The 56,029-nt window shown below is 70.2% G+C and carries 58 protein-coding genes (1 of these 58 cut by a window edge); 31 read left to right on the top strand and 27 right to left on the bottom strand.

All coding sequences use genetic code 11. The features are described 5' to 3' along the window. The 10 genes from aroC to AC4H2S_RS20365 all read left to right on the top strand — a co-directional run. A protein-coding gene (aroC, locus tag AC4H2S_RS20410; RefSeq protein ID WP_491498820.1) for a chorismate synthase crosses the window boundary here: on the top strand, positions 1–53 show its end. It extends 1,126 nt beyond the left edge of the window; 53 of the gene's 1,179 nt are visible here — the last part of the coding sequence; the start codon falls outside the window, past its left edge; the stop codon is at positions 51–53. Continuing rightward, the gene (locus AC4H2S_RS20405) at positions 53–553 is read left to right on the top strand and encodes a shikimate kinase (RefSeq protein ID WP_491498819.1); all 501 of its coding nucleotides are present in this window, start codon (positions 53–55) and stop codon (positions 551–553) included. Before aroC ends, AC4H2S_RS20405 begins: the two co-directional genes overlap by 1 nt. Next, complete coding sequence (gene aroB, locus AC4H2S_RS20400; protein ID WP_491498818.1) at positions 550–1,719, top strand: 3-dehydroquinate synthase; 1,170 nt, start codon at positions 550–552, stop codon at positions 1,717–1,719. Before AC4H2S_RS20405 ends, aroB begins: the two co-directional genes overlap by 4 nt. Continuing rightward, on the top strand, positions 1,716–2,153 hold the full coding sequence (locus AC4H2S_RS20395) for a type II 3-dehydroquinate dehydratase (protein ID WP_491498817.1): 438 nt from the start codon (positions 1,716–1,718) through the stop codon (positions 2,151–2,153). The genes aroB and AC4H2S_RS20395 overlap by 4 nt, the downstream gene beginning before the upstream one ends. Next, complete coding sequence (locus AC4H2S_RS20390; protein ID WP_491498816.1) at positions 2,150–2,602, top strand: DUF3995 domain-containing protein; 453 nt, start codon at positions 2,150–2,152, stop codon at positions 2,600–2,602. Before AC4H2S_RS20395 ends, AC4H2S_RS20390 begins: the two co-directional genes overlap by 4 nt. Before the next feature lie 35 nt (positions 2,603–2,637). Continuing rightward, a complete protein-coding gene (locus AC4H2S_RS20385; protein WP_491498815.1) occupies positions 2,638–3,576 on the top strand; it encodes a PhzF family phenazine biosynthesis protein in 939 nt (312 codons plus the stop codon). Continuing rightward, positions 3,573–4,334, top strand: a complete 762-nt coding sequence (locus AC4H2S_RS20380; protein ID WP_491498814.1) for a histidine phosphatase family protein — start codon at positions 3,573–3,575, stop codon at positions 4,332–4,334. The genes AC4H2S_RS20385 and AC4H2S_RS20380 overlap by 4 nt, the downstream gene beginning before the upstream one ends. Further along, the gene (locus tag AC4H2S_RS20375) at positions 4,327–5,217 is read left to right on the top strand and encodes an NAD(P)H-hydrate dehydratase (protein WP_491498813.1); all 891 of its coding nucleotides are present in this window, start codon (positions 4,327–4,329) and stop codon (positions 5,215–5,217) included. The genes AC4H2S_RS20380 and AC4H2S_RS20375 overlap by 8 nt, the downstream gene beginning before the upstream one ends. Positions 5,218–5,325: 108 nt before the next feature. Further along, the gene (locus tag AC4H2S_RS20370) at positions 5,326–5,505 is read left to right on the top strand and encodes a hypothetical protein (protein WP_491498812.1); all 180 of its coding nucleotides are present in this window, start codon (positions 5,326–5,328) and stop codon (positions 5,503–5,505) included. After that, positions 5,502–5,837: a hypothetical protein gene (locus AC4H2S_RS20365; protein WP_491498811.1), complete on the top strand. Its 336-nt coding sequence runs from the start codon at positions 5,502–5,504 to the stop codon at positions 5,835–5,837. The genes AC4H2S_RS20370 and AC4H2S_RS20365 overlap by 4 nt, the downstream gene beginning before the upstream one ends. Positions 5,838–5,853: 16 nt before the next feature. On the opposite strand, the gene AC4H2S_RS20360 is transcribed toward AC4H2S_RS20365, so the two are convergent. Further along, the gene (locus tag AC4H2S_RS20360) at positions 5,854–6,504 is read right to left on the bottom strand and encodes an SDR family oxidoreductase (protein WP_491498810.1); all 651 of its coding nucleotides are present in this window, start codon (positions 6,502–6,504) and stop codon (positions 5,854–5,856) included. Positions 6,505–6,652: 148 nt separating this feature from the next. On the opposite strand from AC4H2S_RS20360, the gene efp reads away from it, so the two are divergent. The 3 genes from efp to AC4H2S_RS20345 all read left to right on the top strand — a co-directional run bounded on the left by efp (position 6,653) and on the right by AC4H2S_RS20345 (position 8,534). Next, entirely contained in the window at positions 6,653–7,216 is a 564-nt protein-coding gene (efp, locus tag AC4H2S_RS20355; RefSeq protein ID WP_172259690.1) for an elongation factor P, read from the top strand. A gap of 6 nt (positions 7,217–7,222) precedes the next feature. Further along, the gene (gene nusB / locus AC4H2S_RS20350) at positions 7,223–7,633 is read left to right on the top strand and encodes a transcription antitermination factor NusB (protein WP_491498809.1); all 411 of its coding nucleotides are present in this window, start codon (positions 7,223–7,225) and stop codon (positions 7,631–7,633) included. 88 nt (positions 7,634–7,721) lie between these two features. Beyond that, positions 7,722–8,534: a DUF1206 domain-containing protein gene (locus AC4H2S_RS20345; RefSeq protein WP_491498808.1), complete on the top strand. Its 813-nt coding sequence runs from the start codon at positions 7,722–7,724 to the stop codon at positions 8,532–8,534. Here the strand turns inward: AC4H2S_RS20345 and AC4H2S_RS20340 are convergent. After that, positions 8,531–9,247: a TetR/AcrR family transcriptional regulator gene (locus AC4H2S_RS20340; RefSeq protein ID WP_491498807.1), complete on the bottom strand. Its 717-nt coding sequence runs from the start codon at positions 9,245–9,247 to the stop codon at positions 8,531–8,533. The two genes, AC4H2S_RS20345 and AC4H2S_RS20340, sit on opposite strands and share 4 nt — an antisense overlap. Before the next feature lie 53 nt (positions 9,248–9,300). Here AC4H2S_RS20340 and AC4H2S_RS20335 point away from each other — a divergent pair, with 53 nt between their 5' ends. The 3 genes from AC4H2S_RS20335 to AC4H2S_RS20325 all read left to right on the top strand — a co-directional run bounded on the left by AC4H2S_RS20335 (position 9,301) and on the right by AC4H2S_RS20325 (position 14,900). Beyond that, complete coding sequence (locus AC4H2S_RS20335) at positions 9,301–10,170, top strand: S1 family peptidase (RefSeq protein WP_491498806.1); 870 nt, start codon at positions 9,301–9,303, stop codon at positions 10,168–10,170. Between the two features lie 154 nt (positions 10,171–10,324). Beyond that, the gene (locus AC4H2S_RS20330) at positions 10,325–14,242 is read left to right on the top strand and encodes an Ig-like domain-containing protein (RefSeq protein ID WP_491498805.1); all 3,918 of its coding nucleotides are present in this window, start codon (positions 10,325–10,327) and stop codon (positions 14,240–14,242) included. 4 nt (positions 14,243–14,246) lie between these two features. Beyond that, the gene (locus tag AC4H2S_RS20325) at positions 14,247–14,900 is read left to right on the top strand and encodes a class F sortase (RefSeq protein ID WP_491498804.1); all 654 of its coding nucleotides are present in this window, start codon (positions 14,247–14,249) and stop codon (positions 14,898–14,900) included. Here AC4H2S_RS20325 and AC4H2S_RS20320 read toward each other — a convergent pair. From AC4H2S_RS20320 to AC4H2S_RS20300, 5 genes are all read right to left on the bottom strand, one after another. Continuing rightward, on the bottom strand, positions 14,890–15,186 hold the full coding sequence (locus AC4H2S_RS20320) for an ATP dependent DNA ligase (protein WP_491498803.1): 297 nt from the start codon (positions 15,184–15,186) through the stop codon (positions 14,890–14,892). The two genes, AC4H2S_RS20325 and AC4H2S_RS20320, sit on opposite strands and share 11 nt — an antisense overlap. Before the next feature lie 75 nt (positions 15,187–15,261). Beyond that, positions 15,262–15,627 (bottom strand): histone-like nucleoid-structuring protein Lsr2, encoded by a 366-nt coding sequence (locus tag AC4H2S_RS20315; protein WP_491498802.1) that lies wholly within the window; start codon positions 15,625–15,627, stop codon positions 15,262–15,264. 42 nt (positions 15,628–15,669) lie between these two features. Further along, a complete protein-coding gene (locus AC4H2S_RS20310) occupies positions 15,670–16,575 on the bottom strand; it encodes a hypothetical protein (RefSeq protein ID WP_491498801.1) in 906 nt (301 codons plus the stop codon). 579 nt (positions 16,576–17,154) lie between these two features. Beyond that, positions 17,155–17,307, bottom strand: a complete 153-nt coding sequence (locus AC4H2S_RS20305) for an Lsr2 dimerization domain-containing protein (protein WP_491498800.1) — start codon at positions 17,305–17,307, stop codon at positions 17,155–17,157. Positions 17,308–17,367: 60 nt separating this feature from the next. Further along, on the bottom strand, positions 17,368–18,222 hold the full coding sequence (locus AC4H2S_RS20300) for a hypothetical protein (RefSeq protein WP_491498835.1): 855 nt from the start codon (positions 18,220–18,222) through the stop codon (positions 17,368–17,370). 1,237 nt (positions 18,223–19,459) lie between these two features. Here AC4H2S_RS20300 and AC4H2S_RS20295 point away from each other — a divergent pair. Beyond that, on the top strand, positions 19,460–20,110 hold the full coding sequence (locus AC4H2S_RS20295) for a hypothetical protein (protein WP_491498799.1): 651 nt from the start codon (positions 19,460–19,462) through the stop codon (positions 20,108–20,110). Between the two features lie 168 nt (positions 20,111–20,278). Here AC4H2S_RS20295 and AC4H2S_RS20290 read toward each other — a convergent pair whose 3' ends face one another. The 7 genes from AC4H2S_RS20290 to AC4H2S_RS20260 form a co-directional block, all read right to left on the bottom strand. Continuing rightward, a complete protein-coding gene (locus tag AC4H2S_RS20290; RefSeq protein WP_491498798.1) occupies positions 20,279–20,749 on the bottom strand; it encodes a phage terminase small subunit in 471 nt (156 codons plus the stop codon). After that, positions 20,749–20,949: a hypothetical protein gene (locus tag AC4H2S_RS20285; RefSeq protein ID WP_491498797.1), complete on the bottom strand. Its 201-nt coding sequence runs from the start codon at positions 20,947–20,949 to the stop codon at positions 20,749–20,751. Before AC4H2S_RS20285 ends, AC4H2S_RS20290 begins: the two co-directional genes overlap by 1 nt. 897 nt (positions 20,950–21,846) lie before the next feature. Beyond that, complete coding sequence (locus tag AC4H2S_RS20280) at positions 21,847–22,983, bottom strand: hypothetical protein (protein WP_491498796.1); 1,137 nt, start codon at positions 22,981–22,983, stop codon at positions 21,847–21,849. Positions 22,984–23,362: 379 nt separating this feature from the next. Continuing rightward, the gene (locus AC4H2S_RS20275; protein ID WP_491498795.1) at positions 23,363–24,094 is read right to left on the bottom strand and encodes a hypothetical protein; all 732 of its coding nucleotides are present in this window, start codon (positions 24,092–24,094) and stop codon (positions 23,363–23,365) included. A gap of 89 nt (positions 24,095–24,183) precedes the next feature. Then, positions 24,184–24,390, bottom strand: a complete 207-nt coding sequence (locus tag AC4H2S_RS20270; RefSeq protein WP_491498794.1) for a hypothetical protein — start codon at positions 24,388–24,390, stop codon at positions 24,184–24,186. A gap of 1,251 nt (positions 24,391–25,641) precedes the next feature. After that, a complete protein-coding gene (locus tag AC4H2S_RS20265) occupies positions 25,642–27,033 on the bottom strand; it encodes a recombinase family protein (protein ID WP_491498793.1) in 1,392 nt (463 codons plus the stop codon). 32 nt (positions 27,034–27,065) lie between these two features. Next, positions 27,066–28,631 carry an ATP-dependent DNA ligase gene (locus tag AC4H2S_RS20260; RefSeq protein ID WP_491498792.1) on the bottom strand — a complete coding sequence of 522 codons (1,566 nt, stop codon included), beginning with the start codon at positions 28,629–28,631 and terminating at the stop codon, positions 27,066–27,068. A gap of 60 nt (positions 28,632–28,691) precedes the next feature. Here AC4H2S_RS20260 and AC4H2S_RS20255 point away from each other — a divergent pair, with 60 nt between their 5' ends. Both AC4H2S_RS20255 and AC4H2S_RS20250 read left to right on the top strand, forming a co-directional pair. Further along, positions 28,692–29,318 (top strand): FMN-binding negative transcriptional regulator, encoded by a 627-nt coding sequence (locus AC4H2S_RS20255; RefSeq protein ID WP_491498791.1) that lies wholly within the window; start codon positions 28,692–28,694, stop codon positions 29,316–29,318. Beyond that, the gene (locus tag AC4H2S_RS20250) at positions 29,315–29,926 is read left to right on the top strand and encodes a hypothetical protein (RefSeq protein ID WP_491498790.1); all 612 of its coding nucleotides are present in this window, start codon (positions 29,315–29,317) and stop codon (positions 29,924–29,926) included. The genes AC4H2S_RS20255 and AC4H2S_RS20250 overlap by 4 nt, the downstream gene beginning before the upstream one ends. A 25-nt stretch (positions 29,927–29,951) precedes the next feature. Here AC4H2S_RS20250 and AC4H2S_RS20245 read toward each other — a convergent pair whose 3' ends face one another. Beyond that, entirely contained in the window at positions 29,952–32,735 is a 2,784-nt protein-coding gene (locus AC4H2S_RS20245) for an ATP-binding protein (RefSeq protein ID WP_491498789.1), read from the bottom strand. A 54-nt stretch (positions 32,736–32,789) separates the two neighbouring features. After that, the gene (locus AC4H2S_RS20240; protein WP_491498788.1) at positions 32,790–33,809 is read right to left on the bottom strand and encodes an App1 family protein phosphatidate phosphatase; all 1,020 of its coding nucleotides are present in this window, start codon (positions 33,807–33,809) and stop codon (positions 32,790–32,792) included. A gap of 262 nt (positions 33,810–34,071) precedes the next feature. Between AC4H2S_RS20240 and AC4H2S_RS20235 the strand changes: the two genes are divergently transcribed. Beyond that, complete coding sequence (locus AC4H2S_RS20235) at positions 34,072–34,881, top strand: resuscitation-promoting factor (protein ID WP_491498787.1); 810 nt, start codon at positions 34,072–34,074, stop codon at positions 34,879–34,881. A gap of 31 nt (positions 34,882–34,912) precedes the next feature. On the opposite strand, the gene kynA is transcribed toward AC4H2S_RS20235, so the two are convergent. Further along, entirely contained in the window at positions 34,913–35,788 is an 876-nt protein-coding gene (gene kynA / locus AC4H2S_RS20230) for a tryptophan 2,3-dioxygenase (RefSeq protein ID WP_491498786.1), read from the bottom strand. Between the two features lie 40 nt (positions 35,789–35,828). On the opposite strand from kynA, the gene AC4H2S_RS20225 reads away from it, so the two are divergent. Next, complete coding sequence (locus AC4H2S_RS20225; RefSeq protein ID WP_491498785.1) at positions 35,829–36,764, top strand: DNA-3-methyladenine glycosylase family protein; 936 nt, start codon at positions 35,829–35,831, stop codon at positions 36,762–36,764. Positions 36,765–36,786: 22 nt separating this feature from the next. Here AC4H2S_RS20225 and AC4H2S_RS20220 read toward each other — a convergent pair whose 3' ends face one another. Continuing rightward, entirely contained in the window at positions 36,787–38,031 is a 1,245-nt protein-coding gene (locus AC4H2S_RS20220; protein ID WP_491498784.1) for a phospholipase D-like domain-containing protein, read from the bottom strand. 117 nt (positions 38,032–38,148) lie between these two features. Beyond that, positions 38,149–38,949, bottom strand: coding sequence for a hypothetical protein (locus AC4H2S_RS20215; protein ID WP_491498783.1), 801 nt, complete (start codon positions 38,947–38,949; stop codon positions 38,149–38,151). Between the two features lie 176 nt (positions 38,950–39,125). Between AC4H2S_RS20215 and uvrB the strand changes: the two genes are divergently transcribed. Next, positions 39,126–41,255 carry an excinuclease ABC subunit UvrB gene (uvrB, locus tag AC4H2S_RS20210; protein ID WP_491498782.1) on the top strand — a complete coding sequence of 710 codons (2,130 nt, stop codon included), beginning with the start codon at positions 39,126–39,128 and terminating at the stop codon, positions 41,253–41,255. Between the two features lie 6 nt (positions 41,256–41,261). On the opposite strand, the gene AC4H2S_RS20205 is transcribed toward uvrB, so the two are convergent. Further along, on the bottom strand, positions 41,262–41,765 hold the full coding sequence (locus AC4H2S_RS20205; RefSeq protein ID WP_491498781.1) for a DUF1707 SHOCT-like domain-containing protein: 504 nt from the start codon (positions 41,763–41,765) through the stop codon (positions 41,262–41,264). 73 nt (positions 41,766–41,838) lie between these two features. Next, a complete protein-coding gene (locus tag AC4H2S_RS20200; protein ID WP_491498780.1) occupies positions 41,839–42,858 on the bottom strand; it encodes a choice-of-anchor J domain-containing protein in 1,020 nt (339 codons plus the stop codon). Between the two features lie 164 nt (positions 42,859–43,022). On the opposite strand from AC4H2S_RS20200, the gene AC4H2S_RS20195 reads away from it, so the two are divergent. Then, positions 43,023–43,598 (top strand): hemerythrin domain-containing protein, encoded by a 576-nt coding sequence (locus AC4H2S_RS20195; RefSeq protein ID WP_491498779.1) that lies wholly within the window; start codon positions 43,023–43,025, stop codon positions 43,596–43,598. Between the two features lie 6 nt (positions 43,599–43,604). Here the strand turns inward: AC4H2S_RS20195 and AC4H2S_RS20190 are convergent, their stop codons facing one another. Beyond that, entirely contained in the window at positions 43,605–44,264 is a 660-nt protein-coding gene (locus AC4H2S_RS20190; RefSeq protein WP_491498778.1) for an ion channel, read from the bottom strand. A gap of 64 nt (positions 44,265–44,328) precedes the next feature. Here AC4H2S_RS20190 and AC4H2S_RS20185 point away from each other — a divergent pair, with 64 nt between their 5' ends. Genes AC4H2S_RS20185 through AC4H2S_RS20160 form a run of 6 tightly spaced genes read left to right on the top strand, consistent with a single transcriptional unit; the run spans position 44,329 to position 49,552 of the window. Continuing rightward, positions 44,329–44,823 (top strand): Rv1363c family protein, encoded by a 495-nt coding sequence (locus tag AC4H2S_RS20185; RefSeq protein ID WP_491498777.1) that lies wholly within the window; start codon positions 44,329–44,331, stop codon positions 44,821–44,823. A 5-nt stretch (positions 44,824–44,828) separates the two neighbouring features. Further along, positions 44,829–45,374, top strand: a complete 546-nt coding sequence (locus AC4H2S_RS20180) for a hypothetical protein (RefSeq protein WP_491498776.1) — start codon at positions 44,829–44,831, stop codon at positions 45,372–45,374. A gap of 47 nt (positions 45,375–45,421) precedes the next feature. Beyond that, positions 45,422–46,393: an NAD(P)/FAD-dependent oxidoreductase gene (locus AC4H2S_RS20175; RefSeq protein ID WP_491498775.1), complete on the top strand. Its 972-nt coding sequence runs from the start codon at positions 45,422–45,424 to the stop codon at positions 46,391–46,393. 39 nt (positions 46,394–46,432) lie between these two features. Next, positions 46,433–47,716 carry a glycosyltransferase family 4 protein gene (locus tag AC4H2S_RS20170; RefSeq protein ID WP_491498774.1) on the top strand — a complete coding sequence of 428 codons (1,284 nt, stop codon included), beginning with the start codon at positions 46,433–46,435 and terminating at the stop codon, positions 47,714–47,716. Further along, positions 47,703–48,446 carry a class I SAM-dependent methyltransferase gene (locus AC4H2S_RS20165; RefSeq protein ID WP_491498773.1) on the top strand — a complete coding sequence of 248 codons (744 nt, stop codon included), beginning with the start codon at positions 47,703–47,705 and terminating at the stop codon, positions 48,444–48,446. Before AC4H2S_RS20170 ends, AC4H2S_RS20165 begins: the two co-directional genes overlap by 14 nt. After that, positions 48,443–49,552, top strand: coding sequence for a prenyltransferase/squalene oxidase repeat-containing protein (locus AC4H2S_RS20160; protein WP_491498772.1), 1,110 nt, complete (start codon positions 48,443–48,445; stop codon positions 49,550–49,552). Before AC4H2S_RS20165 ends, AC4H2S_RS20160 begins: the two co-directional genes overlap by 4 nt. On the opposite strand, the gene AC4H2S_RS20155 is transcribed toward AC4H2S_RS20160, so the two are convergent. After that, complete coding sequence (locus tag AC4H2S_RS20155) at positions 49,511–50,176, bottom strand: class I SAM-dependent methyltransferase (RefSeq protein ID WP_491498771.1); 666 nt, start codon at positions 50,174–50,176, stop codon at positions 49,511–49,513. The genes AC4H2S_RS20160 and AC4H2S_RS20155 overlap by 42 nt on opposite strands. A 155-nt stretch (positions 50,177–50,331) precedes the next feature. On the opposite strand from AC4H2S_RS20155, the gene AC4H2S_RS20150 reads away from it, so the two are divergent. Then, on the top strand, positions 50,332–50,607 hold the full coding sequence (locus AC4H2S_RS20150; protein WP_491498770.1) for a VOC family protein: 276 nt from the start codon (positions 50,332–50,334) through the stop codon (positions 50,605–50,607). On the opposite strand, the gene AC4H2S_RS20145 is transcribed toward AC4H2S_RS20150, so the two are convergent. Further along, a complete protein-coding gene (locus AC4H2S_RS20145; protein WP_491498769.1) occupies positions 50,604–51,896 on the bottom strand; it encodes an alpha/beta hydrolase fold domain-containing protein in 1,293 nt (430 codons plus the stop codon). The genes AC4H2S_RS20150 and AC4H2S_RS20145 overlap by 4 nt on opposite strands. Positions 51,897–51,954: 58 nt before the next feature. Then, entirely contained in the window at positions 51,955–52,560 is a 606-nt protein-coding gene (locus AC4H2S_RS20140) for a DUF6518 family protein (RefSeq protein ID WP_491498768.1), read from the bottom strand. A 112-nt stretch (positions 52,561–52,672) separates the two neighbouring features. Here AC4H2S_RS20140 and AC4H2S_RS20135 point away from each other — a divergent pair, with 112 nt between their 5' ends. After that, entirely contained in the window at positions 52,673–53,566 is an 894-nt protein-coding gene (locus AC4H2S_RS20135) for an aminoglycoside phosphotransferase family protein (protein WP_491498767.1), read from the top strand. Between the two features lie 27 nt (positions 53,567–53,593). Here the strand turns inward: AC4H2S_RS20135 and AC4H2S_RS20130 are convergent, their stop codons facing one another. Both AC4H2S_RS20130 and AC4H2S_RS20125 read right to left on the bottom strand, forming a co-directional pair. After that, positions 53,594–54,016 carry a GNAT family N-acetyltransferase gene (locus AC4H2S_RS20130; protein ID WP_491498766.1) on the bottom strand — a complete coding sequence of 141 codons (423 nt, stop codon included), beginning with the start codon at positions 54,014–54,016 and terminating at the stop codon, positions 53,594–53,596. A gap of 212 nt (positions 54,017–54,228) precedes the next feature. After that, complete coding sequence (locus tag AC4H2S_RS20125; protein ID WP_491498765.1) at positions 54,229–55,641, bottom strand: HNH endonuclease signature motif containing protein; 1,413 nt, start codon at positions 55,639–55,641, stop codon at positions 54,229–54,231. Positions 55,642–56,029 lie beyond the last annotated feature (388 nt).

The raw sequence follows: 56,029 nt of genomic DNA, 5'->3' as shown, positions 1-56,029 counted from the left end.
AGGAGACGCGCCGCAACGCCCAGTCCTACCTCGACACCATCCGGTACCGCTGATGGCGCCCCGGGTGGTGCTCGTCGGGCCGATGGGCGCGGGCAAGACGACCGTCGCGCAGCTGCTGGGCGAGGCCTGGGGCGTGCCGGTGCGCGACACCGACGCCGACATCGAGGCGAGCACCGGCAGGGAGATCTCCGACATCTTCGTGGAGTCGGGCGAGGACCACTTCCGCGAGCTCGAGGCGGCTGCCGTCGCGGCGGCGCTGCGCGAGCACGACGGCGTCCTGGCGCTCGGCGGGGGTGCGGTGCTGAGCGCACCGACGCGCGAGCTGCTCGCCGGCCTGCCGGTGGTCTTCCTGCGCGTCGGCCTGTCCGACGCGGTGAAGCGGGTCGGCCTGGGTGTGGGGCGCCCGCTGCTGCTCGGCAACGTGCGCGCGCGCATCAAGGCGCTGCTCGACGAGCGCACGCCCGTCTACGAGTCGGTGGCCGTCCACACGGTCGACACCGACGGCCGCACCGCCGACGAGGTCGCCGCGGAGATCCGGGGCCTGCTCGGATGACCAAGCGCAGCACCCGGCGCCAGCAGCAGCGCTCCCACCAGTCCCGCCCGGCAAGCCCCCGGGTGCAGCCCGCCGACACGGTCCTTCACGTCGGCGGCTCCTCGCCCTACGACGTGGTGGTCGGCCACGGCCTCTCCGCTCGGCTCCCGGCCGTGCTGGGCGAGTCCGTCGAGCGGGTGGCGGTGCTCTACGCCGGCACGCTGGGCGCGCTCGCCGACCCGCTGGTCGACGCGCTCGTCGAGCACTACGACGTCCTGGCCCTCGGCCTGCCCGACGGCGAGCGCGCCAAGACCGCCCCCGTCGCGGCCGACTGCTGGGAGGCCCTCGGTGAGGCCGGCTTCACCCGCTCCGACGCCGTCGTGACCATCGGTGGGGGAGCGACCACCGACCTCGGCGGCTTCGTCGCCGCGACCTGGCTGCGCGGCGTACGCGTCGTGCACGTGCCCACCACCCTGCTCGCCATGGTCGACGCAGCGGTCGGCGGCAAGACCGGCATCAACACCGGCGCGGGCAAGAACCTCGTCGGCTCCTTCCACGAGCCCGCCGGCGTGCTCTGCGACCTGTCGCTGCTGGAGACGCTGCCCCACGAGGAGCTCGTCGCCGGGTTGGGCGAGGTCGTGAAGTGCGGCTTCATCGCCGATCCCGCCATCCTCGACCTGGTCGAGCGCACCGACCCGGCCGACCTGACGTGGGACTCCGCCGAGCTGCGCGAGCTCGTCGAGCGCGCGATCAGGGTCAAGGTCGACGTCGTGGTCGACGACCTCCGCGAGACCGGCGGCGCCGACGGGCACCCCGGCCGCGAGGTGCTCAACTACGGCCACACCCTCGCCCACGCGATCGAGCGCACCAGCGACTACGCCGTGCGCCACGGCGAGGCCGTCGCCATCGGCTGCGTCTACGTCGCCGAGCTGGCCGCACGTGCCGGCGGCCTCGACCCCGCGCTCGTCGAGCGGCACCGCACCGCCCTGTCCCGCGTCGGGCTGCCGACGACCTACGACGCCGCCTCGTTCGACGACCTGCACGCGGCCATGAAGGTCGACAAGAAGGCGCGCGGCTCGCAGCTGCGGTTCGTCGTCCTCGACGACCTCGCCGTCCCGCGGATCCTCGCCGGGCCGGGCGAGGACGACCTGCGCGCGGCCTACGCGGCCATCGGGGGCCCGTCGTGACGCGAGTGCTCGTCCTCAACGGCCCCAACCTCGGCCGGCTCGGCCGCCGGCAGCCGGAGATCTACGGCTCGACGACGCACGCCGAGCTCGCCCACCTGTGCGTGGAGTGGGGCACCGACCTGGGGCTCGAGGTCGAGGTGCGCCAGACCAACCACGAGGGCGACCTGCTCGACTGGCTCAACGCGGCCGCCGACGACGTCACGCCGGTCGTGCTCAACGCGGGCGCCTGGACCCACTACTCACTCGCGCTCTGGGACGCGTGTGCCCAGCTGACCGCGCCGCTGGTCGAGGTGCACATCTCCGACCCGAAGCAGCGGGCCGAGGAGTTCCGCCACACCTCCGTCGTGGAGCCGCACGCGCTCGCCACGATCGCCGGCCAGGGCATCGACGGCTATCGCCAGGCGCTCGAGGTGCTGGCCGGCACCACGTCGTGACCTCCGCCGGGCGGGGTGGCGGCGCGCTCCTCGTCGCCGGCCTGCTCGGCAGCCTGCACGCGGCGTTCAGCCTCTACTGGGGTGCCGGCGGCGACTGGCTGGTCGAGACGCTCGGGCAGCGGCTGGTGGACGCGTTCGCGGGGTGGGAGTGGCTGCTCCTCCCGATCGGCCTCCTCAAGCTGGCCGGGGCGTGGGTGCCGCTGCTGGCTGCGCGCGCCGGGTGGCCCGTGCGACGCCTGTCCAAGGGTGCCTGCTGGGTCGGTGCCGCCGTGCTGGTGGCCTGGGGAGGGCTCAACACCGTGGTCGGCCACCTCGTGCTGGCCGGCGTCATCGTCCCGGAGGGCGGCGTCGACCGGGCCGGCATGGTGGGCCACGCCTACCTGTGGGACCCGCTGTTCCTCGTCTGGGGCCTCGCCCTCGCCGTGGGGCTCGCCCGGTCCCGCGCCTAGCGCCTGCGGCGCGGGGCCTGTGCTTGGATCGCTGGGTGCTTCCCTTCCGCCAGGTCGACGTCTTCAGTGCCGAGCCGTGGCTCGGCAACCCGCTCGCGGTCGTGCACGACGCCGACGGCGTGAGCGACGAGGAGATGGCCCGCTTCGCGCGGTGGACCAACCTGTCGGAGACCACGTTCCTGTGCGCGCCGACGAACCCCGGCGCCGACTACCGGGTGCGGATCTGGACGATCGGCGGTGAGCTGCCGTTCGCCGGGCACCCCACCATCGGCAGCGCCCATGCGTGGCTCGTGGCCGGGGGAGTGCCGCGCGGCGACGTGGTCGTGCAGGAGTGCGGCGCCGGGCTCGTCGACGTACGCCGCTCGCCGCGGCTCGGCTTCTCGGCCCCACCGCTGCGACGCTCCGGTCCCGTCGACGCCGACCTCCGGGAGCGCATCGTGCGCGCCCTCGGCGTCACCGACGCGGCGGTCGAGGACATGGCGTGGATCGACAACGGTCCCGGCTGGGTCGGCGTCGACCTCGGGTCGGCCGAGGCCGTGGTGGCCGTCGAGCCGGACGTCGCCGCGTTCACCGACCTCAAGGTGACGGTCCTCGGTCGGTGGGGAGCCGCGACCGCCGCCGAGCTCGGTGCGGACGTCGAGGTGCGCGCCTTCTACGCCGACGGCCGCGACTTCGGCGAGGACCCGGTGACCGGCAGCGCCAACGCCGGCCTCGCGCAGTGGCTGATCGGAAGCGGCGCGCTCCCGGCGTCCTACACCGCCCGGCAGGGCAGCGTCATCGGCCGCGAGGGACGGGTGCGCCTGGAGGCGGCCGGCGACGCCGTCTGGGTCTCCGGCGACGCCGTCACCCGGATCGTCGGCGAGGTCGACCTCCACGCGCCGGATGCGGGCACGCGAACGCATCGGGGCAGCGGGGCCGGGGTAACGGGGACCACGACGACTGAGGACACGACGACGAACGAGGAGGCGCGGTGAGCCTGACGGCTGTGCTGCACGGACGGCGCGGACCCGTGGAGCTGGTGCTGGTGCGCCACGGGCAGAGCGCGGGCAACATCGCCGACACCGAGGCGCGCGACGCCGACGCCGAGCGGCTGGAGCTGACGGCGCGTGACGCCGACGTCGAGCTGTCGGCCAACGGCGAGGAGCAGGCCCGCACGCTGGGCCGCTGGGTCGGCGGGCTCGCGACGTCCGAGCGGCCGGACCTCGTCGTCAGCTCGCCCTACCGGCGTGCGGCCGACACGGCGCGCACGGCCCTGGACGGCCTCGGCCTCGACCTGATGCTCGACGAGCGCCTGCGCGAGCGCGACCTCGGCCTCCTCGACGGCCTCACCGGCAAGGGCATCCGGGCGCACCACCCGGGAGAGGCCGAGCGCCGCTCCCACGTCGGCAAGTTCTACTACCAGCCCCCGTCGGGGGAGAGCTGGGCCGACGTGGTGCTGCGGGTCCGCAGCCTGCTGGCCGACCTGCGCGAGGCGTACGACGGCAAGCGGGTGTGGCTGTTCACCCACCAGGCCGTGATCATGTCGTTCCGCTACGCGCTCGAGGGTCTCGACGAGGCGGCGCTGCTCGAGATCGACCGCACCACGCCGATCCCCAACGCCTCCATCACCCGCTACTGCGTGCGCGACGGCGCGCTGGTGCTCGACACCTTCGCCGACGACTCCCACCTCGAGCCCGGCCCGGCCGCGAGGACCGACGAGGACGACCGGGCCGGGGAGGCGCCCGATGCCTGACGCGACTGCGAACGACGCGACGCTGGTCGACGCCGCGCTGCTGCGCCGGTGGCCGCTGCCCGAGGCCGGGGCCGACAAGGAGGAGCGGGGCCGGTTGACCGTGGTCGCCGGCAGCCGCGAGACCCCCGGCGCCGGGCTGCTGGCGGTCGAGGGTGCCTTCCGCGTGGGCGCCGGCAAGGTCCACCTCGCCACAGCCGACTCGTGCGCGCGGTCCCTCGCGGTCGCGGTGCCCGAGCTGATGGTGAGCGGGCTGGCCGAGGACGGCGGTGGCGCGATCGACCCCGACGAGGCCGACAGGCTGGTCGAGGTCGCGGAGGGGAGCGGCGCGGTGCTGCTCGGCCCCGGCTTCGTGGCCCCGGACGTCTCCGACTCGCTCGTGCGCCGCGTCGCGCCCCGGCTCGGCGGCACCATCGTGCTCGACGCGCTCGCCACGGCCTACGTCACCGACAACCACGAGGAGGTCGCCTCCCTCGAGGCGACCGTCGTCCTGACGGTCAACCCCGGAGAGCTGGCCCACTGCCTCGGCGTCCCGGAGGACGAGGTGTCCGACGACCTCGTCGCGCACACGGTGCGCCTCGCCGCCCGCACCCGGGCCGTCGTCGTGTGCGGCGGGCCCGTCAAGGTGATCGCGTGGGAGGACGACCTGTGGTGCGTCGAGGCCGGCAACCCCGGACTGGGGACGGCCGGCTCGGGCGACGTGCAGGCCGGCATCGTGGCGGGCCTGATCGCCCGCGGGGCCGAGCCGGCCCAGGCCGCTGTCTGGGGCGCGTTCCTCCACGCCACCGCGGGCGACCGGCTGGCCGAGCGGGTCGGACCGGTGGGCTACCTCGCCCGCGAGCTGCCCGGCGAGCTCCCGGGCGTGCTGGCGGAGCTCGCCGGCTGACTCCTGCACCGCGTGGGCCACCGGTCCAGACATGCGTAGTAATGCTGATGCGACGGCGTGCCCACCCCGGCCACACTCGTGCCGGACAGGGGAGGAACGATGCGAAGCGTGCTGAGCAGGAGCGCCCACGCCGACCAGCTGGAGGCAGAGGTCCGCGAGGCCATGTGCTGCGTCCCGACCGACCGGTGCTGGGAGTGCCAGGTCAAGCTGGGCGAGGTGCGGGCTGCCCGTCGTGACGCCGTGCTGCACTCGATGAGCACGGCCCGACCGCGGCGGCCGGCCTGGTGATGGTCCGCGACGGCGCGGCCGGCGCCGGGAGCGCCGGTCGCGTGCCGCACTCGATGACCGCGCTGGGGACGCCCGGCTGGCGCGAGGGCGCCCGCGTCCGCGCGTCGGGGGAGTTCGGCGACGCGGCGGAGGCCGCGCTCGACGTGCTGGAGCTGCTGGAGCGCGCCTGGCACGACAGCCACGGCCACGCCGGACCGCCGGCCGAGGTCGTCGCCGACGTGTGGCAGCTCGCCGCCGGCGACGTCGCGCGGCTCGCGACCGCCGCGCGCCTGGCGCTCACCGACCGCGACGCGCTCCGCGTGGCGGTCGACGAGGCGCTGGCGCGGGTCTGAAATCCGGCGCGGGCCCTCAGAGCGAGGCGAGCCAGTCGTCGATCGGGACGTCGCCGTCGCCGAAGACGAGGGTCTTGCCGTGGGCCCGGGGGTCGTCGAGCACAGCCAGCGCGACCTGGGCGACCAGCTCGCGCGCAGTGGTGTCGCCGTCGTTGAAGCCGGCCTGCGGGTTGACCGCCCCCCGGCCGGGCTCGAGGGTGAGGGTGCCTGGCCCGAGGACGGTCCAGTCGAGCCCCGAGGCGCGCAGGTGCTCGTCGGCGGCGATCTTGGCGTCCTGGTAGGGCCGGAACGGGTTGTCGTCCGGCACGAGGAAGTCGGGGTGGGCGCCGGAGAACGACACCATCACGTAGCGCCGCGCGCCCGCAGCCTGCGCGGCGTCCATCGAGCGGATCGCGGCGTCGCGGTCGACCGCGAAGGTCCGCTTGGGGTCGCCGCCGCCGGCGCCGGCCGACCAGACGACCGCGTCCTGGCCTGAGAGCAGGTCGGTCATGGCGCCCGTGTCGGCGTCCTCGACCGACGCGACCAGCGCTGTCGCGCCGGTGGCCTCGACGTCCGCCACGTGGTCGGGGTTGCGGATCACCGAGGTGACCTCGTGACCCGCCTCGACCAGCATGGGTGCCAGGAGAAGAGCGATCTTGCCGTGTCCGCCGATGATCGTGACTCGCATGGTCCCGACGCTACACACCGCGGGGTCGGACCCGGTGCCCGTCGCGCATTTCCCGGCTCCAGCGGCCCCCGACTAGACTGGTCCGTCGGCACGGGCTCGCCCCGGGGCCGGAGACGTTGACAACTCGACGAAGGCGGACACACACCACATGGCAACCACCAACGACCTCAAGAACGGCATGGTCCTCAAGATCGAGGGTCAGCTCTGGTCCGTCGTCGAGTTCCAGCACGTGAAGCCCGGCAAGGGCCCGGCCTTCGTGCGCACCAAGCTCCGCAACGTCGAGTCGGGCAAGAACGTCGACAAGACCTTCAACGCCGGCACCAAGGTCGAGACGGCCAACGTCGACAAGCGCACCATGCAGTACCTCTACAACGACGGCTCGTCCTACGTCTTCATGGACACCAGCACCTACGAGCAGCTCGAGGTCACCCCGGAGGTCGTGGGCGACGCGAAGAACTTCATGCTCGAGAACCAGGAGGCCATCGTGGCCACCAACGAGGGCCGGGTGCTCTTCATCGAGCTGCCCGCCTCCGTCGAGCTGCTGATCGCCGAGACCGAGCCGGGCCTGCAGGGTGACCGTTCCACCGGTGGCACCAAGCCCGCCACCCTCGAGACCGGCCACACCATCGCGGTGCCGCTCTTCATCACCACCGGCGAGAAGGTCAAGGTCGACACCCGCGACTCGTCCTACCTCGGCCGCGTCAAGGCCTGACGCCAGGTGTCTGCCCGCTCCAAGGCCCGCAAGCGCGCGCTCGACATCCTGTTCGCCTCCGAGCTCCGCTCGGAGGACCCCGTGACGGCGCTCGAGCGCGCCATCGAGGCGGGGGAGGGGCCGACCAACCCCTACACCAGCACGCTGGTGCGGGGTGTGGTCGAGCACCAGGCGCGCATCGACGAGGTGCTGACGACCTACAGCAAGGGCTGGACGCTCAGCCGGATGCCCGCGGTCGACCGCAACGTGCTCCGCATCGGCGTCTACGAGCTGCTGTGGGGAGACGACGACGTCCCCGACACCGTCGCGGTGAGCGAGGCGCTCCACCTCGTGCAGGACCTCTCCACCGACGACTCGCCGGCGTTCGTCAACGGGCTGCTCGGCTCGATCCAGCGCGACCGGGCCAGCCTGGTCTGACCCCGGTCGGCGGGACGGCCCGCACGGGCCTCACCCGCAGGGGTCAGCGCATTCGCGGCGGGTCGTCGCGAGGTCCTAGGTTGAGCCCATGAGCGCCCCTTCCGACACCGCTGCGCAGGCCCACGAGAGCGACTGGCTGGACCACGCGGTCCGGGCGGGGCTGGTCGCCTACGGGGTCGTGCACCTGCTCGTCGGGTGGCTCGCGCTCCAGCTCGCCTTCGGCGAGAAGGAGGACAGCGCGTCCAACGCCGGCGCCCTCCACTACCTGGCCCAGCAGCCGCTCGGCGAGGCGCTGGTGTGGATGGTCGCGATCGGCATGTTCCTGCTGGTCCTGTGGCGCCTGCTGGAGTTCGGCTTCGGCTACCGCGAGGAGTCCGACGACGCCAAGCGCTGGCGCAAGCGCGCCACCTCGCTGGGCAAGGCCGTGCTCTACGGCGCCATCGGCTGGAGCGCGGTGCAGACCGTCACCGGCTCGGGCGGCGGCAAGGGCGGCACCGACTCCACCACCAGCAAGCTGATGGACCTCCCCGGCGGCCAGCTCATCGTCGGCGTGGTCGGCCTCGCGGTCATCGCGTACGGCGGCGTGCTGGTGTGGCGTGGCTGGAAGGAGAAGTTCCGCGAGCACCTCGACTCCGAGGGCCAGACGGGCAAGGACGGCTCGGTCTACGTCAAGCTCGGCAAGGCGGGCTACATCGCCAAGGGCATCGCCATCGCGATCGTCGGCGGGCTGTTCGTCTACGCGGCGCTCACCCACGACCCCGACAAGTCGGGCGGGCTCGACCAGGCGCTGCAGACCGTGCGCGAGCAGCCGTTCGGGCAGGTGCTGCTGACGATCATCGCCCTCGGCATCGCCTGCTACGGCGCGTTCTGCTTCGCGCGCGCCAAGCACCTCTCGCGCTAGCGTCCCCGGCCCGCCCGCGCCGCCGTGCCGCCGGTGACGGCCAGGGCGGTGGCGACCATGTGGTCGCGCACCTGCTCGGCGGTGACCCTGCTGATCCGGGGCACCCCCGGCTGCTCCTCGGAGACGAGCATCGCCACCCGCCCGAGTTGGAGCGTGCCGAGCCCGCTGGCGTAGAGCATGTTGGCCAGCAGGCCCGGGTCGTCGACGTGGAACTCGCCGGTCTCCGCCCCTGCGGTGATGGTGCGGGTCAGCACCGACAGGCAACCGGTGATCGCCTGCCCGAGGCGATACATCGCGCTCTCGCTGACCTCCTCCAGCAGGTCGCCCCCGGGGCGTCGCATGATCGCCTGCGCGCAGTCGACGAACGCCGGATGGGCCAGGCCGTAGTCGACGAAGGCCTCCACGAGGCGGACGAGCTGCTCGCGCGGGTCGGACGTCGTCGAGGCGGCCTGCTCCAGCGCCACCCGCAGCTCCTCGAGGTACTGCACCAGGGTGAGGCTGAAGAGCTCCTCCTTGCCGGTGAAGTGGCGGTAGATGATGGCGCGGTTGATGCCGACCGCGCGGGCGATGTCCTCGATCTGCGCGTCGCGCACGCCGCGCTCGTCGAAGAGCCGACGGGTGGCCGCGATGATCTCGGCCTCGCGCTGTCGCCGCCGGGCGGCAGCGGTGCCACCTCGCCCGGTGCCGGGGCCTGGCGTCGGCTCGGTGGTCATGAGCGCCAGTCTAGGTAGGTCGCGCCGCGGCGCCGGTGTGGTTCGATGCCCGGGTGCTGGTTGCCGTCGCCCGTCGTGCCGTGGTCCTGCTCGTCCTCGGCGTCCTTGCTGCCGTCCTCGGCGCGCTGCTGGCGCCGGTCGGCGCCTCGGCCGCCGTGGACGGTGGCCGCTTCGCCGGCACCGCGCGGTTGCCGGGCTGCTCCGGCGCGGTCGTGAGGTGGCCCGCGGCCCTGGACACCGACCCGGCCGTGGTGCTCACCAACGGTCACTGCGTGCGCAGCCCCTTCCTCGGCGCCCGTGAGGTGCTCGTCGACCAGCGCCGCCGCACCCCGGTCGACCTGCTCGACGGCCGCGGAGGGGTGGCGCTGTCGACGCGGGCGGTACGCCTGCAGTACGCGTCGATGTACCGCACCGACGTCGCCCTGCTGACGCTGCGGCGGACCTACGCCGACCTCGCCGCGGCGGGCATCACGCCGCTGTCCCTCGCCGCCGCGGGGCCGTCGCGGGGTGACCGCATCCGCATCCCGTCGGGCTACTGGCGCGAGCAGCGTGCCTGCACGACCACCGGGACGGCGTACCGCCTGCACGAGCGGATGTGGGACTGGTGGGACTCGATCCGGCTGCCGGCCCGCGACGGGTGTGCGATCCGCGGCGGCTACTCGGGGTCGCCGATCGTGTCGCGCACCACCGGGCTGGTGGTCGGGGTGGCCAACACCGCCTGGGTCGGCGGTCGTCGCTGCGTCGACTCCGCTTGCGAGGAGAGCCGCCGCGGACGCGCCGTCCTGCGCACGCACATGAACTACGGACAGCAGACGTGGTGGCTGCTCACCTGCCTCGACGCGGGGCGCACGTTCGACCTGGACGTGCCGGGGTGCCGGCTGCCCCGCCCGGCCGCGACGGCCACCGGGGCGCTCACGAGCTAGACCACCTGCCAGCGCGAGTGTGATCCGCGTCATCATCCTTTGGTACCGCGGGTCGTCCGTTTCGAGGACGGGCCGGCTGGGCGCTCCTACCTTCTGTGGCGCGTGGGGCGCGATGGTGCCCTGCGCGTCCACGACCCCCCAGCGAAAGACAGCCATGCGTGCCCTCCCGACGTCTCGTCGAAGCCCCCACAGTCGTACCCCCACCAAGAGCCTCGGCATCGCACTGGCCACCAGCGTGGCCCTGACCGGCCTCACCGCCTCGGTGGGCACGACCTCGGCGGTCGCCGCCCCCGCGCCGGACCCGGTCACGTTCTCCGCGGGTGCCGGAGCCTATGCGGGCACGGTGCCGAACGGGTCGTGCTTCGTCGATGTCCGGATCACCGGTGGCGCCGGTGGGCACAACATGGTCGGCGGCGGTGTGAGCCAGCCCGGCGCCAACGGGGCGGCCGCGCGGATCAGCACCCGGTTCGCGGTGGTGCCGGGTGAGTCGTTCGGCGGCGTCGTGGGTGGCGGCGGCGGGCAGGTCCGCACGGCTGGCAGCAACGGCGGCGGCAACGGTGGCGCGCTCACCGGCTCGAACCAGATCCACCCGGGCGCCGGTGGCGGCGGCTGGACCTCCTTGGAGCTCGACGGCACCGAGGTCGTGGTGGCCGGTGGTGGCGGCGGCTCCGGCGGCGGCCACTCCCTCAACCAGGGCGGCGGCGGCGACGCCGGTCTCCCCTCCGCACCCGGCGTCACCGCTGGTGCGAACGGCATCGACGGTTTCGACGACCCGGCGCAGAACGTCGTCGGCGCCGGTGCCGGTGGTGGTACGGCCGGTCCGGGGGCAGGCGGCGCGAACAGCGCCGACGCCGTGCGGAGCGGGACCCCGGGCGTCGGACGCACGGGCGGCAACGCCGGTCCTGACAGCACCCCTGACACCGGCGGTGGTGGTGGCGGCGGCTGGTTCGGCGGCGGCGGCGCGGCCTCGACCGTGGGCAACGGCAACGGCGGCCTCACCGTCGGCGGGGTCACCGGCGCGGGAGGCGGCGGCGGCGCGAGCTTCGTCGCCGTCGAGAGCCCGGGCCTGGCCGGGTTCCCGGTCGCGAGCGTGAGCTCGGTGGCGGTGGGTGATCGGGCGACCGCGGGCGACGGCCAGGCGGGCGACGTCGTCCTGGACTTCGTGCCCTGCGACTACGACCTCGCGGTCACCAAGTCGGTCGACGACCCGACTCCGGCGCCCGGCGACACGGTGACCTGGACGGTCTCCGTGACCAACAACGGTCCCGACCCGATGACCCGCGGTGATCTCGTCACCATCGAGGACACCCTCCCCGGTCCCGGCGACAAGACGATCACGTCGGTCGACGTCACCGGCGGCAGCAACGACCGCGCCCTCGCCCGCGGTGCAGTCACGTGCGGCGTGGCCGTGGGCGACCCGATGGCGGGCTCGATGACGTGCGGACGTCCGTACGTCGATGGTGTGGCCAGCTCTCCCGACTCGGGGTTCCGCGGCATCGACCCGGGGGAGACCATCACGGTCACCTACACGCACGAGATCCCGACGGGCACGCCCGGCGGCACCATCATCGAGAACGTCGTCAGCACCACCGATCGTGGGGCGGCGGCCGACAACAGCGCCGAGGCGGAGCTGACCGTGACCGCCGGACCGCCGGTCGCGACCGACGACACCCGCAACACCCCGTTCAACACCCCGGTGACGCTGCCCGGTGCGGCCAACGACGACCCGAGCGACCCCGGCACGCCCATCGTGCCGACGTCGACCGTCTTCACCAGCCCGGCGGCGACCAACGGTGGCAAGACCCTCGTCACCGCTGAGGGCACCTGGCAGGTCAACGCCGACGGCACGGTCACCTTCACGCCGGCGGCCGGCTACGTGGGCACCACCCCGCCGGTCGAGTACCGGATCACCGACGCCGCAGGTGGCACCGACACCGCCGATCTGGTCGTCACCGTGCGACCCGGCCCCGTCGCCGCTCCCGACCCCGAGACCACCCCCCAGGACATCGACGTGACGGTCGACCCGCTCCCCAACGACACCCCGGGCCTGCTCGCCGACGGGTCCGCGGGCAGCTGGGACGAGACCTCGGTGGTCTTCCCCGCCGGCCCGAACCCCGGCACCGTGTCCGGCGGTGGCAGGACGCTGACCGTGCCGGGTGAGGGCGTCTACACGATCGACCCCGCCTCCGGCGAGGTCACCTTCGACCCGGAGCCCCAGTTCACCGGCACCGCGACCCCGGTGACCTACCAGGTCACCGACTCCGTGGGCAACGACGTCCGCTCGACGATCACGATCACCGTCACGCCGATCACGCCCGTGGCCAGCGACGACACCGACAGCACGCCGTACAACACGCCGGTGACCCTGCCGGCCGTCACGAACGACGACGCGGGCGACCCGTCGGCGCCGCTGGTGCCCGGCGCGACGGTCTTCACCAGCCCGGCGGCCACCAACGGCGGCAAGACCCTCGTGACCCCGCAGGGCACCTGGCAGGTCAACGTCGACGGGACGGTCACCTTCACGCCCGTCGACGGGTTCAGCGGCCTCACGCCCCCGGTGGAGTACCAGATCACCGACGACAACGGCACGACGGACGCCGGTCTGCTCAGCGTCCAGGTCGGCGAGGGCCCGCTGGCCGAGCCCGACGTCGAGACGACCCCGCAGAACGTGGACGTCACCGTCGACGTGGTCGACAACGACACCCCCGGGACCGACCAGACGTTCGACCTCACCTCGGTGGTGTTCCCCGCCGCGGCGAACACCGGCACGGTGAGCAACGGCGCCAAGACGCTGACGGTGCCCGGTGAGGGTGTCTACACGATCGACCCGGTCACCGGCGCGATCACCTTCGACCCCGAGCCGCAGTTCACCGGGCAGGCCACCTCGGTGACCTACACAGTCACCGACTCCGCCGGCAACGACGCGACGTCGACGCTGACGATCACGGTGGAGCCCATCGTGCCGGTGGCGAACGACGACACCGCCAGCACGCCGTACGGCACGCCGGTGACCCTGCCGGCCGTGACGGACGACGCGGCGGGCGCCGCGTCGGCGCCGCTGGTGCCCGGTGCGACCGTGTTCACCAGCCCGGCCGCGACCAACGGTGGCACGACCCTGGTCACGGCGGACGGCACGTGGCAGGTGAACCCTGACGGCTCGGTGACCTTCACCCCGGCGCAGGGATTCACCGGGACCACCGGGGCGGTGGAGTACGAGATCCGCGACAGCAACGGCACGACCGACACGGCGCTGCTGACGGTGACCGTGCGTCCGGCGCCGACGGCGCAGCCCGACACCGGCACGACCCCGCACGGCACCCCTGTCACGGTGACCGTGCTGCCGAACGACACCCCCAGCCCGCACGCGGACGGGACGCCCGGCGCCTGGGACCCCACGACGGTGGTCTTCACCTCGCCCCACGCCACCAACGGTGGCAAGACGCTGACCGTCCTCGGTGAGGGTGTCTACACGATCGACCCGGTGACGGGCGCGATCACGTTCGTCCCCGAGCCGGGCTTCGCCGGCCAGGCCACCTCGGTGGACTACCGGGTGAGCGACACCAACGGCAACGCCGTGCGCTCCACCGTGTCGATCACCGTCGCTCCGGCCCCGGCCGTGCCGGCCGCCCCGCGTGACGACGTCGACCTCGTGCTCGCCAAGCGCGCGGTCGGTGGGTCGCAGGTGAAGGTCGGCGACTCGGTGCGCTACCGGCTCACGGTGCGCAACAAGGGCACCGACGCCGCGTCGGGTCCGATCACGCTGCGCGACCCGCTGCCCGAGGGGCTCGAGCTGGTCTCGGCCAAGGGCAAGGGGTGGACGTGCAAGGTCCGCCTCCGCGCCGACACGGTCACCTGCGTGCGCGAGAAGGGCCTGGGAGCCGGCAAGAAGGCGGCGCCGGTGTTCGTGGTCGCGACGACCACGCGCGCTGCCGTGGGCCAGGTGGTCAACGTCGCCACGGTGCGCGTCGCCGGCGAGTCGGTGCGCTCCAACAACAAGGGCCGGGCAGGCATCACGGTGGTGCCGGCCCAGCTGCCCGCGACCGGGTTCCGGCTCCGGCCGCCCGGGGCGTGATCGGGTGAGGCTCGCGAGTCGACTCCACCTGACCGCGCGAGCCGTCCTCGTCCACGGGGTCGTGCTGGGCGTCGCACTTGCGGCGTCCGGCGCGGCCCCGTGGGGCGTGTCGGCGCACGCCGATCCGGCCCGCGTCGAGGCGCCACGAGCACAGCAACCGTGTGCGGCGGTCGGCCGGGCGTTCCGCCCGACCGGCCTGGCCGTCGACGGCGTCGTGGGTCGGACCCGGGTGCTCGCCCGCGGGCAGGACAGGTACGGCGTGCCCACGCCCCCGCCCCTCACGGCGCGCGGCAGGTGGCAGCTCGCCTGGGACAAGCGCGCCGGGGTGCGCCCCGGCGACGACACCGGCGTGGTGCGGCTGACCGCGCACACCTACCCCCGCGACCGCACGCGACAGGACGCCCCGGCGCTGGGCAACCTGCTGCTCGAGCGGCTGCGGACCGGTGCCCGGCTGCGGGTCTCGGGACCCGGCGGCGCGGTGCTGTGCTACCGGGTGACGCGGCGCCAGCAGGTCAGGGCCGACGCGACGCTGTCCGGCTTCTACGACACCGCCGGCAGCCCGCGCCTGGCGATCCTCGTGTGCTCCGGCACCCGGCGTGGTCCGGGCGACTGGACGCATCGCACCATCTGGTACGCCACGCCCGAGGTCACGGGCTGACCGACGCGGGCGAGCCGTAGGCCCTGACCATGTCGATGGTGTCGGCCTCGTCGGGCCGCTTGTCGTCGCGGTAGCGCAGCACCCGGGCGAACCGGAGCGCGACGCCGCCGGGGTAGCGGGTGGACCGCTGCACCCCGTCGAAGGCGATCTCGACCACCTGCTCGGGGCGCACGTGGACGACGTGGCCCTCGCGGTGGGTCTCCAGCTCCAGGAATCGCGCGGTCTGCCACGCCAGGAGCTCGTCGGTGAGGCCCTTGAACGTCTTGCGGCGTACCCAATGACGCACAAACGACAGAGGGGCCGCAGCGCGTACGCCACGGCCCCTCTAGCGCCTCACAGCCCCACGGTGGGGGACTGGTGCTCAGCGAGCGTGGTATGCCGCTAGAACGGCGTCAGGGATGCGCCCACGGTCTCCCAGCGGCTCAACGCCCTGCTTGCTCGCTTCCTTGGACCTTGACCACTCGCGCACGGCGTCACGCTGTGCCTTGCTCGATGCAGAGCCGTTGCTCTGAGCCGACTTGCTAGCGGCAGCCTTGCCGGTGCGCTTGGACCCGGTGACCTTCCGAGCGGGGCCGACATAGGGGGCCAGGACCTCCCTGAGGGACGCCGCATTAGCGGCGTTTAGGTCAATCTCATATGACGTGCCGTCCAGCGCAAAGGTGATCGTTTCCTCTGCCTCGCTTCCGTCAAGGTCGTCAACCAGCAGGATCGAAACCTTCTGTGCCATTTCTAATCTCTCTTGTAGTGGTTACCTGCGAACTAGGGACGTCTAGGTGTGCGACCGCCATCTACCAACCGGTGTCGGTTCCATCCCGGCCAAGATTAGTTCCGCCGGGTCGATAGCCAGTATGACGGTTCGCTCGGTCTGGGGGTCTGGTGGAATTTCGACTAGGTTCACCGGAGCCCAGGCGCCCAGCAGTGCATCCCGATACTGGGACAACCTCAGCAAGTCCTCGGCCTGCTGGGGGTACAGGATGGAGCGCAGGCGTGCGTCTACTGCCGACATCCCCACAACGGACGCCTCAATGATTTCGAGAGCCCCTGGGTCCTCTTTTAGGCGCGAGAGTTTCTCGCGAACAGTTGGGCCCACGTCCACCATTACCTTGTCGCGGTCTATGTAGTACGTCATTTCGATGTCCACCACCCCAGAGGGAACAGAGTCGGTCGTAGTCAACTCCAGGTCCGTCGCCTTGAACGCTTGGTGAGTGAAGATGCGGCGAAGTTTGTAAGCCAAGAGATACTGCCAGTTGCGTTCGTACTCTTCACGGAAAACCTCATGGACTTGTTGCGAAACGTCCTTTCCCAGTCGGCTCGCAACGGCATTAGCGTGCTCCTGGTAGGAATAGACGGCATTGCAGGCAGCGAAGGTCCATATCTGACACTGTTTGGCAAGGGGTCGAAGTAGCACGCCGGAAGTTTGGCCTACGCTTGCACCGATCGCGTGCCATGACATCGCCAACTTGAAATCGTGAGCAATATTTGCCAAAAGGTCACGCATTGGAGGATGGTTCCATGCTTTCAATCGCGTGTAACGCTCGCGCAATTCGGCGTGCTCCTGCTCGGTCAGCCACACAAGCGGAACCAATTGATAGCGCGGATGTTGGCCATTGAAGTCTCGAAGGCCGCTCAGGCTGTATAGGCGTTCGCCACTCGCTCGCGGCTCGGCGGGTTCCAAGGGGCTCCCTCTCATTGGAACGGCGCAGTCACGACGCGCGTAGGGTCACGCGTGCCGATGCACAGTCTCTCGGTTAGGACCGCAAACGGTGGGCGCCACGCTCTTGGGCCACACCGCAGCCTCTGTCGGTGGACTCTGGGAGGGTAAGCGCGTGTGCATGATCGAAGACTGCCAGCGGCCCGCCGCCGCTAGAGATGGTGCGGCATGCAGTACAACCGGACCCTAAGAGAGGGTGACCCCGGCGACCGCCGGTCTGTCGTGCTCTCTCGATGGGTGTGAGCGCCCGCGAAGGGCGCGCGGATGTGCGAGGTGCATTGGCAACGTTGGTCCGCTAGTGGAGACCCGGCCAAGCGGAAGCCAAGCGGGTTGTTCGATACGGGGGGACGCATGCGCGGTGGATGTGTGCGCCAACCTCGCTGTATCGGCGGGACTCTGCAATGCCCACTATCTGCGTTTTAGGAAGCACGGCGTCCCGGTCGGCCTTGCTCAGCGCGACCTGACCCTTGCCGCTACTCGCAGGCGCGCCTTGCTCCCCGCCTTGCCACCAGCGCGCCCGACCTTGCGAGCCGCCCGCAAGTATCAGGCTAATGACTCACGCAACGCCGCCGCGTTTTCGTCGTTGAGGTCAATCGCGTACGTCGTGCCGTCTGGGCCAAACGTCACAGTCTCGGACACCTCCGAGCCGTCGAGGTCGTCCACCAGCAGAATCGAAACCTTCTGTGCCATTTCCATCCAATCTCTGTAGCGGCTGCAGCGTCCCCGGCGCTTCCATGGGTACGGCCCTTGGGGCTGCTAGCCGTAGGCGGCGGTATCTCGTTCCTGTACGAGGTCCCGGCTGAACCAGCCCACGAGGCTGACTGACATGAGAACCGCCGCCTCCGCCTCCTCGTGTGAAACATCTGAGTAGGACACGTTGCCGTGCCGGTCGCGGTGGCCCCGATAAAGGGATTTGAGTAGCCCTAGGAGAACGTCGCGGGAAGGGTACTCCGTGTGCTCGCGGGTGAACGGTAGACGCCACGTGGCGTCCTTCTTCTCAATGGTCCGAACGGCGTCGGACAGCGTTGCAAGTTCCTTCGTTATGCCGAGAACCGGAAACGCAGCCGCTTCTACGGCCCGCACGGCGAACGCGTACGCCCCACTGTCGTCCGGCTCAAGGTCGTACACCTTGGACCACGCCCGACGTAGCAGGAGACCAGCGGTGTCAGCACTGCTCATGAGTGACTCTGCCGCGTCCTGCACGCCCTCGGGTAGGCGGGACGCAAGCCGGTAACTGTCCTCGCGCTGAACGACCTCATACTGGGAGCGACCTTCTGCTAGGAGGCGTGCAAGGCTCTCTTCGTTGCGCCCGTACCTCCCCGCCTTGGAAAGAAGCAGGTCCGCAATTCGGAGGAGTTGCCTGTCGCTCGTCGTCTCCAGAAGTCCGAGAAAGTTGGTCTCGCTTATCAAACCCACAAATGACGGGTTCATTCCGAACGACAAGTCCAACACGTTCTCTATTCCGTGCAGTTGTTCGGGTCGAACGTATCCATTCCCTGACTCCAACCGCTGGTGTATCCAAGTCACGAGCGGCTTCCGCATCGAACCGGGTACGCCCGAGCGCAACACGCGACGCGCGGCAACTTCTTCCTCGTCAGCGTCGAACGGCACAAAACTCATAGAACGAACGTACATTGATGGTGCTGGCGCGTGCCAGCGCCGTTGTTCCGCTGTGCGACGCGACTAGTCCACGCCACTAGTTCACGGGCTCGGCTCCCTAGTTCAGTCGTCCCACCCTCATTCCCTGTGCTTCATATGCATGAGCAGGGGACCGGCCCGAGCGACGCTAGCGGCGGCCGTCCCACATGCCTCCGGGGTTCTCGTGCGTGTTCTCGTGTCCGTTCTGCTCGCTGCTGCTGTAGGCGTGGTAGGGCTTCAAGCCCCCAGCCAACGCCGGAGGAGACAGGGATTGTGGTGACTTCGGGCCCACAGCAGGCAGCGCAACTGTTCTTCCTCAACAACAACCCGGCCCGCTGACCCTCACGGTCTCGACTCGGATGGCGACGGCGTTGTGTGCAAGTCGAATCCTGAGTCGTACTACTACGGCTCCGACTGGTCGCCCTGGCCGAAGCATGGGACTCCGGCGCACGCCTCTGGAACGCCGACACCCGCCGACGCTTCGCCAAGGACCTCCATGACCCACGCGCCCTCGTGGTCGCCCCTTCTGTGAACAGTTCCAAGCCGGACCAAGACCCCACCCATTGGCTGCCCCAATACGGGCAATGCGAGTACGTTCGCCAATGGGTCGCGGTGAAAACAAGGTGGTCACTCACCATCGATCGGCGGGAAAGGACGACGCTAACAAGCGTCGTCCGAGGATGCCGCAACGTGCGAGTCAGAGTCCGTATGGCATACGTCGGTACCGAGACAGGGGCCACGGAAACCCACGACCGCGAAGGCTCGCAAGACGATCCCACGACCCCTGCCTCGCGCGAGTCCTGGCCGCCCGCCGTGAGGCTCTCGATTCTCGCAGCGCCGTCACGTCAGCGCGGGCAAGAACGGGCCGTTGCTCTCGCTTGGGGGGTCGCCGCGTCAGATCATCTTCGGTACGGCGGACGGGTGGACGCCGAGGATCTGCGCGGCCTCGCGCACGGTGATCCACTCCGACATGCCGCGAGGTTACCGATGCTCGCAACCGGCAGCAGACGTAAGCGTCGGAGAGGATGCTCAGGGGTGGCGTGTTCGCCGCCCCCACGGAGGAGAAGAGAAATTGACGGTCCAAGTTGAGTCCACGCGTCAGCAATGGTCCCTGCCTTCGCTTTTGAGAGACCACCTAGGCGTAGTCGTAGCCGTTCTTACATCAACGATAATCGCGATCCGCCTGCTTGCGGTAGCCAACTTAAACCCGGTGACCGCGTTGGCGATCCTTCAGAACATCGGTGTCGCAAACGTGCTGCTGGGCATGGCTGTCGCCCTCGTCCCGCTTGTAGCGACAGCCGCGCTTGGCGTTTCAATTGTCGCGCTCTCTCGCGTCAGAAGGCGGTGGAGCGTCGAATTTCTTGCGGTCGTGCTCGGCGCTATCTGTTTCTTCATCACGCCATGGGCGCTCATGGTTGGCATGGTTGTGCCCGCAATCTTCGTGCCGTGGGGACGACGCAAGTTGAGACCGCGTGCCGAGGGTGGACTTCCCCTCTCGCCGCGCGTTCGAAACAGACTACGGAAAGCGGCTGGGATTGGCCTTAGAGTCTACTCTGCTGCTGTCGCCCTCTTGCTCGTCGTCTATTTCCTCGGCGTGCAGCCTTGGCTCGCCCTCGAAGTAGTCGAGACAGAAGACGGCGACACAATGACGGGATTCGTCTTGCGTTCAGACGCCGACGGCGCCGTGATACTGCATCAGGGCGACCGTCATGTCCTTTACGTCGAACCTCTCAAGAGCCGCACAGTATGTGCGTCCCCGATTTCGTTGTCTGACAGCGGCCGGTCCTTCTATCTGCTTCTGGACCCTCCCGACAACTACGAGCCATGCCCGGGCCCCAAACTGGGTGAGTCAGGCAGGTAGCGCTGCCGGTGGGCGGGGGGTGCCACCCCCGGGGAAGACTAGTCCGCATCGGGGGTACATAACCGCTCAGAATCGAATCCACTCAAAAAGGTTTTAGGTCCAGCCCCATAAATGACGAAAAGCGCCCCGAATTTCCCTAATTAAAGGACACTCGGGGCGCTATGTGGATCAGTTGTTGTTGCCGAACTCGGCTTGAATGATGTTATCCAGCCATTCGTCTGTCTCGTCTCGCTCCACCGGCTCCCGGTCTACAAGGATGCCATTGGAACGCTTTGCGCTCTCAGTCAATTTCAGACTCTTGAGCGTATCCATGATTACCGTCATCGCCTGCGCGCTGGGGGTGTGCTTCCTCGGGTCCGTACTGGCCCTGTCCAAGTAGTCGCAAGCGAGGTAAAGGTGCATCCAGTCACCAGACGACCAAAAGGCCGTCGCCTCATCATGTGTGGACATTACCCAAACCATTCGGGCCTCGTGGCACCATTCGGGATTGGGCTCAGGCTTTACGACCTCATAGGCTTGAATGCGCTCAAGGCCAGTAGGACCATTAAGGCGCGCTAGAGCGCGCCTCTCTGCCCTTTGGGCATTGCTTCGGTTGGAGTAATTGTTCTCCCCCAGGAATCCGGCGGACGGGTTAGCCATTACTCACCACCCCTTCCGTACGTTGCGTCACCGTAGACCGCTAGCGCGGTCGCGGCGTGACTGAGGTTGAGGTTGTCAATGATCCGTTGCCGCTTCTCGTCGTTGTCTGCAACAGCGAACGCACGCGCATAGGCGTTAGCAAGGGCAGGGTTGGCACCCTGCCTTATGAGTAGATCGGCAAAGGCGTTGAACGCTTCCATCAGGCAACCTCAGCAACAATGTCTTGATCGGCGTCCCAATGAAAGTGGCAGGGACCGCAGCGCGGTTGATAGTGGTCAAGGTGAGCGCAATACGGACACTTACGGTCGGCGTCGTACTTCTCGCCGGGGCAATAGCCGTCGTAGGCCCAATGCAAAGCCTGACGCCCGCAGTTCTCAGCGCAAGGGTGGTCAGCAGCGCGCGCACGGCTTACGCCTAGCCGTTTGTGTACGGCGTTGTATCCGGCGTCATTGCCGATCCAGCCGGGAGTGTCCCCACCCCTCAACCCCTCGACGGCCACAGGGCCGCGAGAGTGGTTAGCAATCTCGTCCAGAGTCCCCGCCTTGTATGCGCTCATGTAACAGGGATTGCAAAGGCCACGCTTCCATGTCGTCTTTCCCGCAAAGCCGCAATTGATACACGTGCGCTCCATTGGTCAGCGCCCCCGAGCACGGGTGTAGCAGGAGACCTTGCAGAAACGGTCCTTAGGGTCACGGGGCTCAAACGACGTGCGGCAGTGAGCGCAGATGCGCATGGTGGACAAGGGCTTTCCCTTAGCAGAGAGGCGCATGCGTCGATCCATGCCGTACGAAGGGGCAAGGACGAATGTGCCGCTCTCGTGCATCCACGTAGTGTCAGGGTCAGCAATGAGGTTCGCTTCAAGGCGCTGGGCAATGGTGGCGGCGTAGTCGTAGGTCATTAGTTCTCCTCCTGGGTGCTCTGTGAGCACGCGATAAGTGTTTGGGTGTAATGCGAAAGGGGACAGGCGGTTGCCTGTCCCCTCTGAGGCTCTGAGAGCCGTTGCGAGCGCCTAGCAGGGCTAAGGGGCATGACTCCTTAGGCGGACCCCCACTAGGCCCTCAGAGAGCCGCTAACGCGACTCGTAGCAGTCTTGCGACTCAGGCCGCAGTTGCCGACTCAAACGTCAGGGTCACGACCCAGTTAGCACTGCTGTCCCGATCATTGACGGACGCGCCCTGCTCGATCTTGGAATCGGTCAACACGCCCATGCCCTTGTAGGTGACGCCGTGGTCAATCGAAACGGCCTCAGTCAGACCCTCATGGAAGTCAACGGGGTTGGTGCTGAACGTGTTGATCTTCTGGCGAACCATGAGAGTCCGAATACCGTCCTCATTGACGACCTCCGAAACAATCTCCGGTGCCCACCCGGTGGCCACAGTGTTACGGCCAATCTCAATGGCCCACTGATAGGGCTTATCCGCAGCCGGAACGCCTGCCGGGTGAGAACCATTGGACCGGAACACTTCCTCACACCAAGTACGGGAGTGCAGACCCGAAAGGTCAACCTGAGAAATGACAGCGTGCCCGTCAACGACGTTGCGCAGCCGGACAGACAGAAGGTCAGTGACGAAAGCATTGGGATCATCAATCTCAATCGGTCCCCCAATGGTCTGCCACCGGTTCTCATCGCCTACGCGGTTGCTAGTGACAGTGAGTGAGAGCCGCTCGGCCTTTGCGTAAGCCTCGAAAGCCTCGACGGGAATAGGACGGAAGTGCCCAGGCCGGTGCATAAGCACCGTGCAAGAGCCAGAGGCAAGGTTGGTGTGCGGCTCTCGCTCAATCGGTCCCTCAGCCACAACGACAATGCAAGTCTGGTCCTCGGGGAACTCCCACGTACTCGCAGGGGCCTTAGTGACATAGACGCTGAATCCCTGCATAACCTGCCGCAGCACGGCGGCAGTCCTCTCAGCCAGAATGAGAGTGTCCACCGGAAGGGACTTCTCCAAGACGCTCTGACGCTTGGTCAGGTAGGCAAGTCGCCGCTCATTGATCTTCTCCTGAGCCTCGGCGGTAATCAGGTCAGCGGGAGGAACGTCCTCGCCCTTACGGATACGTCCCCAAACCTCGGAGACAGGACCGACCTCATCGGCAGCATCCTCTACGGACTGCTTGAGCGCCGGAAGGGCGAGAGCGATGTTGGACAGTTCGGACTTAACCTCGTCGACCTTGCCGTCAATGACAGCCTCAGCGGCACTGAGGTTCTTCTGCATCTGCATCTTCGTGGCGGTAGCCATGTTTGAATCTCCTCCTGAGAGATAGATAAAGGCACGCGCCTTATGCGCGTGCCCTTGTTAGGTGGTGGTATTCAGTTGTTCGGGATAGGTCTCTTAAATCAGAGACTCTTGGGTTGAGTGCGGGCCATAAGGCCCGCCTCTGGGTTGAGAGTTTTTACTCTCCGGTGAAAGAGGGGGGCGTATGCCCCCCTTACTTATCAAAGAGATAAGTAAGAGTTAGTGCCCCATTAGATGGGGCATAGCAAGCCCCATTAGATGGGGCCATACGTGCCCCATTGCCCCCAGATGGGGCATAGCCAGATGGGGCATAGCCAGATGGGGCATAGCCAGATGGGGCATAGAGATGGGGCATAGAGATGGGGCATAGCCAGATGGGGCATCAGTCGAACGATGGAACGCCCGACAGGTCACCCTCGTCAGCCCACGCGCCCTCTGGCGCGGTGGGGTGTCCATCCATAAGCGCGGCGCGGCGCTTCTCACTCGCGGCAATCCGTCCCGTGGGGTCAGCGACCTCGGTGTGGCTCGTGTACCAAGTACCGTCGGGGTTGCGATAGCGGCGCTTCATTACAGCCGTTGGAGTGCTGTTGCTACGTCTGTACGGCTTGGGAGCAATCACGTTGCGCCTCATGCTCGACTCGACTCCTCTCTTGGGCTCGTCGGAAGGCTTTTGCTCCTGGCCCTTGTTCTTCCGGCGCTCCTCGGCAACGCGGGCCTCGATGATGTTTTGGTCAATCTCCACGCTTCTCTCCTCCTCGCTATTGAAGTCCGCTGGGATGAAACCCGGTCGCAGTAGCCGCTCCTTTGATCGGCCCTTTGATCCGACGACCTCGATCCAGTCCCATTCCTCTGCCAGCCTCAATACAAGGCCAACCATGTCTCTGTGCATTCCGCCAATCTCGGCGCTAATGGTCTTTGCGGAAACCCATGTGGTCCCCGTAGTGTTATTGGCGTGCTGGGCCAACTTCTCCATTACCTGTCGGAAGCCCTTGCCGCCGATCTTCTTTCCCCCGGTGACACTTTGCGACGGAATGCGCTCCCACGGGGCATCCTGAATCGCTTTGCGTATCGCGTACCCATAGCCCTTATCGCCGGGGTCCTTATTGCTCGTCACTCTCTCCTCCTGTCTGGGCATAGCAAAGGCCCCGGCGTTTTGCCGGGGCCTCAATGCCACCATTCTATCGTCTGACCGTGCCAGAACCCTCAGGCGTCAGGACCAGCGAGCACCCGATCCAATGAGGATTGCAATTCTGCGACCTTGGCGCTCATTGCCATTAGGTCCAGAGCGTCGTACTGGTTGGCGCTCAGCATCCGCTTGACGGACAGGCGAAGCGCGGCCCCCGCGCCGCCCTCAGCCTTGTCAGCAAGGCTCAGCAGGTAATGGGTGGAGTCTCCAACGTGCATCTTCATTCTCTCCTTCATTAAGTGATTACTTCTTCGGCATTGCGAGCCGCAGCGACTCGGTATCGCCAATCATTGCGGGCTCGATCCATCCATCCCGCTTCAATGCGTTCAGGTACTTGCTTAGGGTGCGCTCTGAGCACCCCCCGAGCATTGTCGCTAGTGCCATAGGGCTAACCCGAATGCCGGTGCCGTCCTCATTCGCGTAGGACGCGAGCAGTAGACCCAATGCGAGAGTCGGGGCATTCTGCCCCGCACGCCGAAAGTTCCGAGTCCACATCGTTTTCATCCTTGCCACCTTGTCCTCATGCCATAGCGCCGAATCTTCTTCTCAGTCACAATGACCTCTTTGCGCTCGGCATAGTTCCAAGCCTCGTAAAGCGGCATGCCCTTCTCGGAGACGGCAACACAATCCCCAATGAGGAATGGTCCGACCCTCTGCCCTCGGCGCTTACGCCCCTGCATCAGCCACGCTCCATGTTGTTCTCGTCCTCAAAGGCCATTACGTCTGACAGCAGGTAATAGACCGAGCCGTCGTAGTTGCGGTGCGCCTCAGGACCCTTCCCCATAGACGCCCAATTTGCGATAGTTCCAGTAGAGCGGCCCCACCGGGCCGCCAGTGCCTTACGGCTCATTACGTTCTGCATGTGATTCCCTCTCGTTCGGGGTAATCGTGAATGGCCGTGAAGCCATAGCGAAAATAGAGAGGACTCAGGCCGACTCTCAGCGCGCTAGGGAGGAGGAGAGAGAAAACCTCACGCGCTTGCCAATGGCAGCAGAGAATCGACCTGAGTCCTTCTGGGTGGCGGTCTGACGGCTCACCCACTCCGCTACAAGGCTCAGGCGTAACGTGTGAGTGATTGAGGAGGCCGTTACGCCAAAGCCGAGCGGAAGTCTTAAAACCTTACATATATACAGTCGGACAGAACTATCTGTCTCACAACCAGATTCGGGAACTTTCTTGAAGTGTCGTGAAAACCCTTCATGTATACAGTCCGACAGGATGCCCTGTCTGGTGACATCACGCCGGGAAGTTTCTTGAAGTGTCGTAAACCCTTCATAGATACAGTCCGACAGAACTACCTGTCTCACAACCAGATTCGGGAACTTTCTTGAAGTGTCGTGAAAACCCTTCATGGATACAGTCGGACAGAGACCCCTGCTCGACAGGATCAGGGGACTGTGTTCTGTGTCACATTGGGATAGGGCACAAAGAGTGGGGGCCACGTCTCCGAAAAGACGTGACCCCCCTTGTGGGCTCTATGCCGAACCAGCGAACGGAGTAATGGCAGAAAGCGCGTCAGACAGGTCGGGCTCAGTCACCCTCAGCACTACCTTCTCCTCGATGGGCAAGCGCCCCGGCTGCACCACCCATTCGCCCATGGCTCGGAGCATCCTGACGCGGTACGCAGGACCGGCGTCTTGCCACTCCTCCCGCAATGTCCGACCGCTAGGGACTGTCACCAGTCGTCGGGTCGTAGGAAGCGCCTCAGCCTCTCTTAGCGCCCTCTTGGCGGCTTGATAGACCCCGAATGCCTCCGCCTCCTCGTCGTCCGTCTCAGCGGCGTCTAGGGCCTTCTTTGCGGCGTCCCTTTGGACCATTGCGATACTGACGGCCTCAGTCTTTTCGTCAGCCGAGTCCTCCCAGTACGTGTGCAAGCCCTCCTGGCTTCCGAACCTGTCGAGAAACATGCGCTCGACGTAGGTATCGGCATTGATAGCAGTCACCGTGGCAGCGGGCGCACCCTCACGGTGCGCCTCATGGTTGCGACGGCACTTGTATGTCGAGTATTCCGGTTTGCGCTTAGACGCTCCGTAATACAGCCGCTCCCCGCAGATTGCGCAAGTCAGAGCCGCGCCGATGCCGTCATGCCTATTCCATCCCTTGCCCGTGTTGAATGTGGCTTGAAGCCGAGTCCATTCGCTCATTGTCAGGAGCGCGGCCTCAGGTTCAATGCGAGGAATGCCCTCAATGGTGACAACCCCGTCGCCGCTTGGCGTCATACCTGCAAGCCTCGGATTGGTAAGCAGGGACTTAAACCCCGTCTTTGAGAATCCGATTGACTTGGCGACTGACTCCTGAGTCTCGCCCTTGAGGACTCGGGCGATAGCGTCTTTGAGCACCGGCCCTTCCTCGGCGTGAGGACGAATAACTAGACCCCTGCCTGACGGATTGGGGACGGACTCGAAACCGAATGGCGCTTTGCCGACAGCGTGACGGCCCTCCTGTGCGAACTGCTCCAATGACTCCCGTCGTCGTTCGGCAATGATCGACGCTTCCAACTCAGCAATTGCCGCAAGCAATTGCAGGATGAACGTTCCGAATACCTTGTCCTCGGTATTGATCGGCTGATCGACAAAGCGGATGGACGCACCGGCCTCGGTGATTCGCTCAACGACACTCAGCAAGTCTTTAACAGACCTAGCGGCTCGGTCAATCTTCGTAATCAGAACCCTGTCGCCTCTTTGCAGGTCGGCCAAAAGGCGCGACCCGGCAGGGCGCTCAGCGAAAGGAATCTTTGAGCCAGAGACAGACTCATCGGGATACCAAACGAAGTCTGGCCCCGCCTCTTTCTCGACGCGGGCTTTCTGTTTTGTTATTGAGCCGCTCTCTTTGGTGTCGAGCGAGATACGGCCATAGCCCCTGTCCACTTATGCCCCCCCATAGATCGGTTGCCGCCGATCTACTCAGGGAGATAGGCGCGCAATGTTTGTATTGTGTCGGTTTCTGCCGGTGACTTGTCGTCTCGATAGCGAACAACCCGAGCGAATCGCAAAGCCACACCACCTGAATAGCGGGTGGAGCGTTGCACTCCGTCGATTGCAATTTCGACCACCTGCTCAGGTCGCACATAGACTGTGTGTCCTTCGCGGTGTGTTTCCAGTTCAAGGAATCGCTTCGTCTGCCATTCCAGCGTTTGATCCGTCAGACCCTTGAACGTCTTGCCGACAGGCACGAAGGGTATCAGACACTCGGTACGGTCCAAGGTCTTGCCGAGCATCACGAACCCGGTGGGTGACGCCTCGTCGCGGGCGCCCAGGTGGAGGTTGGAGAGCCAGCCCTCACGCCGGCCCGAGCCCCACTCCACGGCGAGCACGACGAGGTCGAGGGTGTGGCGCGGCTTCACCTTGACCCACGCCGAGCCGCGGCGGCCCGCGGCGTAGGGGGCGGCCAGGTCCTTGAGCACGACGCCCTCGTGGCCGGCGGCGAGCGTCTGGGCTGCGAACGTCTCGGCCTCCGTGGGGTCGGTCGTGACCAGGCGGCGGACGCGGTGCTGTGCGGGGACCAGGGCGTCGAGGGCGGCCAGGCGCTCGCGGCCGGGAGAGTCGAGCAGGTCGCGACCGTCGACGTGCAGGACGTCGAAGAAGTGCGGCGTGACGGCGACGCCTGTGTCCTGCGCGGTGCGGCTCGCGGTGTCCTGGAAGGCCAGGGGCCGGCCGTCGTCGGAGAGCGCGAGCGCCTCGCCGTCGAGGACGAAGCGCTGCGCGGGGAGGGAACGGGCCACGTCGACGACCTCGGGCAGCCGACCGGTGATGTCGTCGAGGCTGCGGGTCACCACCAGCACGTCGTCGCCGTCGCGGTGCACCTGGATCCGGATGCCGTCGAGCTTGGCGTCGATGGCGACCTCGGTCTCGCCGTCGGGGGACAGGGTGCCCATGGCTGCGGCGACGTCGGGAGCGCTGGAGGCCAGCATCGGCATGACCGGGCGGCCCACCTCGAGCCCGATCGCGGCGAGTGCGTCCTCGCCGGCGTACGCCGCCCCGGCGGCCGCGACCGTGGAGCCCGCGAGCATGGCGGCGCGGCGCACGGCGGCCAGCGGCACGCCGGCCACCTGGGCCACGGCCTCCTGGGTCACGGCGTCGAGGGCGCCCTGGCGGACGTTGCCGGTGACGACGGCCTGCAGCCACCGCTGCTCGGCCGCGGTGGCGCGCCCGAAGAGGTCGGCCACCGCCGCCTTGCGGGCGAGCTGCGACCCGGCGCCCGACAGCCGCGACATCGCCTCGAAGGCGGCGTCGACCTCCAGCACCGTCAGCGACGGCTCGTCGGCGGGGGCGGGGAGGTCGCTGACCCCGCGCCAGCCGAGGCCGGTGCGGCGTTGCCGCAGCGTGCCGCCGAGGTAGGACACCACCACCTCGAGCTCGGCCGGCTCCACCGTCGCGAGCAGCTCGGCGAGCGCGGCGACCTTGGCCTTGCGGGACCGCGTGGCGGCCACGGCGGCGGAGGTGGCGACGAGCTCGGCGAGCAGCATGCGTCCATCCTGCCGCCCGGCACCGACAGCGGTGCCACCCGAACGGGCAGGATGGGTGGCATGAGCAGCACGCCCGCCAGCGCCTCCCTCTACGTGCCGCGCTTCAACGTGATGGACGCCGACGACGTACGCACGTTCGTCGAGGCCGTCGGCACCGCGCAGCTGGTCACGGTGGGGGAGGACGGCGTGCCCGACGCGACCTTCCTGCCCGTGCTCTGGGAGGGCGACCGGCTCGTCGGGCACCTCGCGCGGGCCAACGCCCACTGGCGGCGGATCGTCACGGGGTCGCCGGCGCTGGTGATCGTGACGGGGCCGGACACTTATGTCTCGCCGTCCTGGTATGCCTCGAAGGCCGAGCACGGCAGGGTCGTCCCGACGTGGAACTACTCCGCCGTCCACCTCCGCGGGGCCGTCACGGTGCACGACGACGCCGGCTGGGTGCGGGGGCTGGTCACCCGCCTCACCGACCGCCACGAGCAGCAGCGGGCGGAGCCGTGGGCGGTCACCGACGCCCCGGACGACTACGTCGAGAAGAACCTCCGCCCGATCGTCGGCGTCGAGGTCGTCGTCTCGTCGGTGGAGGCGAAGGCCAAGCTCAGCCAGAACCGCTCCGACGCGGACCGCGCCGGCGTGGCGGCCGGGCTGGCCGCCGACGGCCGCGACCCCGAGGGGCTCGTGGCCCCGTGAGCCGGACCCGGGAGCGCTTCACCGGCCGCATCGCCGGCGTGGGCAGCACCAGCGGCGTGCGCATCGTCGTCGGCCGTTGGGACGACTCGCCGTGGGGCGCCTTCGCGGACGTCATGGTGGAGGACGCCTCGGGCCACCGGGTGCTGCTCGCTCCGTCCGTGCGGGTCAGGGAGTTCGTGGCGGCCACCTACACCTTCGACGAGCACGTCATCGAGCCGGTGGGGGTCGAGGACACCACGGACGGCTGGCAGGTGTCGGCGCCCTCGCTGTCGCTCCGGCTCGTCACCGGAGGTCGTACGCCGCTGGGCCGCCTGCTCGGCCTGGTGCCCGCCCGCGTCGCCACCTCGCCCGCGTGGTGCTCGGCCGTCGACCCCGTGGCCCGGGTCGTGCTGCGCGGTGTGCGGACGCGCGGGACGGCCGGCAACGACCGCCGGGAGTGGTACGGCGCCACGTCGGTCGTCGCCGTCACGGCGGCCTCCGGTCGCTGGCGCGGGGCCGAGCTGGGCGAGCTGGCCCCGGTCGCCCCGCCGTGCCGGTTCGGCTTCTCCAGCACGCCGGAGCGGCCGTCCGTGACGAGCGTGGTGACGACGATCGAGCGGTCGGCGTAGCCCGGAGGGTGCGCGCGGGGCCTGCTCAGGGCAGCGGCAGCCCTCGGAGCTGCCGGCGGGAGGTGATGCCCAGCTTGCGGAAGATGCTGCGGAGGTGGGCCTCGACCGTGCGGGGGCTGAGGAACAGCTCGGCCGCGACCTCGCGGGACGTCGCCCCGGTGGCCACCACCCGCGCGATGTGCAGCTCCTGGGCGGTCAGGTCGTGGGTCGGCTGGACGGTCCGAGCGCGTGGATGCTCGCCCGTCGCGCGGAGCTCCCGCGCGGCGCGCGCCGCGAACGCCTCCGCGCCCATGTCGGCGAGGAGCCGGTGGGCGGTGCGGAGCTGCTCGCGAGCGTCACGACGACGGCCTTCGCGCCGCAGCCACTCGCCGTAGACGAGGTGCGCACGAGCCAGGTAGCCGCCCATCCGGCTGCGCTCGAGCTGCCCGATCGCCTCGCGGTAGTACTCCTCGGCAGTCGCTCCGGTGCTCGTGAGCGCCCGGGCGCACGACGCCACTCCGAGCGCCCAGGGCGCGCCGCTGGCACGTGCCCGGGCGTCGAGCTGCTCCATCGCCGGGGCGGCGCTCTCGGGATGGCCGGCACGGACGCAGGCCTCGATGAGCTCGGGGAGACTGGCGCTGCTCAGCGCGAGCTCGGGTGACCGGCAGGCCCGTGACGCGGCCTCCCGCGCAGCGGCGTAGTCGCCCAGACCGTTGTGGAGCACTGCCAGCGCGTACTGGGCCTGGGCGACGTCCGTGCTTCCGTCGGGGTAGGCGTCGTCCTCGGCGGTGGCGGCGTGGAGCGCGGTGGTCGCGGCGTGGTCGCCGCGCCAGCCGCCCAGGATGACCTGGGCGTGCCGGAGCTGGACGCCGCCGGTGGCCTGGGTGATCGCCTCCGCCTCGGCGGCCAGCTCGCCCGCTCGGGCGAGCTCGCCCATCAGGGTCGAGGTGATCGACATGAGGCCGAGCGCGGCGGGCAGCGTCGCCAGTGCGCCGGCCTCACGGGCCAGCTGCACGTTGCGGCAGGCCAGTGCGTGGAGCAGCTCGTCGTCGAGGATCGCCACCGCGTTGCGGCCGGCCAGCCACAACCAGCCGGCGCTCTCCCGGTCGCGGTCGGGGTCGGTGTCCGGGCCGTCGCAGAACGACTCGAGGGCACGTCGCAGCCGGGGGGCTCCTGCCGTGTATCCGCTCGTCAACGTCGTCGCGAGGCCGTCGAGGAGCAGGTCCACCGGTCGCGCGGGCGTCTGCGGCGGGGGAGCGTCCGCAGCCGCTGCCGCGATCTGCACGACGTCGTCGCTGCCCGTGAGGATCGCCGCATCGAGGGCGCGCAGGTAGGTCTCGCGAGAGAGCGCGGCGTCCACTGGGGCGAGCATCCTGGCCGCGTCCAGCAGCATGCCGGGCACGTCCTGGTCTCGTGTCAGGTGGAACGCGATCTGGGCACGCAGCAGCTGGAGGCAGGCGCGTGCCAGGTCGTCGAGCGGCCCGGCGGCGGCGGCCGCCACCAACGCCGACGCCGCCTCGATCGCGCCCGCCTCGTGCTTGGCCTGGGCGGCCGCCAGCGACCGGCGTGTGCGGGCGGCAGGCTCCGGTGTCAGCTCGGCCGCGCGTTGCAGGAAGGCGGCCGCAGCGGCCACGCCACCGCGGTCGCGTGCGCGGTCGGCCGAGCGCTCCAGCTCGGCGGCTGCGGGCTCGTCGGTGCCCAGGACCGCCTGCGCCCGGTGCCAGGCGCGCCGGTCGGGATCGCCCTGCGGGTCGGTGGCGACGGCCAGGGCTCTGTGTGCCCGGCGCCGGTCCGGCGAGGCGGCTGCCTGGTAGACCGCGGAGCGCACCAGCGGGTGACGGAACCGCACGCGAGTGCCGATCTCGACCAGACCGCCGGCCTCGGCGGGTGCGGCAGCCTCCGGGACGATGCCCAGGTGGGAGGCGGCGCGCCACAGCACGGCCGGGTCGCCGGTCGGCTCGGCCGCCGCCACCAGCAGCAGGAGCTGGGTCTCCGAGGGCAGGCTGGCCGAGCGGCGACGGAAGCCCTCCTCGATGCGGCGGGGCACGCTGAGCACGTCCGGCAGCTCGAAGCCGCCCGCCCGCTGTGCGGTGGGTGCGGCCCGGGGCAGCTCCAGCAGCGCCAACGGGTTGCCGCGGGCCTCTGCGGCGATCCGCACCCGTACGGCGTCGTCGAGAGGTGCGGCGACACCCGCGGCCAGCAACGTCTGGGCGTCGGCCTCGCCGAGGCCGGCCACCCGCAGCTCGGGCAGCCCGGCCAGCGGGTCGTCGTCGACTGCCTCGCTGTCACGCCTCGCGAACAGCAGCGCCACCGGCTCGGCCGAGACGCGCCGCGCCACGAACGCCATGACCTGGGCGGACGCCTCGTCCAGCCACTGGGCGTCGTCGACGACACACAGCAGCGGCGTCTCCTCGGCGACCTCGGCCAGCAGGTTGAGCGTGGCCAGTCCGACCAGGAACCGGTCCGGTGCAGGTCCGCTCTGCAGGCCGAAGGCCACGCCGAGAGCGGCCTGCTGCGGGTCCGGCAGCGCGCCGAGGTGGCCGAGTAGCGGACCGCACAGCTGGTGGAGACCGGCGAACGCGAACTGCGCCTCGGCCTCCACGCCCACCGACGTCTCCACCCGGAACCCGGATGACGCGGCCGCCGCGCAGCCCTGCTCCACGAGGGCCGTCTTCCCGATGCCCGCCTCGCCGCGCACCACGAGGGCGCCGCTGCTGCCGGAGCGCGCCCGGTCCAGCAGGCGCTCGATCTCCGCCCGTTCGGCGTGCCTGCCCACGAGGTCCAAGGCGGCGGCTCCCCCTCCGTCTGCTCGCGAGGGGGTGAGTCTCACGGAAGCGACGCGCACCCGCAAGGCCCGATCTCACGCGGACGTCCGCTCCGCGGGTCACACCAGGCCCAGGCCCTCCGCGTGCCGGCGTACGGCGTCGGTGTCCGCGGCGAGGACGAACGGCACGTCCGACCCCCACGCGTCCGAGACCCTCTCCACCCGGCCGTCGCCGGGGTCGAGCCGCACCTCGCGGATGTAGACCGCCATCACCCGGTCGGGGTGCTCGCGGACGATGTCGGCGTAGATCTCGGGGTCGTGCTCGCCGGAGTCGCCCAGCAGGACGAACCGCAGGTCGGGGTGGAGGTCGAGCACCTCGCGGATGCGGTCGTGCTTCTGCTCGCGGCCGGCCGACGTGCCGAGCAGGTCGCGCAGCAGCACGGGGCCGAGGGGGAACCCGTGGTGACGGAGGAACGCCACGAGGAACGAGTGCAGGTTCCACGGGCTCGAGGAGACGTAGAAGACCGGGTTCACGTCTGCGGCCAGGTCGCGGTAGAGCCGCGCGGCGCCGGGAAACGGCGCGCGCGTGTGCTCGGAGCCGGTGAGCGTGTGCAGCACCATGCGCGCGACGCGCTGGACGCCGGTCTGGAGGATGGTGTCGTCGACGTCGGAGATGACCCCGAAGCGGGCGTCGGGCGCCGGCACCCGCACGTCCACCGACGCCGACCGCGGGCCGGTCAGGCCCCGGTAGTGGCCGGCGAGCTCGACCGTCCCGCGCGTCCACGGGCTGGCGAGTGCCTCGTCGCCCGGTGGCAGCCGGACCAGGAAGTAGCCCTCCGGGTCGGTGACGGCATCGGTGCCCACGCCCGCCACTGTGACCCTGAGCGGCACCCCGGGCAGCTCGTCGGTCAAGAAGTTGCGCAGCGTACGGCGCAGCGCCGCGCCGACCCCCTCGCCGGCCACCGCCTCGGCCGACTGCGGGTTGTCGAGCACCCGGCCGCGCACGACCACGCCCCCGGGCCCGCCGTGGCCGAGGTAGGGCTCGATCCGGAAGTGCTCGGGCGTCCTCGACCACCGGCGCCTCAGGCGCGCACCGTCCCACGCACGCTCCGCGGCGACGACCCACCGGCGTACGTCCATGGCCCCACCGTATGCACCGGGCCGCCGTGTCGCGTGAACCGCCTCACGTCGGGCCGCGGGCGCCGCGCGTGCCCGTCCGGCCCGAATTGGACATGCCCCCGTGATCGTGTTCTGGTGGTGGGGCCGCAGGTAGTGCCCTCGCCGTGAGCGGGGCGCCTCCCATCGTGAGGTGATGCGCACCGTGGCCTCGACGCCCGACTCGACGGTGTCGCGTCCGAGCGCCCGGGAGGCGCACACAACACCCCCGTGAGGTCTGAAGCACGTGCGTGTCATCACCACACCTGTCCTGTCCGTACGCCTGCGAGGCGCCGCCGCCGGCGTCGCCGCGGCAGCACTCGCCCTGACCCTGGCGCCCGGCAGCGCCTACGCCGAGCCAGCCGCCGACGACGCCGTCGCCGTCCGCCTCAAGGTCGCCGACCAGCCGGCCGTGCAGGTCGCCACCATGCCCCGCGTGTGGCCCGGCGCGCTCCTGGAGACGCAGGGCGTCGCCGTCGACGGCAACGACCTGGTCGACGTCGTCCGCGACGGCCGCGAGGTCTCCGGCGAGCGCAAGCGCCTGCGCCAGGGCGACGTCGTCCGCCTGACCGACGTGGTCAAGAAGCGCAAGACCAAGCGCGAGAAGGTCCGCCCGCGCACCGTCGAGGTCGCCACCACCAAGCTCAAGCCCGGTCGCCGCAAGGTCGTGGCCACCGGTCGACCCGGCGTCCGCGAGATCGTCGCCGTGAAGACCCTGCACAACGGCGAGCCGGAGAGCTACCGCGTCGTGAGGCGCACGCTCGTCAAGGACCCGCGTCCGCGCCGGGTCCTCGTGGGCCGCAAGGCCAGCTCCGTCGCCGGCGCCGACGGCCTCAACTGGGCCGCGCTGGCCAACTGCGAGTCCGGCGGCAACCCGCGTGCGGTCAACCCGGCCGGCTACTACGGGCTCTACCAGTTCGACCTCGGCACGTGGCGCAGCGTCGGCGGCTCCGGCGTCCCGACGTCCGCCTCCGCCGGCGAGCAGACCTACCGCGCCAAGCTGCTCTACAAGCAGCGCGGCCGCTCGCCGTGGCCCACCTGCGGCCGGCTGCTCTGACGCTGACCGCCCGCTCGGGCAGTGGCCGCGGTCACTGCCCGATGCGGGTGCGCACCTCGTAGAGCTCGGGGAAGAACGTGAGGTCGAGCGCCCGGCGCAGGAAGTCGACGCCCGACGACCCGCCGGTGCCGGTCTTGTGGCCGATGACGCGCTGCACGACCTGGAGGTGGCGGAAGCGCCACTGCTGGAAGGCGTCCTCGACGTCGACGAGCTCCTCGCAGGTCTCGTAGACGCCCCAGTGCTCCGCGGGTGAGGCGTAGACCGACGCGAAGACGTCGACGAGCTCGGGATCGGTGGTGTGCGGCGTGGTCCAGTCGCGGTCCAGCAGCCGCTGCGGGACGGCGTAGCCCTGGCGCGCGAGGTGGGCGAGGAACTCGTCGTAGAGCGACGGCTCGTGCAGCAGCTCGTCGAGGGTGGCGCCCGCGGCCTCGTCGTGGGCGAAGACCTTGACCATGTCGGCGTTCTTGTTGCCGAGCAGGAACTCGACCTCGCGGTACTGCGCGGACTGGAAGCCCGAGCTGGTGGCGAGGAACGGCCGGATCTCGGCGTACTCCGACGGCGTCAGCGTCGCCAGCACCGACCACTGGTCGGTGAGGGTGTGCTGGATGTGCTTGACCCGCGCCAGCCGCTTGAGGGCAGGGGAGAGGTCGTCGGAGCGCAGGAGAGCGCGGGCCGAGCGCAGCTCGTGCACCAGCAGCTTGAGCCACAGCTCGCTGGTCTGGTGCTGGACGATGAACAGCAGCTCGTCGTGCTGCGGTGGGTCGGAGAGCGGCTGCTGGGCCGAGAGCAGCACGTCGAGGCGCAGGTAGTCGCCGTAGGACATCGCACGCGAGAAGTCGCGCTGGATGCCCTCCTCGAGGTCACGCTGGTTGGAGGTGACCGGTGTCTCGTCCGTTCCGGGTGCCATGGACTGCAAGGTAGTCGGTGCCCTCGTCTACCGTCGCACCATGGCCCCCGCGACCGCCGAGCGCACCCGCACCTGGGTGCCCGACTGGCCGTGCGCCCCCGCCCAGGTGCTGCGCCCGCAGCGCCGTGGGGCGGGCGACCCGACCCAGCGCCACGAGGAGTCCGGCCGGGTCTGGCGCGCCATGCGGACACCGCTGGGTCCGGCGTCGCTGTGCGTGCACCCGCGACCGGCCGCCGGTGAGGTCGTCGGCCGCGCCTGGGGCCCGGGTGCCGACTGGGCGCTCGACCGGATGCCCGCACTCCTCGGAGCCGAGGACGACCCCACCGGCTTCGAGCCGCACCACCACCCGGAGGTCGCCGCGGGCTGGCGCACCCACCGGCACTGGCGGATCGGGCGCACCGGGCTCGTGATGGAGTCCCTGGTGCCCTCGATCCTCGAGCAGAAGGTGACCGGCAAGCAGGCGTTCGGCTCGTTCCGCGAGCTCGTCCGGCGCCACGGCGAGCCGGCGCCGGGCCCGGTCGCGCCCCTGCGGCTGATGCTCCAGCCGACGCCCGAGACGATCGCCGCCATCCCGTCGTGGGAGTGGCTGCGCCTCGGTGTCGAGCCGGCCCAGTCGCGCGCGGTGGTCACGGCGTGCCGGCTCGCGTCGTCGCTCGAGCGCCTCACCGAGGTGGGCGCCGAGGAGGCCGACCGCCGGCTGCGGTCCGTGCGCGGCATCGGCGTGTGGACGAGTGCCGAGGTGCGCCAGCGCGCCCTGGGCGATCCCGATGCGGTGAGCTTCGGCGACTACCACCTCGCCAACTGGATCGGTTGGGCGCTCGTCGGCCACGACATCACCGACGAAGAGATGGGTGAGCTGCTCGAGCCCTACCGCCCCCAGCGCGGACGCGCGGCCGCGATGGCCATGGCCGGCGGCCGGACCCGGCCCCGGCGCGGACCGAGGATGAGCGTGCCGACCCACCTGCCCACCCGCTGAGGGCTCCGGTGGATCCGCACCCTCAGAGGAAGGGCCGCAGCGGCGCGAGGAAGCTCTCGGTGAACTTCCGGTTGAGGTCGCGCGCCTCCCACTCCGCCAGGGTCAGCTCGAGGCAGTTGGACTCGTCGGCGGCGAAGACCTCCTCCATCACCGCGGCGAAGGCCGGGTCGATCACCTCGACGTTGATCTCGTAGTTGCCCTGGAGGCTGAGCCGGTCGATGTTGGCGGTGCCGACGGTCGACCAGTTGCCGTCGATGGTGGCCGTCTTGGCGTGCACCATGGCGTCCTTGAAGCGGAGGATGCGCACCCCGGCGGCGAGCAGCTGGCCGTAGTAGCCGCGCGAGATCCAGTCCGCCACGATGTGGTTGGACTTCAACGGGAGCAGGATGCGCACGTCGACGCCACGGCGCGCCGCGTCGGCCACCGAGTCGACGAAGTCCTGGTCGGGCAGGAAGTAGGCGGTGGTGAGCCAGATGTTGCGGCTCGCCCGGGTGATCGCCTCGAGGTACATGCTGCGGATCGGGAAGTTCCACTGCCGCGGGACGTTCTTGTGCGTGCGGATGTGGGGGTCCCAGGCCGACGGGGTCTCGAGCAGCAGCGGCCGCTCGTCGCGCCGGAGCCGGTGGTGCCGGTTGAGGTTCCACAGGTCGGCGAACGCGCGCTTGAGGTCCCACACGCCGGGGCCGACTATCCGCACGTGCGTGTCGCGCCACTCGGTGGCGTACGCCGAGCCGATGTTGTAGCCGCCGACGAACGCGACCTCGTCGTCGACGACGAGGATCTTGCGGTGGTCGCGGCCGTAGCGGCGCAGGTCCCAGACGCGGAACCCGGCGGTCCACATGGGGTAGCGCAGCACCTTGAGCGACGACGGGAACCGCTTGAAGGCGGGGGACACGACCAGGTTGGCGAAGCCGTCGTAGATGCAGTGCACGTCGACACCACGGTCGGCGGCGGCGGCGAGGGCGGTCTTGAACTTCCACCCGATCTCGTCGCCCTTCCAGATGTAGGTCTCGAAGAGGATCTGCTTCTTCGCCCCGTCGATGGCGGCCAGCATGTCGTCGTAGAGGTCGCGGCCGAAGGTGTAGGTCGTGATCTCGCTGTCGCCGACCGGCACGGTCTCCGGTCCGGTCACGGGGAACGGCTTCGGCCGCTTGCCGCGACGCCGGTAGGAGTCGACGAGCGAGAGCGCGACGGCGACCGTGAGCTGGAGCCCGACCAGCGCGAGCAGGGTGCGCCGTAGGGCGGTCAGCGTGCGGGCGACGGTCACAGGGGTCAATCTAGCGACGCCGGCCCCACCGCCGTCCGCGACCCGCGGCAGCGGCTCAGGCCAGGCCGAGCGCGCGGTAGCGGTCGGCGCGCAACGCTCCTCCGCGCCCCGGTCCGCTCAGGTCAGCCCCAGCGCGGCGTAGCGCCCGACGTCGCACGGTCGGTCGGAGAGCACCCGGAAGAGCGCGGCACGCAGCATCGCCTGCCCCGGCGCGCCCGAGCGCCAGTCGTCGAGCGCGACGACGGGGGCGCCCAGCCACAGCACCGCGTCGAGCACGCACACCGCCTCCGCCCACAGCGACGGGCGCCAGGCGGGGGAGAGGTCGACCACGAACGGGATCCCGGTCGCGTCGAGCAGCACCTTGCGCGCGAGGTCGGCGTGCACCAGCTGGTCGGTGCCCAAGTCGGTGCCGTCCAGCCCCGCGACGAGCCCGGCGACCAGGTCGGCCAGGCCCGGCTCGGTTCGCCCGGCCGCGGCCGCCGCGGCCGTACCGTCGTACGCCGCTCGCTCCGCCACGGCCCACCGGTCGGTGCGCGCGTCCAGGCCGGCGGGGCGTTCCGGCACGAAGGCGGCGAGATGGGCGTGGAGCAGGTGTGCGGTGGCCCGCAGGGCCGGGAGGTCGTGGCAGGGGGTGGCGCCGGGCTCGAAGCGGGTCGCCGCCCAGCCGTCCACGGTCAGGTTGCCGTCGCGGGCCGGGACGGGCAGCGCGAGCCGCAGCGACCGCGGCTCGGCCTCGTCGAGGCGCACGGCGAGCCGTGCCTGGATCGGCGCGAGCCACGCCTCGGACTCGTCGTGGCCCGGGGTCAGGGCGAGGTCGCCGGCACGCCAGGCGCCGCGGCCGCCGGGCAGCGGCTCGAGCACGCCCTCGGCCGCGAACAGGTCGAGCGCGCGGTCGGGCGGCTGGGACGGGTGGGGCACGATCCGAGGCTAGGACCGGCCCGTCGGACAGGACAAAGTGGCGCCTCGCGCCCGGGGCTGCGTGTGCACCACGACGGCAGGCGGGGTTCGTCCTGTCGGACACGCCGGGTGGTCGCCCGGTCGGGGCGCCCGCCGCCGGGCCTGTCGTTGTCGGTGGCTCCGCGTACGCTCGACCCATGCGTCCAGTCACCGATCTGCAGCGCCGGGTGGCCCCCTTCAAGGTGGTGTCCGACTACCAGCCCTCAGGCGACCAGCCGGCCGCGATCAAGGAGATCGTCGGCCGCATCCAGGGCGGCGAGAAGGACGTCGTGCTCCTCGGCGCGACCGGCACCGGCAAGACCGCCACCGTCGCCTGGGTCGCCGAGCAGCTCCAGCGCCCGGTCCTGGTGCTCCAGCCCAACAAGACGCTGGCCGCGCAGTTCGCCAACGAGCTGCGCCAGCTCTTCCCCCACAACGCGGTGGAGTACTTCGTCTCCTACTACGACTACTACCAGCCCGAGGCCTACGTCCCCCAGACCGACACCTACATCGAGAAGGACTCCTCGATCAACGAGGAGGTCGAGCGGCTGCGCCACAGCGCGACCAACAGCCTGCTCACCCGCCGCGACACCATCGTGGTCTCGACGGTGTCCTGCATCTACGGCCTCGGCACGCCCCAGGAGTACGTCGACCGGATGCTGCGGCTCAAGGTCGGCGAGGAGCACGACCGCGACTCGGTGCTGCGCCGGCTCGTGGAGATCCAATACACCCGCAACGACATGTCGTTCACCCGCGGCACGTTCCGGGTGCGCGGCGACACGCTCGAGATCTTCCCCGTCTACGAGGAGCTCGCCATCCGCGTGGAGTTCTTCGGCGACGAGGTCGAGCGGCTGATGACGCTCCACCCGATCACCGGCGAGGTGGTCTCCGACGACACCGAGCTCCACGTCTTCCCCGCGACCCACTACGTCGCGGGCCCCGAGCGGATGGAGCGGGCGATCCGGGGCATCGAGCTCGAGCTCGACGACCAGCTCGCCGCGTTCGAGAAGCAGGGCAAGCTGCTCGAGGCGCAGCGGCTGCGGATGCGCACGACCTACGACGTGGAGATGATGCGCCAGGTCGGCTCGTGCTCGGGCATCGAGAACTACTCGATGCACATGGACGGCCGCTCCCCGGGCAGCGCGCCCAACACGCTCCTCGACTACTTCCCCGAGGACTTCGTCCTCGTCATCGACGAGTCCCACGTCGCCGTGCCCCAGGTCGGCGGCATGTACGAGGGCGACATGTCCCGCAAGCGCAACCTGGTCGACCACGGCTTCCGGCTGCCCAGCGCGATGGACAACCGCCCGCTCAAGTGGGAGGAGTTCGTCGACCGGATCGGCCAGACGATCTACCTCTCCGCGACGCCGGGCAACTACGAGCTCGACCGCGTCGGCGGCGTCGACAACACCGTCCAGCAGATCATCCGGCCCACCGGCCTCATCGATCCCGAGGTCGTGGTCAAGCCGACCAAGGGCCAGATCGACGACCTGATCCACGAGATCCGCGAGCGCGCCGACAAGGGCGAGCGCGTCCTGGTCACCACGCTCACCAAGAAGATGTCCGAGGACCTCACCGACTACCTCCTCGACGCCGGCATCCGCACCCGCTACCTCCACTCCGAGGTCGACACCCTCAAGCGCATCGAGCTGCTGCGCGACCTGCGCCTCGGCGAGTACGACGTCCTCGTCGGCATCAACCTGCTGCGCGAGGGCCTCGACCTGCCGGAGGTGTCGCTCGTCGCGATCCTCGACGCGGACAAGGAGGGGTTCCTGCGCTCCGACAAGTCGCTCATCCAGACCATCGGCCGCGCGGCGCGCAACGTGTCGGGCCAGGTCCACATGTACGCCGACAAGATCACCCCGTCGATGGAGGCCGCCATCGGCGAGACCAACCGTCGGCGCGCGATCCAGGTCGCCTACAACACCGAGCGGGGCATCGACCCGCAGCCGCTGCGCAAGAAGATCGCCGACATCACCGAGATGCTCGCCCGCGAGGACGAGACCACCCAGGAGCTGCTCAAGACCTGGGCCGACGTCGGCCAGAAGGGCCGCGCCGGAGGGGTGAAGGCCGGCAAGTCCCCGACGCCGGCCCTGTCACGGATCCACGACGAGGCGCCCGACACCGCAGGCATCCCGAGCAGCGACCTCGCCGAGCTCATCCAGGAGCTGACCGACCAGATGAAGCACGCCGCCGCCGAGCTCCAGTTCGAGGTGGCGGCGCGGCTGCGCGACGAGATCTCCGAGCTCAAGAAGGAGCTGCGCCAGATGATGGAGGCGACGAAGTGAGGCGGCTCAGCCCTCCTCCCGCCTCCTGAGCTCCTTGCGCTCCTTCTTCTCCAGCCGTCGGGTCTCGGACTCGATGAGGTCCTCCTTCTGCCAGACCACGCGCCCGGCGTTGAGCCCGGTGCCGAGCATCACGAAGAGCGGCCACGGGAACTGCTGGCCGGTGGCGAACCAGATCACCCAGCAGATCAGCGAGGCCGAGAGGAAGCCCCACACGGCCTGGCGGCGCTCGGCGAGGTAGGCCCTCGTCGCCTGCTCGGGGATCGACGAGCGCGGGGCGGGTGCGGCGGTGGGCAGGTCGGCCACGAGCGGCACCAGGTCGCCGAGCGTGCGGCTGGCGAGCAGCGCGTCGGCGCGCTCGTCGTACTCGGCCCGGGTGAGCCGGCCCTCGGCGAAGGCATCGGCGAGCACGGTCTCGATCACCGCGCGGTCGCGGTCCGACGCGCGCATCACCGCATTGGCGGAGCTGCGCGGATCGTGGTCGAACTGGCTCCACACCTCGATGCCTGGCACGACGCCCATCGTAGGCACGCGCGCCGACGGCGGACGAGACGACTCGTCCGCCGTCGAGCGTAGGCGCGGTGGATCAGGGACAGCTGGTGGTGACGCTGGTCTGCGCCGCAGTGAGGGCCGCCTGGGCCGCGGTGAGGCCGGACGTCGCGGTGGCGAGGCCGCGGTTCGCCTCGGCGAGCGCCTTCGTGGCCCGCTTCACCTTCTTCTTGCTCTGCTTCACCTTCTTCTTGGCCTTCTTGACCTTGGCGACCTGGTCGTCGCCGCCGGCCTTGGCGTTCTTCTTCGCCTTCTTGAGCGCCTTCTTCGCCTTCGTGAGGGCCTTCTTGGCCTTCGCCAGCGACTTCTCGGCACTGCTCACGCCCGGGGTCGCGGCGGCGACCGCGGCCGCCGACGCGGTGACCTGGTCGGTCGCGGTGGTCGAGGACGCCTGGGCCGTCGTGCACGCGACGGAGGCGCTGTCGGTGAAGGTCAGCGAGTCGATGCCGACGTACTCGCCGTTGTCGTCGGTGTCCTTGACGTAGTAGCGGAAGGCAAGGCAGCCCGAGACGTTCGCGGTGGCCAGACCGGTCAGCGGCACCGAGTACGTGGTCCACTCCCCGGGGTAGCCGTCCCTGACCTGCTCGGGATTGATGCTGGTGAGGAGGGTGGTGAAGTCGCCCACGCCGTCGGTCGTGGTGCCGGGGTCGCAGGAGCCGTTGGACGACATCCGCACCTCGAGCCGGTCCGGGTAGTCCGTCACGAGCGAACGGGTCCAGAAGGAGAGCACGTCGGTGCTCGACAGGCTCGTCTGCTGCGGCATGATGAGCCAGGCGCTCACGTCGTCGTTGCCGCTGCCATAGCTGACGCCGACGAAGGAGTCCTCGGCGCCGGCGTGGGCCGTGAAGAGGTCGGCGTCGCCCTGGCTCCACGAGGGCTCGGGCTCGGGGTCGGTCGGGTCACTGAGGTTGACCGTCCGCCAGGTCGTCAGGGCGGCGACGTCGTCGAAGCCCTCGCTGATGCTGGCTGCCTGCGCGGGCTGGACGGTGGTGACGGCCAGTGCGCCGGCCACGAGCCCGAGGGCGGCGGTCCTGGCGGTGCGTCGGAACAACGACATGCTGAGGTGTCTCCTGGATCGGTCGGTGCGTCGACCTCGCGTCGACGCGTTGCGCCGCGACCCTAGGGACGCCGAACGCCGTTCCGCAGCAACACCGACAGGACTTTGCCGTCGGACCCGGAGGGGTGAGGTCGGGTGCCCGGGGCATGGCTAGCCTCCGCTCCATGAGCACCCCCATCGACCTCGGACGCCCCGTCTCCGGCGACGTCATCGACCTGATCCTCGAGGACCACCGCCGTTTCGAGACCCTCCTGCGGCAGCTGCGCGACAGCTCCTCCGACCGCGACGCCGTGCGCAAGGCGCTGTCGGCGCTGCACGTCGCCCATGCCGAGGCGGAGGAGAAGCACGTCTACCCCAAGTTGGAGCGCAAGAACGCGATCACCGAGCACGAGGCCGAGCACGGCGAGGAGGAGCACGCCGAGGGCCACGAGGCGATGCTCAAGGTCCTCGAGCTCAAGAGCACCGACACGCAGGCGTTCGACGACGCGGTGGAGGAGCTGGCCACGGCGCTCAACCACCACCTCACCGAGGAGGAGCTCACGATCCTCAACCCAGCGCGCGACGAGGTCAGCGAGCGGATCCGCGTCGAGCTCGGCACGGCCTTCGCCACCGAGCGCAACGCCCAGCTCGACGCCGACTGCGGCTCCCTCGACAACGTGCGGCGCATCGTGGAGGCCGCCGAGCGCGACGGTCTCCTCGACGACGAGGACGACGGGGACGACGGGGACGACGAGGACTGAGAGCCCTCAGCGGCGGTGGCGCATCATCGTGAGCCCGACCATCCGGGCCACGACCATCGCGACGTAGAAGACGCCGACCATCATCTCCACCATGACCACCGAGCGGGCTTGCTCGCCGACGGCGACGATGTCGGACAGCCCGACGCTGGTGAGCGTCGAGAACGACAGGTAGAGCAGCTCGAACCAGGTGTGCTCGAAGCCGGACGCGTTGGTGAACGAGTCGGGCCACACGACCTGCACGACGGCGAAGACGTAGGCGAAGCCCCACGCCACCACGGTGAAGGCCGCGCCGGTCGCGTAGTACTCGTCGGTCGTGACCTCGTCGTCGTGTAACAGGTAGCGCAGCATCACGTAGGAGACGTAGAAGTAGAACGGCGCGTGCAGCATCCCCGAGATCAGCAGGATCGTGTCGGTGTCGGGGAAGACCGCCTCGAGCAGCGTGAAGACGATCGTCGGGGCGCCGAGGACGAACACGACGCGGCTCACGTGCGGCGTACGCCGCACGGCGAGCACCGCCGACCCGACCGCCAGCATGCCGATGACGCCGAGGAACCCCCCGCCCAGTCGCGAACCGCCCAGGAAGGGCCACGCGAGCACCTGCAGCAGCTGGGCGGCGAGCAGCATCGCGGACGGGTGCAGCGTCACCTGCGGGAGAGGTCTGCTCACGAGCATGCAGTCTAGGGACGCGCGGCAGCGGCACCCGGAGGCTCGGCTGGGCTAGGTTCGCCCCGTGGGAGCGCGAGCGGGGCGATGGACGGCCGGCGGGCTCGCCGTCGTGCTCGTCGCGTTGCTGGTCGCCATCGGGCTGGTCGTCACCTCGCAGGACGAGGTCGACGCCGAGCTGACCGCTGCCCACCAGGACGTCGCGGCGGCGGCGCGCGCCGAGGCCATGGCGTTCCTCACCGTCGACCACCGCGACATGGACCCCCTCGTCGACGCCGTGCTCGACGGTGCGACCGGTGACTTCGCCGAGCAGTACGCCTCGCAGCGCGACACCCTCACCAGCGAGGCGGTCCGCACCGAGGCCGTCTCGACGCCCGAGGTCGTCGCGCTGGGGGTGGGCGACCAGGCGGACGACACGGCCACGGTCCTCGTCGCGGCCAACAGCACCGTCACCAACACGAGCACCGGCAGCGAGGGACAGGTGCGCTACTACCGGCTGCGTCTGCGGCTCGTGCGTGAGGGCGGGCGCTGGCTCACCAGCGACCTGCAGTTCGTGAGGTGACGGCCATGACCACTCCGACCCCGACCCCGACCCCGGTCCCGAGGCGCTGGCTGCTGGTGCTGGGCGCGCTCGTCTGTCTCGCCGCAGGCGCCCTGGCCTGGGTCGTGGTCGACTCCGCCGACGATCCGGCTCCGACGGTCGCCACCGCCGACTCGGCCGATGCGACGCTCGTGTCGTCCGCGGTCAAGGACGCGGCGCGCGAGCGCGCCGCCGAGGCTGCCGCAGCGGCCTACGGCTACTCGTGGGAGACCCTCGCCGCCGACAAGGCCGACGCCCGCGACCTGATGACGAGCGCCATGCAGGACCGCTACGACCGCACGATGGCCGGCGTCGCGACCGCGAGCCGCCGCGACCGGACGGTGGTGCGCGCCGAGGTCGTCGACACCGCGCTGGTCTCCGCCTCCGCGTCGTACGCCCGCGTGCTCGTCTTCGTCAACCAGCGCACCTCGGCCCGCGACCTCGACCGGCCGACCCTCGACCTCGACCGGGTGCTGGTGACGCTGCGGCGCACGGGCGGGGAGTGGAGGGTCGACGAGCTCGACGCCCTGTGATGGACCGGCCCTTGTGGCCGGGACGCCCCGACGGAAGGATCCGCGACGTGGACGACGTGACGACCGACCTGCTGATCATCGGAGCCGGCCCCACGGGGCTGTTCTCGGCCTACTACGCCGGGTTCCGCGGGATGAGCGTCGCGGTGGTCGACTCCCTGCCCGAGCTCGGCGGCCAGATCACCGCGATGTACCCGGAGAAGGCGATCCTCGACGTCGCGGGGTTCCCGAGCGTGAAGGGTCGCGACCTCGTCGAGGGGCTGGTGGAGCAGGCCGCGACCGCTGACCCGACCTACCTGCTCGACCGCACCGCCATCACGCTCGAGCACGGCGAGGACCAGGTCGTCGTCACGCTCGACGACGGCCTCCGGGTCACCGCCGGCGCCGTGCTCATCACCTCCGGGATCGGCAAGTTCAGCCCCCGCCCGCTGCCCGCCGGCGAGGGATGGGTGGGGCGCGGCATGGAGTTCTTCGTGCCCAGCTTCGCGCCGTACGCCGGCAAGGACGTGGTCGTCGTCGGGGGAGGCGACAGCGCCTTCGACTGGGCGCAGCACCTCGAGCCCATCGCCGCGTCGGTCACCCTCGTCCACCGTCGCGACGCGTTCCGGGCCCACGAGCGCACGGTCGCCGCCGTCCGGGACTCCAGCGTGGAGATCGTGACCAACGCGCAGGTCACCGAGCTGCGCGGCGCGGCGCACCTCGAGGAGGTCGTGGTCGCCGTCGACGGCCAGGACCCCCACGTACGACCGGCGCAGGCGCTGGTCGCGGCCCTCGGCTTCATCGCCGACCTGGGCGCGATCCAGCAGTGGGGACTGGAGACGCACAAGCGCCACGTGGTGGTCGACTCGGCGATGCGCACCAACCTTCCGCGCGTCTTCGCCGCCGGCGACATCACCGACTACCCGGGCAAGGTCCGGCTCATCGCGGTCGGCTTCGGCGAGGCCGCGACGGCGGTCAACAACGCCGCCGTCGTCCTCGACCCGGCGGCCCACGTGTTCCCCGGCCATTCCAGCGAGGGGTGAGGGCGCGGGCGGCTACTTGTCAGTAGGCATAATGGCCAGGTGCGCATCGCCATGCTGTCCTACCGGAGCAAACCCCACTGCGGAGGGCAGGGCGTCTACATCCGGCACCTGAGCCGCGAGCTCGTCCGGCTCGGCCACGAGGTGGAGGTGTTCTCCGGCCAGCCCTATCCCGACCTCGACGAGGGTGTGGGGCTCACCAAGGTGCCGAGCCTGGACCTCTACCGCGAGCCCGATCCGTTCCGGGTGCCGCGGCTGCGCGAGTTCCGCGACCGCATCGACGTCGAGGAGTTCCTCACGATGTGCACGGCCGGGTTCCCCGAGCCGAAGACGTTCAGCTCGCGCATCGCCCGACTGATGAAGGAGCGCGCCGGCGACTTCGACATCGCCCACGACAACCAGGTGCTCGGCACCGGCATCATGGCGCTGGAGTCCTACGGGCTACCGGTGGTCGCCACGATCCACCACCCCATCACCATGGACCGGCAGATCGACCTCCAGACCGCGCCGACCTGGCGCAAGCGGCTCACGCTGCGCCGCTGGTACGGCTTCCTGCGCATGCAGACCCGCGTCGCCAGGCGCTACCGCAAGATCCTCACGCCGTCTGAGTCCTCGCGTCGCGACGTCGCCCGCGACTTCGGCGTCGACCTGGAGCGCATGCAGACGATCCTCCTGGGCGTCGACGACGTCTTCGCGCCTCCCACCGCACCGCGGGTGCCGGGCCGCATCCTCGCCATGGCCAGCGCCGACGCGCCGATGAAGGGCATCGCGACCCTGCTCGAGGCGTTCGCCAAGCTGGCGGTCGAGCGCGACGTGTCCTTGGTGCTGGTGACCCGTCCCGAGCCGGGAGGACGCACCGAGCAGCTCATCGACCAGCTGGGCATCGCCGACAAGGTGCAGTTCGTCAACGGCGTCAGCGACGCCGAGCTCGTGGAGGTCATGGGCTCCGCCGAGGTGGCGTGCGTGCCGTCGCTCTACGAGGGCTTCTCGCTGCCGACGGCCGAGCTGATGGCGTGCGCGACGCCGCTGGTGGTCTCGCGCGCCGGCGCGATCCCGGAGGTCGTCGGCCCCGACGGCCAGTGCGCCGACCTGGTGACCCCCGGAGACGTGGGGGAGCTCGAGCACGCGCTCGCCGCCCTGCTGGACGACCCAGAGCGGCGTACGGCGATGGGCGCGGCCGGCCGCGCCCGGGTCGAGGAGATGTTCAGCTGGCGTGCCGTGGCCGAGGCCACCGCCGCCGCCTACGAGGAGACCATCGCCGACTTCCGGCGTGAGCGAGGCCTGCGCGAGCAGGACCAGGAGGAGAGCATCCGTGCTGACCGTTGACTTCGACCGGCTCGGGCTGCGTCCGGGCGACCGTGTGCTCGACATGGGCTGCGGTGCCGGCCGGCACGCGTTCGAGATGTACCGGCGCGGCGCCGACGTCATCGCCTTCGACCAGGACGCCGACGAGCTGGCCACCGTGCGCGAGTGGTTCACCGCGATGCGCGAGGCGGGTGAGGTGCCCGCGGCGGCCGAGGCCGACGTCAAGGAGGGTGACGCGCTCGCGCTGCCCTTCGCCGACGGCGAGTTCGACCGCATCGTGGCCGCCGAGGTGCTCGAGCACATCCACGCCGACGTCGACGCCATCAAGGAGCTCGTCCGGGTGCTGCGCCCGGGCGGCACGCTGGCCATCTCCGTGCCCCGGTGGCTCCCCGAGCTCGTCAACTGGAAGCTCTCCGACGACTACCACAACGCCGAGGGCGGGCACGTCCGGATCTACACGGCCGAGGAGCTCGTCGACAAGGTCACCAAGGCGGGCCGGTCCAACGACGGCACGCCGGGTGACGCGATGGTCTTCCTCGGCAAGGACCACGCCCACGGCCTGCACACGCCCTACTGGTGGATCAAGTGCGCCGTCGGCGTGACCAACGACGACCACCCCCTCGCCAAGGCCTACCACCGGCTCCTGGTGTGGGAGATCATGAAGAACCCGAAGGCGCTCCAGTACGCCGGCAAGGTGCTCGACCCGCTCATCGGGAAGAGCATGGTGCTCTACTTCCGCAAGCCCGCATGATCCTGACCCGCGCCCAGGTCGAGCAGACCGCGGCGACGATCGCCGCGGCCCAGGAGCCGTCGGGCGCCATCCCGTGGACGGCGGGGGAGCACACCGACGTGTGGAACCACCTCGAGGCGGCGATGGCCCTGATGGTCGGCGGCCGGCGCGAGGAGGCCGAGCGGGCCCTCGACTGGGTGCGGGCCACGCAGCGCCCCGACGGCTCGTGGCCGATGAAGATCGTCGGAGGCGAGGTCGAGGACCACTCCGGCGAGTCCAACATGTCGGCGTACGTCGCGGTCGCCACGTGGCACCACTGGCTCATCGCCCGCGACGAGGAGCTCGTGCGCCGGACGTGGCCGACGGTGCGCCGCGCGCTCGACTTCGTGGTGGGGCTGCAGCTGCCGTTCGGCGGGATCGCGTGGTCGCAGGAGTGGCGCGACGGCCGTCCCGGTCCGGTCAACGAGCAGGCGCTGCTCGCCGGCTCGTCGAGCATCTACCACTCCCTGCGCGCGGGCGTGGCGCTCGCCGGGCTGGTGGGGGAGCCGCAGGTCGAGTGGGAGCTCGCCGGTGGCCGGCTCGGCCACGCCCTCCGGGTGCACCGCGACCTCTTCCTCGACAAGTCCAACTTCTCGATGGACTGGTACTACCCGGTCCTCGGCGGTGCGGTCCGCGGGCCGGCGGCCCACGCGCTCCTCGCCGAGCGGTGGGACGCGTTCGTCGAGCCGGGACTGGGCATCCGGTGCGTCTCGGAGAACCCGTGGGTGACCGGCGCCGAGACCTGTGAGCTCGTGCTGGCCCTGGAGGCCCTCGGCGACCGGGAGCGCGCGCTCGAGCTGCTCGCGGCGATGCAGCACCTGCGCACCGACGATGGCTCCTACTGGACCGGCTACGTGTTCCCCGACGACGTCAACTGGCCGGTCGAGCACACCACCTACACCGCTGCGGCCGTCGTGCTGGCCGCCGACGCCCTGGGAGACTGGACGCCCGGCGCCGACATCATGCGCGGCACCACGCTGGCGCCGGACTTCGCCGAGATCGGCCTGGAGTGCGGCTGCGCACGCGACGAGGACCCAGCAGAGGACTCAGCCGAGCGGGTCGCCGGCGTCGCCCGCCGTACGGCGTAGCACCCGCATCGAGCCGACCGCGTCGACCTCGGAGAAGGCGCCGCTCGCGATCGCGGGCAGGTAGATGTCCTCGTAGGGAGGCCGGCCGCCGTCGGCCGGGTCGGGGAAGACGTCGTGGATCACGAGCACCCCGCCCGCCTCGACCCACCACGGCCAGGTGCGGAAGTCGGCGCGCGCCGGCTCGACGCCGTGGCCGCCGTCGATGAAGAGCAGCGACAGCGGGGTGCGCCACCACCTTCCGACCGTCTCGGAGCGACCCACGACCGCCACCACGTGCTCCTCCAGGCCGGCCGCGGCGATCGTCCGGCGGAAGGTGGGCAGGGTGTCCATCAGCCCGAGGTCGGGGTCGACGAGGCTGTCGTCGTGGTGCTCCCAGCCGGCCTGGTTCTCCTCCGAGCCGCGGTGGTGGTCGACGGTGAAGACGGTGCCGCCGACCTCGCGCGCCGCGCCGCCGAGCCAGACCGCGGACTTCCCGCAGTAGGTGCCGACCTCGAGGGCGGGGCCGTGGGGGAGCTGCTCCCGCGCCCACCGGTGCAGCAGCGCGCCCTCGTCGTCGGGCATGAAGCCCTTGGCCGCGCGGGCGTGCTCGAGGAGGTCGGAGGGGAGCGAGGCGGGGGACGGCACGAGTGGAGAGACTAGTGCGTGTCACGTCGGCGACCGCAGGGTCGTCAGGAGGGTGAGAGCAACCACCACCCACACCCGGGAGCAGCCATGAGCAACCACACCATCGTCATCCCCGCCGCCGACCTCGAGTCCGCCACGGCGTTCTACCGCACGGCGTGGGGGACCGAGCCGCACACCGAGACGCCTACTACGTGGGGTTCAACCTCGACGGGCAGGAGATCGGGCTCAACCCGCAGGGCGAGCGGGACGGGATGACCGGGCCGGTCGTCTACTGGAGCACCGACGACCTCGCCGCCAAGGTGGCCGAGGTCGAGGCGGCCGGCGGGACCGTCGTACGCCCCGTGACCGAGGTGGGCGGCGGCACGTCCCTGGCCCTGCTGACCGACCCGGCGGGCAACCAGATCGGCTTCATCACCCAGGCGGACGGCTAGCGCGCGTCCGCGTCCTGACGGATCCCGTCGGGCTCGACGCCGCTGTCCGCCGCGAGGCCGTGGCGCCAGGTGTTCCAGTGCCAGGTCAGGTAGCGGTCGACGGCGCGCACGGCGTGCGTGCTGCGGATCGAGTGGAAGACGTCGAAGGCGTGCTGGGCGCCCGGCAGCTCGGCGTAGACGACCGACTTCCTCGAGGTGCGCCGCAGCTCGGCGACGAACAGCCGGGCCTGGTCGACCGAGACCAGGGAGTCGAGCTCGCCGTGGATGACGAAGAAGTCGGGCGCGTCGGGCGTGACGCGCAGGATCGGCGAGGCCGCCTCGTAGACGTCGGGTGCGTCCTGCCACGTCGTCTGCAGCACGCGGGGGCCGAGGAAGGCGTCGCGCATGCCGATCGCGTTGGCCAGGCCGGTCGAGCCGGCGAAGTCGTAGACGCCGTAGAACGGCACCGCCGCCTGCACCGAGGTGTCGGCCTCCTCGAACCCCGGCTGGAACGCCGGGTCGCCGGGCGTCAGGGCCGCCAGCGCGGCGAGGTGCCCGCCCGCGGAGCCGCCCGTGACCACGAGGTAGTCCGGGTCGCCGCCGTAGTCGGCGATGTTGTCCCGGACCCAGGAGATGGCGCGCTTGACGTCGACGATGTGGGCCGGCCACGCGTCGCGGGGGGAGAGGCGGTAGTTGATCGCCACGCAGACCCACCCCTTGGCGGCCATCCGGTTCATCAGGGGGCGTCCCTGGTGCTCCTTGGCGCCCAGCGTCCACGCGCCGCCGTGCACCTGCAGGAGCACCGGGGCGTCCTTGATCGCGTCCTCGGCCGCCGGCAGGTAGATGTCGAGGTGGCCGCGCTTGCCGGCCTCGGAGTAGGGCAGGTTGCTGATCACCCGGACGGCGTCGTCGCGGAAGTCGAACGGCCGCGCGAGCCGCCGCCAGGGGGTCGCCAGGTCGGCCGGGTCGGGAGCCTCGTCGAGCTGCTCGACGTAGTCGACGCCGAGCCCCTCGACCAGGGCGTCGTCGAGGCGCTCCCCGGCCCGCTGGCTCTGCCGGATCATGCTGGCCAGGCCGAGCGCGCTGGCCCCGGCGAGCGCGAGCCCCGCCTTGGCGCGGATGCCGCCGCGACGGCGCTTGGTGAGGTGGGCCGCCGCGTCGAGCGCGGTGAGGGCCAGCATCTGCGGGGCGGTCTCGCCGAAGAGCCACCCGGCGGCGAACGCGGGGAGCCCCGTCCGCCGCCCTCGCGGCGGGCGGAGGGCGTTCGCGGTGAGAGCGGCGATCACGGCCTGGCGGGTCAGGAAGCTCACGCCCCGTAGGTTACTTGCCGGTACCAGTGGCTGTCCCGGAAGCCGGACCGGGCCCGCGTCAGGCGAGCCCGTTGAGCACGGCGTAGCCGGCGCACAGCACGCCGGTAGCTGCGACGGCGGTGCCGGCGAGCGTCGTGAGCGCCACCCGGCTGCGCAGCCGCACGGCCACCACCCCGAGGAGGACGACGCCGAGAGCCAGGCACAGCACCCAGTAGACGGGGCTCGTGGTGTCGCCGACGACCGTCAGCCCGTAGATCCCGTCGGCCACCAGCACGCCCGCCAGCGCGCCGGCGCCGAGCGCCGCACGGACGGCGTGGCCTCCGACGACCGCGGCCGCGGCGGCGCCGACGAACGGGCCGGCGACGAGGCCCACGACGCTCCAGAACAGCGGGTCGTAGGCGAGCCCACGCAGCTCGGAGGCGACGGTGTAGCCCAGGACGAGGCTGACGAAGGACACCACTCCGAGGACCGCCCCCGCGGCCACGGTCGGCCGCACCGCGGCGATCATCAGCGCTGTCAGCACCGTCCAGCCGGAGGGAGAGTTGGCGAACGACGCCAGCGCGTCGGGCAGCGCGCCCTGCGCCCACGACGTCAACCCGCCCAGCACCAGGCTGCCGCCCACGACGACGAGTGCGGACAGGGGCCATCGGGCGGCGGGGCTCATGGCTCCATTCTCGACGAGGCGGGGCGCCCGCTCCAGCGATCCGGGCGACGGCGGCACCTGAGTACCGAAAGTCGGTACCGGAGGACGAGCCCGCGCACTACGGTCGTCCCCGATGACGGGGATGCACGCCGACGAGCACGTGGCCGACGACGAGACCGTACGACGACTCGTGGCCCAGCAGCTGCCCCAGTGGTCCGGGCTGCCGGTGCGGCGGCTGCCGCCGGTCGGCACCGACAACCAGCTCTTCCGCCTCGGTGACGACCTGCTCGTGAGGATGCCCCGCATCCCCGGGCCGGCCGCGACGGTGGCGTTCGAGCACGCGTGGCTGCCGCGACTGGCGCCGCACCTGCCGGTCACCGTCCCGGCGCCGGTGGCGCTGGGAGAACCGGGGGAGGGCTTCCCGTGGTCGTGGACGGTCGTGCCGTGGATCGAGGGCGCGACGCCGACGGAGGCCACCTACGACCCGGAGCGGTGGGCGGTCGAGCTCGGCGCCTTCGTGCGGGCCTGTCGCGCCGTCCCGGGCATGGACGGACCGGTCAAGACCGAGGGGCGCGGCGCGCCGCTGCCCGCCCTCGACGCCTGGGTGCGGGAGTGGACCGCCCGGGCGGACCCGAGCCAGGTCTCCCTCGACGCGGTGCTGGCTGTGTGGGACGACGCGCTCGCGGCGCCGGCGTACGACGGCGAGCCGTGCTGGTTCCACGCCGACCTGCACGACGGCAACCTGCTGGTGCGCGAGGGCCGCCTGGTCGCGGTGATCGACTGGGGCGCCGCCGGGCGCGGTGACCCGGCCATCGAGCTCAACGCGATGTGGGGCTACGTCCCGTCGTCGGTCGCCCAGCTCTACCGCGAGAGCGTCGGGCTCGACGAGGCCGCCTACCGCCGCGCCCGCGGCTTCGCGCTGGCCCCCGCCATCAGTGCCTGGACCTACTACCGCGACACCGCCCCGGAGACCTCGCGGGGCGCGCTGGAGACCGTGCGCCGGCTCGTCGCCTCGCTGGACGGGTGAGCCGGACCCGGCTTCGGTCGTGGCGCCTCAGAGCTGTTTGCGCATGTGCACGTCGTCCCTGCCGGGCGTCGGCACCGACTCCCAGCGGAAGATCTCCTCGTAGCCGAGCCGCTGGTAGAACGCGGGCGCCTGGAAGGTGAACGACGTGACGAAGACGTGCGTGCAACCTCGATCGAGCGCCTCGCGCTCGAACGCTGCCAACGCCTTGGCGCCGACACCGGATCCCCGCTGGTCCTCGTGCACCCAGGTCATCCCGATCCCAGCGGCCTGGCCCCAGGTCCAGCCCGAGACTCCCGCGATCAGCTCGCCGTCCTGCTCGACCTTGACGGTGAGCTCGACGGCCGGAGCAACATCGGCGGTCGCGCCAGCGTTGTACCGGTCCAGCTCGTCGTTGAGGCGCTGGTCGAGTGCCGGGTCCTCCGTGCCGATCACGATCTGTGCGTCTCGCATGACCGGAGCGTATCGGCGCGCCCGGACGCGCGCCGCCGTTTTCGGACGGGGTCGCGCGCTGCGCGGGCGGGGCAGTGGGCGTGCGCGGCCACGGCGTGCGATCTCGCGCCGCGGGTCGTCCAGCGAGCATGGCAGGGGGGAGGACGGTTCGGTGCGCCGAGACGTGCCAGTTGCCCCGTCAACCTGATGGGTGGCGGGGTGTGGGGGCGGGGTCATGGTCGTCGGGGGCGCGGGATGCCGGGCGGTGGGTCGGGCGCGTCGATCCTCGTGGTGCCGGTGGGGTCGCGGCGGTAGCGGTGGCCGTGGGGGCTGGTCCACTCGAACGCCCCGGGGCCGGTGGTCTCGTAGCGCCAGGCGGTGTGGGTCTTGAGGCGATGATGCGACCGGCACAAGGCGGCGAGGTTGTCGCTCTGGGTCGGCCCGGGCTGTGGTCTGCCCTCGGCGGCGGCGGCGTGGTCGTAGGGGATGACGTGGTCGATGTCGCAGCCGCGGGCGGGGCGGGTGCACCACGGGAAGACACAGGTGCGGTCCCTGAGGACGATTTGCTCGCGGAGCCGGTCGGGGACCTCGTAGGCGTCGGTGTGCAGCTGGGCGTTGAGGTCGATGACCGGCTTGATGGTGATCTTGGTGCGGGAGTCGGCACACCAGTCCTTGATCTGGTCGAGCAGGACGAGCCGCTGGCCCTCCTCCAGGCGACCGGTCGGACCGAATACGGTGGCGTCACCGGAGAACGTGGCGTCGACGTGGGCGTGCAGCACGACCTCACGAGCAAGGGGGAGCCCATCGTCACCTCGTGCCGCGGTGGCCCCTCTGTGGTGCAGGTCGAGGGCGGTCTGCGTCCGGGCGAGGTCACCGAGAGCGGCGGACCGCCTGGCGTCCAACGACTCCACGGAGCCCAGCGCGGCGAGCGTGGCGGCGCCGTGGGCGAGCGCGCGGTCGAGGTCGATGGCGTCGGCCATGTCGAGCTCGGCCTCGAACCTCATCGTGCCCGCGAAGTGGACCTCCTGGTCGTGGAGGGTGGCGTGACGGGGGTCGACGTAGAGGTAGCCGTCCTCGGGGTCGGCCGACCGGTCGGGGACGGCGAGGTCGAATCGCTTGATGGTCTCGGCGACGAGCCGGTCGAGCTGCGCCGGCCCGATCCTGCCGGCCACGGCAGCGACCTGCGCGTCCACGAACGCCGCCGCCTCCCGCGTGAGGGACGGGGTGGTGTGGATGGTGGTCTCGGCGACCGCACGGGCCCGCCACGCCGGCACCCTGCCGGAGTGGACCTGAGCCCACAGCCGGGGGAGGCGGTGGCGCAGCTCGAGTGCGTGGCCGATGAGCCTCTTCGCCGACACCGTCGAGATGCCGAGCACCGAGCCGAGCTCCGCGACGCAGAACTCCGCCACCAGCGGCGCACCATCACCCGCGATGGGCTCCTCGTGCTCACAGCCCGGCACGGTGAACGAAGCCGCGGAGTGGATCGACTCCGGCGGGTGCAGATCGGCCCACCGCGCTGCCACGTCGAGCAGGTCGGCCGCGGCCCGCTCCTCAGCAGCCTTGCGGTCACGAGCGAGTGCGAGCAGATCACCGGCGGTGAGGTCATCGACCTCGTCCGTCCCCGGCCTCGCCAGCGTCTCGATCATGCGTTCGATTTTACCGTCGACCACCGACATCCGCACTGACGTCTCCACAGGCGCCGAGCCAACGCCCGAGCGTGTCTCCCGGCCCACCACAGCCCACTCCGCGAAGATCTTCCAGCCCGGCGCCCACGGCGACCACCCGGGGACCGATGCCCATGAGTCAAACGCGGTGCGTCGTCCATCCGACTCGCGACCACGTCGGTGTGCTCGCCACCCTGCCCTTGAGCGGGTCCACGGGGCGAATGTCGCAGGAGCTCGGCGCAGTCCAACTGGGTGTGTCTCTATCCGGCGCGTCAGTTGCCGCATCGCCCGATCAGGCACACCAGTGGCAAGGTGCTGTCTCGTGGACGACACAGCAGCGAGAACCAACCTGCACAACTACTTGAAGCAC

This window comes from Nocardioides sp. Z13_37 (genome assembly GCF_058355585.1).
This window is presented reverse-complemented; position numbering and strand designations above follow the sequence as displayed.

What these genes read in the sequence shown, in the direction of transcription:
- AC4H2S_RS20405 (WP_491498819.1), top strand. Translation starts at nt 53, where the DNA reads ATGGCGCCCCGGGTGGTGCTCGTCGGGCCGATGGGCGCGGGCAAGACG.
- aroB (WP_491498818.1), top strand. Translation starts at nt 550, where the DNA reads ATGACCAAGCGCAGCACCCGGCGCCAGCAGCAGCGCTCCCACCAGTCC.
- AC4H2S_RS20375 (WP_491498813.1), top strand. Translation starts at nt 4,327, where the DNA reads ATGCCTGACGCGACTGCGAACGACGCGACGCTGGTCGACGCCGCGCTG.
- AC4H2S_RS20360 (WP_491498810.1), bottom strand. Translation starts at nt 6,504, where the DNA reads ATGCGAGTCACGATCATCGGCGGACACGGCAAGATCGCTCTTCTCCTG.
- efp (WP_172259690.1), top strand. Translation starts at nt 6,653, where the DNA reads ATGGCAACCACCAACGACCTCAAGAACGGCATGGTCCTCAAGATCGAG.
- AC4H2S_RS20345 (WP_491498808.1), top strand. Translation starts at nt 7,722, where the DNA reads ATGAGCGCCCCTTCCGACACCGCTGCGCAGGCCCACGAGAGCGACTGG.
- AC4H2S_RS20340 (WP_491498807.1), bottom strand. Translation starts at nt 9,247, where the DNA reads ATGACCACCGAGCCGACGCCAGGCCCCGGCACCGGGCGAGGTGGCACC.
- AC4H2S_RS20330 (WP_491498805.1), top strand. Translation starts at nt 10,325, where the DNA reads ATGCGTGCCCTCCCGACGTCTCGTCGAAGCCCCCACAGTCGTACCCCC.
- AC4H2S_RS20315 (WP_491498802.1), bottom strand. Translation starts at nt 15,627, where the DNA reads ATGGCACAGAAGGTTTCGATCCTGCTGGTTGACGACCTTGACGGAAGC.
- AC4H2S_RS20305 (WP_491498800.1), bottom strand. Translation starts at nt 17,307, where the DNA reads ATGGAAATGGCACAGAAGGTTTCGATTCTGCTGGTGGACGACCTCGAC.
- AC4H2S_RS20290 (WP_491498798.1), bottom strand. Translation starts at nt 20,749, where the DNA reads ATGGCTAACCCGTCCGCCGGATTCCTGGGGGAGAACAATTACTCCAAC.
- AC4H2S_RS20285 (WP_491498797.1), bottom strand. Translation starts at nt 20,949, where the DNA reads ATGGAAGCGTTCAACGCCTTTGCCGATCTACTCATAAGGCAGGGTGCC.
- AC4H2S_RS20280 (WP_491498796.1), bottom strand. Translation starts at nt 22,983, where the DNA reads ATGGCTACCGCCACGAAGATGCAGATGCAGAAGAACCTCAGTGCCGCT.
- AC4H2S_RS20270 (WP_491498794.1), bottom strand. Translation starts at nt 24,390, where the DNA reads ATGAAGATGCACGTTGGAGACTCCACCCATTACCTGCTGAGCCTTGCT.
- AC4H2S_RS20260 (WP_491498792.1), bottom strand. Translation starts at nt 28,631, where the DNA reads ATGCTGCTCGCCGAGCTCGTCGCCACCTCCGCCGCCGTGGCCGCCACG.
- AC4H2S_RS20255 (WP_491498791.1), top strand. Translation starts at nt 28,692, where the DNA reads ATGAGCAGCACGCCCGCCAGCGCCTCCCTCTACGTGCCGCGCTTCAAC.
- AC4H2S_RS20240 (WP_491498788.1), bottom strand. Translation starts at nt 33,809, where the DNA reads ATGGACGTACGCCGGTGGGTCGTCGCCGCGGAGCGTGCGTGGGACGGT.
- kynA (WP_491498786.1), bottom strand. Translation starts at nt 35,788, where the DNA reads ATGGCACCCGGAACGGACGAGACACCGGTCACCTCCAACCAGCGTGAC.
- AC4H2S_RS20225 (WP_491498785.1), top strand. Translation starts at nt 35,829, where the DNA reads ATGGCCCCCGCGACCGCCGAGCGCACCCGCACCTGGGTGCCCGACTGG.
- uvrB (WP_491498782.1), top strand. Translation starts at nt 39,126, where the DNA reads ATGCGTCCAGTCACCGATCTGCAGCGCCGGGTGGCCCCCTTCAAGGTG.
- AC4H2S_RS20200 (WP_491498780.1), bottom strand. Translation starts at nt 42,858, where the DNA reads ATGTCGTTGTTCCGACGCACCGCCAGGACCGCCGCCCTCGGGCTCGTG.
- AC4H2S_RS20195 (WP_491498779.1), top strand. Translation starts at nt 43,023, where the DNA reads ATGAGCACCCCCATCGACCTCGGACGCCCCGTCTCCGGCGACGTCATC.
- AC4H2S_RS20180 (WP_491498776.1), top strand. Translation starts at nt 44,829, where the DNA reads ATGACCACTCCGACCCCGACCCCGACCCCGGTCCCGAGGCGCTGGCTG.
- AC4H2S_RS20160 (WP_491498772.1), top strand. Translation starts at nt 48,443, where the DNA reads ATGATCCTGACCCGCGCCCAGGTCGAGCAGACCGCGGCGACGATCGCC.
- AC4H2S_RS20140 (WP_491498768.1), bottom strand. Translation starts at nt 52,560, where the DNA reads ATGAGCCCCGCCGCCCGATGGCCCCTGTCCGCACTCGTCGTCGTGGGC.
- AC4H2S_RS20135 (WP_491498767.1), top strand. Translation starts at nt 52,673, where the DNA reads ATGACGGGGATGCACGCCGACGAGCACGTGGCCGACGACGAGACCGTA.
- AC4H2S_RS20130 (WP_491498766.1), bottom strand. Translation starts at nt 54,016, where the DNA reads ATGCGAGACGCACAGATCGTGATCGGCACGGAGGACCCGGCACTCGAC.
- AC4H2S_RS20125 (WP_491498765.1), bottom strand. Translation starts at nt 55,641, where the DNA reads ATGATCGAGACGCTGGCGAGGCCGGGGACGGACGAGGTCGATGACCTC.